Origin of the sequence: Serratia sp. LACPHL-BACT-2024-00286, from assembly GCF_043109535.1 — a bacterium.
GTDB lineage: Bacteria > Pseudomonadota > Gammaproteobacteria > Enterobacterales > Enterobacteriaceae > Serratia > Serratia sarumanii.
On the sequence record NZ_JBICNA010000013.1, the window covers coordinates 1 to 57,671 of the forward strand.

The window sequence follows — 57,671 nt, forward strand, 5'->3', positions numbered from 1 at the left end:
GGCGACACGAGAGTGAAGCGGTTGGAATGAAACAGAATTTGCCTGGCGGCAATAGCGCGGTGGTCCCACCTGACCCCATGCCGAACTCAGAAGTGAAACGCCGTAGCGCCGATGGTAGTGTGGGGTCTCCCCATGCGAGAGTAGGACACTGCCAGGCATCAAATTAAGCGTGCTGATATGGCTCAGTTGGTAGAGCGCACCCTTGGTAAGGGTGAGGTCCCCAGTTCGACTCTGGGTATCAGCACCACTTTATTTAAAGTGGGTTTAGAAGTTCGGCAGAAAAAAGAATTTGCTTGGCGGCAATAGCGCGGTGGTCCCACCTGACCCCATGCCGAACTCAGAAGTGAAACGCCGTAGCGCCGATGGTAGTGTGGGGTCTCCCCATGCGAGAGTAGGACACTGCCAAGCATCAAATAAGCCAAGAGGCCATCCGAAAGGATGGCCTTTTTGCTTTTCAGTCCTTTTACTCTCTCTACTCATATCTTGGCGCAGATCGCGCAATGAAACATTTTCACCTTTCCGCTGAATGCTCGACAGCGACGGAAAAAAACGCTATCTTCGGGCATCTAGAAGTCTAAACGTATAAATGGATGTGTGAGGGTTAAGCAATGCCGATTCGTGTTCCTGATGAGTTACCTGCGGTCAATTTCTTGCGCGGTGAGAATGTCTTCGTGATGACATCCTCGCGGGCAAAAACACAGGAAATCAGGCCACTGAAAGTGCTGATCCTCAACCTGATGCCAAAGAAGATCGAAACGGAAAACCAGTTTCTGCGCCTGTTGTCCAACTCGCCGCTGCAGATTGATATCCAGCTGCTGCGTATCGACAGCCGCGAATCGAAGAACACGCCGGCCGAGCATCTGAATAACTTCTACTGCGACTTCGAGGATATCCAGAACGAGAACTTCGATGGTCTGATCGTCACCGGCGCGCCGCTGGGGCTGGTCGATTTCTGCGATGTTGCCTATTGGCCACAGATCGAGCGCGTGATCGACTGGGCCAAGCACCACGTTACCTCCACGCTGTTCGTGTGCTGGGCGGTACAGGCGGCGTTGAATATTCTGTATGGCATTCCCAAGATGACGCGCGAAGTGAAGCTCTCCGGCGTTTACCCGCACCAAACGCTACAGCAGCATGCGTTGCTGACGCGCGGCTTCGACGAAAGTTTCCTGGCGCCGCATTCACGCTATGCCGATTTCCCGACCGAGGTGATTCGCCAATATACCGACCTGGATATTCTGGCCGAATCCGAACAGGCGGGCGCCTACCTGTTCGCCAGCAGGGATAAGCGCCTGGCGTTCGTCACCGGCCATCCGGAGTATGATGCGCTGACCCTGGCGGGGGAGTATTGTCGCGACTACGAAGCTGGCCTCGATCCCGCCGTTCCGCTCAACTACTTCCCGGATGACAACCCCGCACTGACACCGAAAGCCACCTGGCGCAGCCATGGCCATCTGCTGTTTTCCAACTGGCTCAACTATTACGTCTACCAGATCACGCCGTACGATCTGCGTCATATGAACCCGACGCTCGACTGATCTTTTCTGCCTGCCGGCGGCTGAATCGAGGCCGCCGCTCCGTTGATCCTCTGCAAGCTCCTCTTTTTATCCGACACTTATCCAATAAATTCTTTGTTCAACAAGGCGTTATCGCGTCCTTATCAAATTACTGGAAGCGATTTCCTTACCTGTCATTATTGTTATTTTATCTAACCAATTGATAATAAAGTGTTAATAAAATATTTAATAATAAAATGGAAATGGTTTTTGATTTTTATTTTTTGTTGAGTATTCTTAGAGCTATCGGGATGAGATCTGACCAGTTGAGGATCGTTTCATCCGCCCTGATCCACAGTGATTTCTGATGAAAATGCGCCGGTCGCGCGGGCGCAACGATGGGAAGGAGCAAGGTCATGACGCAACAGATAGCAGGCACGGAGTTAAGGTTTACGCAGGGTTTCGCCGCAGCGGAGCGCCAGGTGTTGACCGATGAAGCGGTTGAATTCCTGGCGGAACTGGTGGGGAAATTCACGCCGCGGCGCAACGAGCTGCTGGCGGCGCGTGTCCGCTGGCAGCAAAATATCGATCGCGGCGAACTGCCGGGGTTTGTTTCGGAAACCACTTCCATTCGTGAAGGTGACTGGCAGATCCGCGGCATTCCGCAAGATCTGCGTGACCGCCGGGTCGAGATCACCGGGCCGGTCGAGCGCAAGATGGTGATCAATGCGCTTAACGCCAACGTAAAAGTGTTTATGGCGGACTTCGAAGACTCGCTGGCGCCAAGCTGGGACAAAGTCATCGACGGCCAAATCAACCTGCACGATGCGGTTAACGGCACCATTTCCTACACCAATGAAGCCGGCAAAATCTACCAGCTGAAACCGAACCCGGCGGTATTGATCGCTCGCGTGCGCGGCCTGCATCTGCCGGAGAAGCACGTACTGTGGCGTGATGAAGCCATTCCCGGCGGCCTGTTCGATTTCGCGCTGTACTTCTACCACAACTATCGCCAACTGTTGGCCAAGGGCAGCGGCCCGTATTTCTACCTGCCGAAAACCCAGTCTTGGGAAGAAGCGGCCTGGTGGAGCGATGTCTTCAGCTTTACCGAGGATCGTTTCGATCTGCCGCGCGGCACCATCAAAGCGACCGTGCTGATCGAAACCCTGCCGGCGGTGTTCCAGATGGACGAAATCCTCTACCACCTGCGCGATCACATCGTGGGTCTGAACTGCGGCCGCTGGGATTACATCTTCAGCTACATCAAAACGCTGAAGAATCACGGCGATCGCGTGCTGCCGGATCGTCAGTCGGTGACCATGGAGAAACCTTTCCTCAGCGCCTATTCGCGCCTGCTGATCAAAACCTGTCATAAGCGCGGCGCGTTCGCCATGGGCGGCATGGCGGCGTTTATCCCGAGCAAAGACGCCGAGAAAAACGCCTGGGTGCTGAACAAGGTGCGGGCGGACAAAGAGCTGGAGGCCAGCAACGGCCACGACGGCACCTGGGTGGCGCACCCGGGGCTGGCGGACACGGTGATGGAAGTGTTCGGCAAAGCGCTGGGCGATCGCCAAAACCAGCTGGAGGTGCTGCGTGAGCAAGACGCGCCGATCAGCGCCGCACAGCTGCTGGAACCGTGCGATGGCGAGCGTACCGAAGCGGGGATGCGCGCCAATATCCGCGTGGCGGTGCAGTACATCGAAGCCTGGATCTCCGGCAACGGCTGCGTGCCGATTTACGGTTTGATGGAAGATGCGGCCACGGCGGAAATCTCCCGTACGTCTATCTGGCAGTGGATCCACCACGAGAAGAGCCTGAGCGACGGGCGCCCGGTCACCAAGGCGCTGTTCCGCCAGATGCTGCAAGAAGAGATGTTGGTGGTGCGTGAAGAAGTGGGGGAAGCGCGCTTTAACGCCGGCCGGTACGAAGAGGCGGCGCGCCTGATGGAGCGCATCACCACGCAAGATGAGTTAATCGATTTCCTGACGCTGCCCGGCTATGAGCTGCTGGCCTGAATTTTCCCAATCAACCCTACACGACTGAAAGGATAAAAATTATGTCTACCTCTCGCTCTCAACAGATCCAGCAGCTGGAACAGGAATGGAAATCGGCCCGTTGGGAAGGCATTACCCGCCCCTATAGCGCCGAAGACGTGATCAACCTGCGCGGTTCGGTCAACCCGGAATGCACTCTGGCGCAAAACGGTGCCGCCAAACTGTGGGCGTTGCTGAACGGCAAGGCGCGCAAAGGCTACGTGAACTGCCTGGGCGCGCTCACCGGCGGCCAGGCGCTGCAGCAGGCCAAGGCCGGCGTCGAGGCTATCTACCTGTCCGGTTGGCAGGTGGCGGCGGACGCCAACAGCGCGGCGGCCATGTACCCTGACCAGTCGCTGTATCCGGTGGACTCGGTGCCGAAGGTGGTCGAGCGCATCAACAATACCTTCCGCCGCGCCGATCAGATCCAATGGGCGAACCAGATTGAGCCGGGCAGCAAAGGCTATACCGATTACTTCCTGCCGATCGTCGCCGATGCGGAAGCCGGCTTCGGCGGCGTGCTGAACGCCTTCGAGCTGATGAAAGCGATGATCACCGCCGGCGCCGCCGGGGTGCACTTTGAAGATCAACTGGCGGCGGTGAAGAAATGCGGCCATATGGGCGGCAAAGTGCTGGTGCCGACGCAGGAAGCGATTCAGAAGCTGGTCGCCGCGCGCCTGGCGGCCGACGTGCTCGGCGTGCCGACGCTGGTGATCGCCCGCACCGACGCCGATGCGGCCGACCTGCTGACCTCCGATTGCGATCCGTATGACAGCGCCTTCGTCACCGGCGAGCGCACGGCGGAAGGCTTCTTCCGCACCCATGCCGGCGTCGAGCAGGCGATCAGCCGCGGCCTGGCTTATGCCCCTTACGCGGACATGGTGTGGTGCGAAACCTCTACGCCGGATCTGGATGCCGCTCAGCGCTTCGCCGACGCCATCCACGCCAAATACCCGGGCAAGCTGCTGGCCTACAACTGCTCGCCGTCGTTCAACTGGAAAAAGAACCTCGACGACCAGACCATCGCCCGCTTCCAGCAGGCGCTGTCGGACATGGGCTACAAGTATCAGTTCATTACGCTGGCGGGCATCCACAGCATGTGGTTCAACATGTTCGACCTGGCGCACGCCTATGCGCAGGGCGAGGGCATGAAACACTACGTCGAGAAGGTGCAGCAGGCGGAGTTCGCCGCGGTGGATCGCGGTTACACCTTCGCGTCGCACCAGCAAGAGGTGGGCACCGGCTACTTCGACAAGGTCACCACCATCATTCAGGGCGGCGCTTCTTCGGTCACCGCGCTGACCGGTTCGACGGAAGAACAGCAGTTCTGATGCGGCAAGCTTGAAGACGTTTCATCCGGAGCCTGCATGCGCAGGCTTCTTTTTCTGGCGGGGGTAAGGATGGCGGCAAAACTGGAGTTGTTGATCGCACAGACGATCCTGCAAGGCTTCGATGCGCAGTACGGCCGCTTTCTGGAAGTGACCGCCGGCGCGCAGCAGCGCTTCGAGCAGGCGGACTGGCCGGCGGTGCAGCGGGCGATGAAAAAGCGCATCCATCTGTATGACCATCACGTCGGCCTGGTGGTGGAGCAGCTCAAATGCATCACCGGGCAGAAATACTTCGACGCTGACTTCCCCAGCCGGGTCAAAGCAGTCTATATCGACCTGCTGCCGGACTACCCGCGCTTCGAGATCGCCGAAAGCTTCTTTAACTCGGTCTACTGCCGGCTGTTCAAGCACCGCGATCTGACGCCGGACAAGCTGTTCGTGTTCAGTTCGCAGCCGGAGCGGCGCTTTCGCGACATTCCGCGTCCGCTGGCGCGCGATTTCACCCCCAATGGCGATCTGCCGGCGATGCTGCGCAGCGTGCTGAGCGATCTGCCGCTGCGGCTGCCGTGGGAGGATTTGACGCGCGATATTCACTACATCACTCAGGCGCTGCAACGCGCCTTCAGCGCACAGCAGTTGGCGGGGGCAACCTTCCAGATCGCCAACGAACTGTTCTATCGCAACAAGGCCGCCTGGCTGGTCGGCAAGCTGCGTCTGGCCGACGGCGTTTATCCGTTCTTGCTGCCTATCCACCACAGCGAGTCGGGCGCGCTGTTTATCGACGCCTGCCTGACCGGTAAGGCCGAGGCCAGCATCGTCTTCGGCTTCGCCCGATCTTATTTTATGGTCTATGCGCCGCTGCCGGCGGCGATGGTGGAGTGGCTGCGCGAGATCCTGCCGGGCAAAACCACCGCCGAGCTGTACATGGCGATCGGCTGCCAGAAGCACGGCAAAACCGAATGCTATCGCGAATACCTGACCTTTATGGCGCAGTCGCAGGAGCAGTTCATTATCGCGCCGGGGGTGAAGGGCATGGTGATGCTGGTGTTCACCCTGCCATCCTTCGATCGGGTGTTTAAAGTGATTAAAGACGAATTCGCCCCGCAAAAAGAGGTGACGCAGGCACAGGTGATGGCCTGCTATCAGCTGGTGAAAGAGCATGACCGCGTCGGGCGCATGGCGGATACCCAGGAGTACGAGAATTTCGTCGTCGACAAGGCGCGCCTCAGCCCGGCGCTGTTGGCGGAGCTGCAGCGTGAAGTGCCGGGCAAGCTGGAAGATCTCGGCGATCGCATCGTGATCAAACATCTGTATATGGAACGGCGCATGACGCCGCTGAACCTGTATCTGGAGCAGGCCAACGACCAGCAGATGCGCGATGCGATCGAAGAGTACGGCAATGCCATCAAGCAGCTGGCCGCCGCCAATATCTTCCCCGGCGACATGCTGTTCAAGAACTTCGGCGTGACGCGCCACGGGCGGGTGGTGTTCTACGACTACGACGAAATTTGCTACATGACCGAGGTCAACTTCCGCGACATTCCGCCGCCGCGCTATCCGGAGGACGAGCTGGCCAGCGAGCCGTGGTACAGCATCGCGCCCAACGACGTGTTCCCGGAGGAGTTCCGCCACTTCCTGTGCGGCGATCGGCGCATTCGGCAGGTGTTTGAAGAATTGCACAGCGATCTGTTTACCGCGGAGTATTGGCGCGGGTTACAGCAGCGCATCCGCGAGGGGCACGTGGAAGACGTGTTCGCTTACCGCAAGAAGCAGCGGTTCAGCCAGCGCAGCGGGGCGGCGCTGCCGGCCGCCACCGCTGCGATGTAAATCAGGCCTGGGCGCCCGCGACGGCGGCGCGCGCCAGTTCGGTGATGCGCGCGTAGTCGCCGCTTTCCAGCGCGTCCGCCGGCACCAGCCAGGAGCCGCCGATGCACAGCACGCTTTTCAGCGCCAGATAGCTGCGGTAGTTGTCCGGCGAGATGCCGCCGGTCGGGCAGAAGCGCACCTGCGGGAACGGGCCGCCGATCGCCTGCAGCGCTTTTACGCCGCCGTTGGCTTCCGCCGGGAAGAATTTAAACTCGCGCAGGCCGTAATCCATGCCCAGCATCAGTTCGGAAACGGTGCTGATGCCCGGAATAAGCGGAATGGACCCGGCGGTGGCCGCCTTGAGCAGCTCGTCGGTCAGCCCCGGGCTGATGGCGAACTGCGCGCCGGCCTCGGTCACTTCACGCAGCTGCTGCGGATTGATCACGGTACCGGCGCCGATGATCGCTTCCGGCACTTCTTGGGCGATGGCGCGAATGGCGTCCATGGCGCAGGCGGTGCGCAGCGTCACTTCCAACACCCGCACGCCGCCGGCGACCAGCGCTTTCGCCAACGGCACCGCATGTTCCAGCTTGTTGATCACGATCACCGGCACCACCGGCCCCGCCGTCAGGATCTGCTCGGCGCTTGTTTTCCACTTGTTCATGATGACGTTCTCCTTTGTGGCCACCGCCAGGCGGCGATGCGGCCAGGCTATCGATTAAAATGTGATGCAGCAGGCGCCCTGCTCGGCGCCGGACAGCTGGCTGCGCAGTGCGCCGAACAGCTCGCGGCCGCAGCCGATGTGTTCTGCGCTCAGATCGGGTTGGCACGGCGTGCGCTGGGCCAGTTCGTCGGCGTCGACCAGCACCTGCAGCTCGCCGCTGCGGCCGTTGACGCGGATCGGATCGCCGTCGCGCACTTTCGCCAGCAGGCCGCCGGTATAGGCTTCCGGGGTGACGTGGATGGCGGAAGGCACCTTGCCGGAGGCGCCTGACAGGCGGCCGTCGGTCACCAGCGCCACTTTGAAGCCGCGATCCATCAGCACGCCCAGCGGCGGCATCAGTTTGTGCAGCTCCGGCATGCCGTTGGCCTGCGGCCCCTGGAAGCGCACTACCACCACGCAATCGCGATCCAGCTTGCCGGCTTCAAACGCCGGCACGATGTCGTGCTGGCTGTCGAACACCACCGCCGGCGCTTCGATGATCTGGTTGTCGGCGGGCACCGCCGAGGTTTTCATCACCGCGCGCCCCAGATTGCCGGCCATCACTTTGGTGCCGCCGTGATGCTCAAACGGCTGAGCGACGCTGGCGATTACGCTGGCGTCGAGCGAACCGGCTACGCCTTCGCGCCACACCAACTGGCCATTATCCAGCCACGGTTCCTGGGTGTAGCGGTGCAGGCCGAAACCGGCCACGGTGTGCACGTCTTCGTGCAGCAGCCCGTGTTGCAACAGCTCACGCACCACCAGCGGCACGCCGCCGGCGGCCTGGAACTGGTTGATGTCGGCCGGGCCGTTCGGGTAGATGCGACACAGCAGCGGTACCGCCTCCGACAGCTCCGAGAAATCGTCCCAGGTGATGATGATGCCCGCTGCGCGCGCCATCGCCACCAGATGCATGGTCAGGTTGGTGGAGCCGCCGGTGGCCAGCAGCGAGACGATGCCGTTCACCACCACTTTCTCGTCCACCAGGCGGCCGATCGGCAGGTAGTTGCCGGCGGTGTCGGTCAGTCGCGTCACCTGGCGCGCAGCGGCGTCGTTCAGCGCGTCGCGCAGCGGCGTATCCGGATGCACGAAAGAGGCGCCCGGCAGGTGCAGGCCCATCACTTCCATCACCATCTGGTTGGTGTTGGCGGTGCCGTAGAAGGTGCAGGTGCCGATGCCGTGATAGGAGGCGGCCTCGGCTTCCAGCAGCGCCAGACGATCGGCCTTGCCCTCGGCGTACAGCTGGCGCACGCGCACCTTTTCCTTGTTCGGCAGGCCGCTGCTCATCGGGCCGGCCGGCACGAACAGCGCGGGCAGGTGGCCGAAGGAGAGGGCGGCCATCACCAGCCCCGGCACGATCTTGTCGCAGATGCCGAGGAACAGCGCGCCGTCGAACATGTTATGCGACAGTCCGACGGCGGCCGACATGGCGATCACGTCGCGGCTCATCAGCGACAGTTCCATGCCGTCCTGCCCCTGCGTCACGCCGTCGCACATCGCCGGCACGCCGCCGGCCACCTGGCCCACGGCGCCCACCGCCTTCAGCGCCTGCTTCAGCCGCTGCGGGTAGTGTTCGTACGGCTGGTGGGCCGACAGCATGTCGTTGTAGGCGGTGATGATGGCGATATCGCTGCGCACCATGTTTTTCAGCGCCGTCTTGTCATCGGGCTGACAGGCGGCGAAGCCGTGGGCCAGGTTGCCGCAGGCCAGCTGCGCGCGGTGGACGGTTTGGGAACGGGCCGCCTCGATGCGCGCCAGATAGGCGGCGCGGCTGGCCTGGGAACGGTGGATGATGCGCTGCGTGACACGGGACAAGGTTGGGTTAATCATGCCTTCCTCACATTGCTGTTGTTATAGTCGCCGCCTGTGGCGGTGCCCCCGGGGATGATTTGCAGCCCTGGTGTGCAAGGCCGGGGGCGATTTAGGATTTAAAACATCGTGAATGCAATCATGCCGATAGCGCCGCCGACGCTGCCCAGAATCGTTTCCATCACCGTCCAGGTTTTCAGCGTTTGCAGTTCGTTGGCGCCGGTGAATTTGCCGAACAGCCAGAAACCGGCGTCGTTGACGTGGCTCAGCACGATGGAGCCGCCGGCGATGCAGATAGCCAGCGCGGCCAGCTGCCCGCCGTTCAGCCCGAGCTGGCTGGTGACCGGCAGCACCAGGCCGACGGTGGTCAGACAGGCGACGGTGGCCGAGCCCTGAATCACCCGCACCATGGCGGAGAGCGCAAAGGCGGCCACGGCGATCGGCAGGCCGGCGCCGATCATCGCGTCACCCAGCGCCGGCCCTACGCCGGAATCCACCAGGATCTGTTTGAACACCCCGCCGGCGCCGGTCATTAGCAGGATGATCCCGGCCGGTTGCACCGCGGCGGAGCAGATGGCCAGCGTCTGTTCGTTGCTCATGCCGCGCGGCTTCGCCAGGCCGTAAATCACGATCAGGCAGGCCAGCAGAATGGCGGTGAACGGGTGGCCGATAAACTCCAGCCACTGCTGCAGCTGCGAGCCGGGGGTGACCAGCCGCGCGCCGATGGTCTTCATGCCGACCAGCACCAGCGGGCACAGCACCAGCGCCAGGCTGAAGCCGAACGACGGCAAATTGCCCTTGGTCAGCGTCGGCTCGTTCTCTTCCGGCGGCATCGACCAGTTGACGAAGCGGCTGATAAAGCTGCCGTACAGCGGGCCGGCGATCAGCATGCCGATCACCGCCGCCACCAGGCCGATGGCGATCATCCAGCCGAAGTCGGCCTTCATCTGCGAAGCCAGCAGCATCGGCACCGGCCCCGGCAGCAGGAAGGACGCCGCGGCGGCCACGCCGGCGAACAGCGGAATGGCCAGCTTGACGATATTGCCGTCGGTGCGGCGCGCCACGGCGAACACGATGCCGATCAGCAGCACCACCGCCACGTCGAAGAACAGCGGCAGCGCGCAGATCAGGCCGGCGATGCCGAGCGCGTAGTGCGCCTTGCTTTGTCCGAATCGTTTCAGCAATTGCGCCGCAATTTGATCGAGCGCGCCGACCTCATGCAGGATCTTGCCGAACATCGCCCCGAGCGCCACCACGATCGCCAGGAAGCCCAGCGTGTCGCCCATGCCTTTTTGCATGGTGTCGGCAATATGGTCCAGCGGCATGCCGGAGAAGATGCCGGCGGCGATGGATACCAGCATCAGCGCGACGAAGGCGTGCATGCGCGCCTTCATCACCAGGAATAACAGCAGTAAAACCGAGCCGACTGCGGTACCGACCAGCGTTACGGTACTCACGCGCACACGTCCTGCGGCAGGAAGCTCTGGATATGGCGCACAGTATCGGCGATCACCGCGTCCAGCGGCTGGTTGATGTCGATCGCCATCACGTCGTTCTCGTCGGCGCCCGGCTGCTCCAGCGCGGCGAACTGGGTGACCAGCATCTGCGGTTTGAAGAAGTGACCGTTACGCGCCGCCAGGCGGGATTCGATCACCGGGAACTCGCCGTGCAGGTAGATGAACGACAGGTTGCCGTTGCCGGCGCGCAGGCGGTCGCGATACTGCTTTTTCAGCGCCGAGCAGACGATGATCGACACGCTGTTGGTGCGCTGCATGGCGAAGGCGGCGTCGTTGAGCGCGGCCAGCCACGGGGCGCGATCGTCGTCGTTCAACGCTTCGCCGGCGGCCATCTTCAGTATGTTGCTGCGCGGATGCAGGAAGTCGCCGTCGAGGAAGCCGGCGGAGAGTTGGCGGGCCGCGGCGGCGGCGACGGCGGACTTGCCGCTGCCGGAAACGCCCATAACGACGTAAATGCGATTTTGATTGTTGGTCATGGCTTGGCTCCAAAACACCGGGTGACGTTACCTTCGTTCAGTTTGATTGTTACCGGTAACATGTTATCGGTAACATTGTCGAAGGAAGTTTGAGCGGTTGCAATGGGCTTTCGCCGTGAGGATCGTTAACTGTGATCGGCTTCAAGCTTTTTTCCCGTGTGCTACACAGGATGCCGACAGCCTGTTACATGCTGACAACAGAGCAAGGAATCAGGAGAGAGGGCGCGCAGGGGCGCCCCTCGGAGGGGTGGGATCAGCGCACGCCGCCGTAGGCCAGGCTGATCTCTTTGGCCGCGTGGATCACCAGCGCCCCCAGCTCGATCACGCGATCGTCGGTGATGCGCGACACCGGGCCGGAGATGGAGATGGCGGCGAAGGCTTCGCGGTGCTCGTCGAAGATGCAGGCCGCCACGCAGCGCAGGCCGAGCGCGTGCTCTTCGTCGTCAAAGGAGAAGCCCTGTTTGCGGATCTGCGCCAGCCCCTCTTTCAGGTTGTGCGGCGTCAGGGTGTGCGGCGTGTAGGTGTGCATGCCTTTCTTGTGCAGCAGTTTGGTCACCTGATCGTCCGGCAGGGTGGCGAGGAACGCCTTGCCGGCGCCGGAGGCGTGCATCGGCAGTTTGCCGCCGATCGGCGCCGACATGCGCATCAGCGCCGTACACTGCACCTGATCGATGATGATCGCCTGGTACTCGCTGGTATCCAGCACCGCCAGGTTGACGGTTTCGCCGGACTCTTCCATCAGGCGGCGCAGCGTCGGGTGCACCATCGCCAGCAGGTTGCGGCTTTGCAGGAAGCTGCTGCCGACCACAAAGGCGTGCGAGCCGATGGTCCACAGGCCGAGATCGCCGACCTGGCGCACGAATCCCTGCTGCTGCATGGTGGTGAGCAGGCGGTGAGTGGTGGAGTTCGGCAGGCCGGCCTGCTGGGCCAGATCGGTCAGCGCCACGTTGCCCTGGGCTTCCGAAATGTACTCCAACAGCTTCAGGCCACGGGTCAACGATTGTACCTGGCCGGTCGCCGCACTGGCGGCCGGGGCTGCTGCGCGGGGCTTCTTGCCGCGTTTGGCGGGAGCAGGGGTGGCCATGGGTAAGATTCCTTTTTCCGTATGATGGAATTCATTTTCGTTTTTTGTCGATGAATTGCAAGTCGCCGTCAGCTCATCGGAGGTGTTGGCGCACAACCTGAAAAACTCTCAATTGTCGTCTGGCCCTTTGTCCTTACAAGCTGTGCTAGGATGACTCGTTGGTTTTTGCGGCAGTTGAGCAATGGGCTGGATGGCAATGGAAGGGGTTACAGTGACGAATCGAGTAGAACAACTGCGCCGCCAGTTAGCGCAGCGCATTTTGGTGTTGGACGGCGGCATGGGCACCATGATCCAGAGCTATCGTCTGGATGAGCGCGATTTCCGCGGTGAGCGTTTCGCCGACTGGCGCAGCGATCTGAAAGGCAATAACGATCTGCTGGTGCTGACCAAGCCGGAAGTGATCGCCGCCATTCATTACGCCTATCTCGAGGCGGGCGCCGATATCCTTGAAACCAATACCTTCAACTCCACCTCCATCGCCATGGCCGACTACCACATGGAGTCGCTGTCCGCCGAGATTAATTATCAGGCCGCCTGCCTGGCGCGCACCTGCGCCGACGAATGGACGGCGCGCACGCCGGAAAAACCGCGCTACGTCGCCGGGGTGTTGGGGCCGACCAACCGCACCGCGTCCATCTCGCCGAACGTCAACGATCCGGCGTTCCGCAACATCTCGTTCGACGAGCTGGTGACGGCTTACCGCGAATCGACCCGTGCGCTGGTGGAGGGCGGCGTCGATCTGATCATGATCGAAACCATCTTCGACACCCTGAATGCCAAGGCCGCCGCCTTTGCGGTGGAAACCGAATTCGAAGCGCTGGGGGTGGAACTGCCGATCATGATTTCCGGCACCATCACCGACGCCTCTGGCCGCACCCTGTCCGGCCAAACCACCGAAGCGTTTTACAATTCGCTGCGCCACGTCAAGCCGCTGACCTTCGGCCTGAACTGCGCCCTGGGCCCGGACGAACTGCGTCAGTACGTCGCCGAGCTGGCGCGCATCTCGGAGACCTACGTCACCGCGCACCCGAACGCCGGTTTGCCGAACGCCTTCGGCGAGTACGATCTGGATGCGGCCGAGATGGCGCGCCAGGTCGGGGAGTGGGCGCAGGCCGGCTTTCTCAATATCATCGGCGGCTGCTGCGGCACCACGCCGGAACATATCGCCGCGATGGCCAAGGCGGTCGAGGGCGTGCCGCCGCGCCGGCTGCCGGAGATCCCGGTCGCCTGCCGCCTGGCGGGCCTGGAGCCGCTGACCATCGATGCCAACACCCTGTTCGTCAACGTCGGCGAGCGCACCAACGTCACCGGTTCGGCGCGATTCAAACGGCTGATCAAAGAAGAGAAATACAACGAGGCGCTCGACGTGGCGCGCCAGCAGGTCGAGAGCGGCGCGCAGATCATCGACATCAACATGGACGAGGGGATGCTCGACGCCGAAGCGGCGATGGTGCGCTTCCTCAACCTGATCGCCGGCGAGCCGGATATCGCCCGGGTGCCGATCATGATCGACTCCTCCAAGTGGTCGGTAATCGAAAAAGGCCTGAAATGCATCCAGGGCAAGGGCATCGTCAACTCGATCTCGATGAAGGAGGGCGAAGAGGCCTTTATCCACCACGCCAAACTGGTGCGCCGGTATGGCGCCGCGGTGGTGGTGATGGCGTTCGACGAAGTGGGGCAGGCGGACACCCGCGAGCGCAAGTTCGAGATCTGCCGCCGCGCCTATAACATTCTGACCGAGCGCGTCGGCTTCCCGCCGGAAGACATCATTTTCGACCCGAACATTTTCGCCGTCGCTACCGGTATCGAAGAGCACAACAACTACGCCGTCGACTTTATCGAAGCCTGTGCCGACATCAAAACCCACCTGCCGCACGCGATGATCTCCGGCGGCGTGTCCAACGTGTCGTTCTCGTTCCGCGGCAACGATCCGGTGCGTGAAGCGATCCACGCGGTGTTCCTGTATCACGCCATTCGCAACGGCATGGACATGGGCATCGTCAACGCCGGGCAACTGGCGATTTATGACGATTTAAGCGCCGAGCTGCGCGACGCGGTGGAGGACGTGATCCTCAACCGTCGCGAGGACGGCACCGAACGCCTGCTGGAGCTGGCGGAAAAGTACCGTGGCAGCAAAGATAATGACGTGGCGGTGCAGCAGGCGGAGTGGCGCGGCTGGCCGGTGGAGAAACGGCTGGAGTATTCGCTGGTGAAGGGCATCACCGAATTTATCGAGCTGGACACCGAAGAAGCGCGGCAGCAGGCCGAACGCCCGATCGAAGTGATCGAAGGGCCGCTGATGGCGGGGATGAACGTGGTCGGCGATCTGTTCGGCGAGGGCAAGATGTTCCTGCCGCAGGTGGTGAAATCCGCCCGCGTGATGAAGCAGGCGGTGGCCTACCTGGAACCCTACATCGAGGCCAGCAAGCAGCAGGGCACCTCCGCGGGCAAAATCCTGTTGGCGACGGTGAAGGGCGACGTGCACGACATCGGCAAGAACATCGTCGGCGTGGTACTGCAGTGTAACAACTATGAAATCGTCGATCTGGGCGTGATGGTGCCGACGGAGAAAATCCTGCGCACCGCGCGCGAGGAGAACGTCGATATCATCGGCCTGTCGGGGCTGATCACGCCATCGCTGGACGAGATGGTCAACGTGGCCAAAGAGATGGAGCGCCAGGGCTTTACGCTGCCGCTGCTGATCGGCGGCGCCACCACCTCCAAGGCGCACACCGCGGTGAAGATCGAACAAAACTACAGCGGCCCGACCACCTACGTGCAGAATGCTTCGCGCACCGTGGGCGTGGTGTCGGCGCTGCTGTCCGCCACCCAGCGCGACGAGTTTGTGGCGCGCACCCGCAAAGAGTATGAAACGGTGCGCATTCAGCATGCGCGCAAAAAGCCGCGCACGCCGCCGGTCGATTTGCAGAAGGCGCGCGCCAACGCCATGGCGCTGGACTGGGCCGATTATCAGCCGCCTGTGCCGCGGCAGCTCGGCGTGTTCCCGGTGGCGGCCGGCATCGAGACGCTGCGCCACTATATCGACTGGACGCCGTTCTTCATGACCTGGTCGCTGGCGGGCAAATACCCGCGCATCCTGGAAGACGAGGTGGTGGGGGAAGAGGCCAAGCGCCTGTTCCACGACGCCAATCAGATGCTGGATCGGCTGGCCGCCGAGCGCAGCCTCAACCCGCGCGGCGTTTACGGTCTGTTCCCGGCCAACCGCGTCGGCGACGACGTGGAGGTGTACCGCGACGAACGGCGTGACGAGGTGCTGGCGGTGAGCCGCCATCTGCGCCAGCAGACGGAAAAAACCGACTTCCCGAACTACTGCCTGGCGGACTTTGTGGCGCCGAAAAGCAGCGGCAAGGCCGACTACTTCGGCGCCTTCGCGGTGACCGGCGGGCTGGAGGAGGACGCGCTGGCGGCGGCGTACGACGCGCAGCACGACGATTACAACAAAATCATGGTCAAGGCGCTGGCGGATCGCCTAGCGGAGGCCTTCGCCGAATACCTGCATGAGCAGGTGCGCAAGCTGCACTGGGGCTATGCCGCCGACGAGAGCCTGAGCAACGAAGAGCTGATCCGCGAAAACTATCAGGGCATCCGGCCGGCGCCGGGCTACCCGGCCTGCCCGGAACACACCGAAAAAGCGACCATCTGGCAGCTGCTGGACGTCAACCGCCACACCGGCATGGAGCTGACGGAGTCCTTCGCCATGTGGCCGGGGGCGGCGGTGTCCGGCTGGTACTTCAGCCATCCTGAAAGCAAGTACTTCGCGGTGGCGCAGATCCAGCGCGATCAGGTGGAAGACTACGCGGCGCGTAAAGGGATGAGCGTGAGCGAGGTCGAACGCTGGCTGGCGCCTAACCTCGGCTACGACGCCGACTGATTTCCTCTTTAAGGGCGCAGCGATGCGTCCTTGTCATTTACTGCGCTTCCACGTCGATGTGCAGCGCATCGTAACGCCAATACTCCAGATCGCAATCGATCACCCGGTCGTGCTGATCGCGGTTCACCCGCGTAATGAACAGCGCCGGGCTGCCGTAGGTCACCTTCAGCATGGCGGCGGCCTGCTGCGGCAGCAGGGTGGGCAGCATGTCGAAACGCACCCGGCCGTAGTGAATGCCGTAGCGCGCGGCGTACAGCGCGGTCAGCGACTGGGTCAGATCTTCGTCCAGTATGCCGGGGAAGTAGGCCGGATTGAGGTAGTGCTCGCAGTACAGCACCGCGCGCCCGTCGATGTAGCGCAGCCGGCGAATGCGATAGGCGTCGGCGCCGGGGGGCAGCGCCAGGCGGCCGGCCAGCGGCGCGTCGAGCGTGACTACCGCGCTGTCGATCGCCTCGGTATGGGCGGCGCGCCCCTGTTGCTGCGCCATGGCGTGAAAATGGCTGCGCTGCAGCGGGTTGTAGATAAGACGCGGGGGCGAAATGAACCAGCCGCGCCGCACCTGGCGGTAGATGACCCCCTGCGCCTCCAACTGGCCGAGCGCCTCCTGCAAGGTAATGCGGGTGGTGGCGAACTGTTCGCTCAGGGCGCGTTCGGAGGGCAGCTTGCCGCCCACGGCGAACTCGCCTGCGGCGATGCGCGCGTTCAGCGTTTGGCAGATGGTGGCTACGGTCGTCGGTGCTTCACTCATACAGCGGGTGTCCCGTTTCAGTGCGTTTGGCCTCCCTTAAGGTAGACCAGCGTCGCGTTTTCGCCGTTGCAATGGGTGATAAAACCGTCGCTTTTTTAAGCTGACATATAATTATCACATTCGTCCGTTAGATTGGTTTGGTCCTTGCTGGACTAGTCCAGCCCTCCCCACACTACCACCTGGAGCATCAGTTATGAAACGTTTGTGCGCTTCTGTGTTAACCAGTGCCATCGTGTTATCCAGCCAGATGAGCTGGGCCGCGGATACCGATCTGGCGGCGCTGGAGCAGGCCGCGAAGAAAGAAGGCGAAGTCAACAGCGTCGGCATGCCGGACAGCTGGGCCAACTGGAAAGGCACCTGGCAAGATCTGTTGAGCAAATATGGCCTGAAGCATGTCGATACCGACATGAGCTCCGCGCAGGAGATCGCCAAATTCGATGCGGAAAAGAACAACGCCACGGCGGACATCGGTGACGTCGGCGCGGCCTTCGGCCCGGTGGCGGTGCAGAAGGGCGTAACGCAGCCGTACAAACCCTCTACCTGGGAGCAGGTGCCGGAGTGGGCGAAAGACAAAGACGGCCACTGGGCGCTGGCTTACACCGGCACCATCGCCTTCATCATCAATAAACAGCAGGTGAAAGACATTCCGCACAGCTGGGCCGATCTGCTGAAGGGCAGCTATCAGGTCACCATCGGCGACGTCGGCACCGCGTCGCAGGCGGCCAGCGGCGTGCTGGCGGCCACCTACGCCATGGGCGGCAACGAGAAAAACCTCAAGCCGGGCCTGGAATTCTTCGGCAAGCTGGCCAAGGCCGGCCGTCTGAGCCTGAGCAATCCGGTGATCGCATCGCTGGAGAAAGGGGAAGTGCAGGTTGGCGTGGTGTGGGACTTCAACGGCCTGAACTACCGCGATCAGATCGACAAAACCCGTTTTGAAGTGCTGATCCCGTCGGACGGCTCGATCACCTCCGGCTACACCACCATCATCAACAAATACGCCAAGCACCCGAACGCCGCCAAGCTGGCGCGCGAATACATCTTCTCCGACGCCGGCCAGATCAACTTGGCGCGCGGCTATGCGCGCCCGATCCGCGCCGAGCATCTGACGCTGCCGGACGACGTCAAGGCCAAGCTGCTGCCGGCCGAGCAGTACAAGAACGCGCACCCGATCGCCGATCCGGCGGCCTGGGAACAGAGCGCCAAAGCGCTGCCGCGTCTGTGGCAGGAAAACGTCATTATGTTTATGCAGCAGTGAGTTAACGCACCATGAAAACGATCCTCGTGCTGCTGGACGGCCTCAACTACCGGGTGGCGCACGACGCCATGGGCTATCTGCAGGCCGAATGCGCGGCGGGACGCGGACGGTTGTACCTGTTGGAGAGCGAGCTGCCCTCGCTCTCTCGGCCGCTGTATGAATGCATCCTCACCGGCGTCACGCCGGTGGAGAGCGGCGTGGTGCACAACCACGTCTCGCGCCTTTCTCATCAACAAAGCGTGTTTCATTACGCACGCGCCGCCGGGTTGACCACCGCCGCCGCCGCGTATCATTGGTTCAGCGAATTGTATAACCGCACGCCGTTCGACGCCGCGCGCGACCGCCATACCGACGCCCCCGAGCTGCCGATCCAGCACGGGCATTTCTATTACGACGACGGCTATCCCGACAGCCATCTGTTCGACGACGCCGAAAGCCTGCGCCTGCGGCATCAGCCGGATTTCCTGCTGATCCATCCGATGAACATCGACGACGCCGGGCACCGCTTCGGCCTCTCTTCGCCGCAGTACCGCAACGCGGCGCGGCGCGCCGACGGCTCGCTGTCGCGCTATCTGCCCGAGTGGCTGGCGGCCGGTTATCAGGTGCTGGTCACCGCCGATCACGGCATGAACGACGATCGCAGCCACGGCGGCGTGTTGCCGGAAGAGCGCCAGGTGCCGCTGTTCGTGTTCGGCTCGGGCTTCAGCCAGGACGATGCCGATCCGCAGCAAACCGAGCTGTGCGGCACGATTTGCGATCTGCTGCAGGCGCCGCACGACAAGCCGCGTTGCCGGGCGCTGCTGGTGCAGGATGCGCGATGAACGGCAAAACCAAATGGATCGCCGCGCTGTGCCTGTTGCCGTTTATCGTGCTGTTCGGCGCGTTTCAGATCGCCCCGCTGGTGTGGATCGCCGTTCACAGCTTTTTCAGCGAGACCGGCGGCTGGGGATGGGGCAACTATGTCGATATCCTCACCTCGCCGTTCTACCTGCAGGCCTTTCAGTTCTCGCTGGAGATCTCGCTGTGGTCGAGTGTCTACGGCTTGTTGATTGCGTTAGTGGGCAGTTACTCGCTGCGCCAGCTCGGCCAGACCCGATTTCATGACTTCGTGATGTCGTTCACCAACATGACCAGCAATTTCGCCGGGGTGCCGCTGGCGTTCGCCTTCGTCATCCTGCTGGGGCTGAACGGTTGCCTGACGCTGCTGCTGCGCAAATACGGTCTGATGGAGAGTTTCAACCTCTATTCGAAGAGCGGCCTGATCGTGCTGTATACCTACTTCCAGATCCCGCTGGGGGTGCTGTTGCTGTATCCGGCGTTCGACGCGCTGCGCGCCGACTGGCGCGAGTCGGCGGCGCTGCTCGGCGCCGGCCCCTGGCGCTACTGGCGGCATATCGGCCTGCCGGTGCTGGCGCCGGCGCTGATGGGCACCTTCGTCATCCTGCTGGCCAACGCGCTGGGCGCCTACGCCACGGTGTACGCGCTGACCACCGGCAACTTCAACGTGATCCCGATCCGCATCTCGGCATTGGTGGCAGGGGATATCTCCCTCGATCCGAACCTGGCCAGCGCGCTGGCGATGCTGCTGGTGGTGATGATGGCGTTTATCACGGTGATCCACCAATGGATGCTGCGCAGGAGCTACCTCAATGCGCGCTCATAATCGGATGGAGAATGCTCATGTCGCGTGCTGAACGCATGTACCATCGCACGGTGACCGGCCTACTGCTGCTGATCCTGCTGCTGCCGCTGGCGGCGACGCTGATTTATGCGCTGGCCACCCAGTGGGGCGCCACCATTTTGCCGGACGGTTTGACCCTGAAGTGGCTGACGGCGCTGTGGAGCGACCCGCGCTTTTTGCAGGCGCTGTGGCACTCGCTGTTGATCTGCTTCGGCACGCTGCTGCTGTCGGTGGTGGTGATCCTGCCGGCGATGTTTGTGATCGCTTACTACTTTCCCAAGCTGGACGCGGTGATGAACGTGCTGATTCTGCTGCCGTTCGCCGTGCCGCCGGTGGTGTCGGCGGTGGGGCTGATGCAGCTGTTCGCCGCCGATCCGCTGCCGCTGCTCGGCACTCCGTGGATTTTGGTGGGCTGCTATTTCACCATCGCGCTGCCGTTTATCTACCGCGCCATCAGCAACAACATGCAGGCAATCAACCTGCGCGATCTGATGGACGCCGCGCACCTGCTCGGCGCCAGCACCTGGCAGGCGGCGCTGTGGGTGGTGTTGCCGAACCTGCGCAAGGGCGGAACGATCGCCGTGCTGCTGTCGTTCTCGTTCCTGATCGGCGAGTTCGTGTTCGCCAACCTGCTGGTGGGCAGCCAGTATGAAACGCTGCAGGTCTACCTGTACAACATGCGCAACGGCAGCGGGCACTTCACCAGCGCGCTGGTCATCTCCTATTTCGCCGTGGTGCTGCTCGTCACCTGGCTGGCGAACCTGCTGAATAAAAACAAGGGTTAACCTGATGGCTTATCTCAACGTCACCCGCCTGAACAAACACTATGGCCAGACCCAGGTGTTTCAGGATATCGATTTCACCGCCGAAGAGGGGGAGTTCGTCACCCTGCTGGGGCCGAGCGGCTGCGGCAAATCGACGCTGCTGCGCTGTCTGGCAGGCCTGACTCCGGTCGACAGCGGGCAAATCTTGTTGCAGGGTCAGGATCTGGTGCCGCTGGCGCCGCAAAAGCGCGGCATCGGCATGGTGTTCCAAAGCTATGCGCTGTTTCCCAATATGACGGTGGAAGGCAACGTGGCCTTCGGGCTGAAAATGCAGAAGCTGGCGGCCGGGCAGATCGGCCAGCGGGTGCAGGAGGTGCTGGCGCTGGTGGAGCTGAGCGAGCTGGCGAAGCGCTATCCGCATCAGCTGTCGGGCGGCCAGTGTCAGCGCGTGGCGCTGGCGCGATCGCTGGTCACCCGCCCGCGGCTGCTGCTGCTCGACGAACCGCTGTCGGCGCTGGACGCGCGCATCCGCAAACACCTGCGCGAGCAGATCCGGCGCATTCAACGCGAGCTGAACCTGACGGCGATCTTCGTCACCCACGATCAGGAAGAGGCGCTGACCTTGTCGGATCGCATCGTGCTGATGAACAAGGGGCAGATCGTGCAGAGCGGCGATGCGGAAACCCTGTATACCCAGCCGGCAGACGCCTTCGCCGCCGGGTTTATCGGCAACTATAACCTGCTGACCGCCGAACAGGCCGCCCAGCTGACCGGGCGCAGCTATGTCGGCAAGGTGGCGATCCGGCCCGAATCGATCGGCCTGTTGCCGGCCGGGCAGGGGATCGGCGGGGTGATCCTGGGCCACAGTTTGCTCGGGAATGTGGTACGCTATCGGATTCAGGTTCGCGGTGTAGAATTGCTGGTTGACGTGCTCAACCGGTCGGTGGCCGACCTGCGGCCCGACGGCGAGCAAATTGGGCTACACTTGGAACCTGTTGTATTGCGGGAAGTTGCATGACTTCGCAGCGCGGCGCCGGGGCCTTTCCGCCGCCGCATTAACCCTTCTCTTCTGCGGTCTGCCGCCCGCCCGCTGTCCTGCCAGACCTACGCCCGGCAGGCGGGACCGCGCGCTGTACCCGTCATCTTTTGGCCTACCGGCTGCGGCTAAGGCGAACAGAACCGTTCCGTCTTTCCGCACCGCCTGACAGGCATCGGGTACCAGCCTCCTTTGGCCGGGCGTTAATGGAGCGTATCTTCCGTGCTGACCCTTCTTCACCTGCTTTCCTCCGTGGCGCTGTTGGTGTGGGGCACCCACATCGTGCGCACCGGGATCATGCGGGTTTACGGCGCCAATCTGCGGCGCGTGTTGAGCGACAGCGTTGAGAAAAAACCGCTGGCGTTCGTTTCCGGCATCGGCGTGACCGCGCTGGTGCAGAGCAGCAACGCCACGGCGCTGCTGGTGACCTCTTTCGTCGCGCAGGGGCTGGTGGGGCTGGCGCCTGCGCTGGTGATCATGCTCGGCGCCGACGTCGGCACCGCGCTGATGGCGCGCGTGCTGACCTTCGATCTTTCCTGGCTGTCGCCGCTGCTGATCCTGATCGGCGTCTTCCTGTTCCTCAGCCGCAAGCAGATGCGGATCGGCCAGATCGGGCGCGTCCTGATCGGCCTTGGGCTGATCGTGCTGGCGCTGGAGCTGATCGTGGCCGCCGCCACGCCGATCACCCAGGCGGCCGGGGTGAAAGTGCTGTTCTCGTCGCTGACCGGCGACGTGATGCTGGACGCCCTGACCGGCGCGCTGTTCGCCATCGTCAGCTATTCCAGCCTGGCGGCGGTGCTGCTGACCGCCACCCTGACCGCATCCGGCGTGATCTCGCTGAAGGTGGCGCTTTGCCTGGTGATCGGCGCCAACCTCGGCAGCGGCCTGTTGGCGATGATCAACGCCAGCGGCCAGAACGCCGCCGGGCGGCGCGTGGCGCTCGGCAGCCTGCTGTTCAAGCTGGTGGGCTGTGTGCTGGTGCTGCCGTTCGTTTCCTATCTGGCGGATGTGATGGCTCAGCTGCCGGGCGGCAGCGAAGAGCTGGTGATCTACTTCCACGTGTTCTACAACCTGATCCGTTGTCTGGTGATGATCCCGCTGGCCGGGCCGATGGCGACGCTGTGCGAGCGGCTGATCGTCGACGTGGCGGCCGACGATCCGCGTATGCGTCCGCGCCATCTGGACGCCAGCGCGCTGGACACGCCGACGCTGGCGCTGGCCAATGCGGCGCGCGAAACGTTGCGCATGGGCGACGTGGTGGAACACATGATGATCCTGCAGCGCGAAGTGCTGCACGGCAAACAAGGCGTGGATAAAGAAGTGCGGCGCCTCGACGATGACGTCGACGTGCTGTACACCGCCATCAAGCTGTATCTGGCGCAGATCCAGAAGGAAGATCTGGGCGAGGAAGACTCGCGCCGCTGGGCGGAGATCATCGAAATGGCGCTTAACCTGGAACAGGCGGGCGACATCATCGAGCGCATGGCCGGCGACGTGGGCGCCAAGTCGCACGCCGCGCGTCGTGCCTTCTCGGCGGAAGGGTTGGCGGAGCTGGACGGGCTGCACGAACGGCTGATCGGCAACCTGCGTCTGGGGCTGTCGGTGTTCCTGTCCGGCGACGTCACCAGCGCCAAGCGCCTGCGCCGTTCCAAGCACCGCTTCCGCATTCTGGATCGCCGCTACGCGCACGCGCACGTCGATCGCTTGCATCAGCAAAACGTGCAGAGCATCGAGACCAGTTCGTTGCATTTGGGATTGTTGGGGGACATGAAGCGCCTGAACTCGCTGTTCTGCGCCGTGGCTTACAACGTGTTGGATCAGGATGCCAAGGACGACGATCGCGACTGGGAAGACACCCCGAGCACGCTGTAAAAAAAACGCCCCCGGTTTTCATCGGGGGCGTTGTGCAGGAGAGGTGCGTTATTTGCCGCTGAACACGCCGGCTTTGGCGTCCGCCTGCTGAGTCGAAGCATGGCCGCTGACGAACGGCACGTTGCCGTCGACGCTTTGCTTCGCCGCGCCGCCTAACAGCCCGCCTACCGTGGCCGCCGCATCGACGCGGCCGCCGCCCTGATAGCGTTGGCCGCTGACGTCCTGCTGGTTGACCTTGCTGCCGCCCAGTTCCACCTTGCCCTGCCGGCTGCGGATCTCGCCGCCGGTCAGTTGGGTTTGGCCGCCGACCTGCAGCGCTACGCCGTGCTTACCGGTAATCGCCGACTGCTCGCCGACCGCGTTGTTGTTCACCACGTCGGCATTGACCTTGAGCTGCCCCTGGCGACCGGCCGGCCCGGTGATGCTGTCTTTTACCGCGCCGCCGACGGTGCGCGCACCGCGATCCCACAGCGGGCCCTGCGGCTTCTCGCCGGCCGGCGTTGCCGGCAGCGTCACTTTACCGTCGGCCTTGCTGAAGCTGACCGCGCCGGTGGTGTCCTGCTGCGGATCGAGACGACGCGCCACGCTGTTGTACTTGTCGGTGGTGGCGTCGGCCACTTTATTCACCCCGGCGTCCAGTTTCTCTTTCACTTTCCCGGCGTAGCGCGGCGTGCCCACCTTCGACAGCTTGGAGGTGATGCTGCTGCCCGGATCGTTGCTGTGGCTCAGGCCGGCATCTACCTCCACCTTCACGCCTTTCTCGACGTCCTTGCGGCTTTCAACGCGCAGATCGCCGCCCACCTTGCCCTGTACGCTGTCGGCATCGACGCGCGCCCCGGCGAGGCGGGTATCCTTGCCGCTGTTGAGCGCCACGTCGCCCGCGGTGATGCCGGTGTTGGCGTGGGTGGTTTTATCCTGCTGTTCCACGCCGACCTTCAGACCGGCACCCAGCGTATGGGTGTCTTTGCCGGTGTTCGGATCGACCTTGCCGTTGGCGTCCTTGTTGAACGTTTGGCCGCCTTTGGCGTTGGCTTTGATGCCCAGGCTCCAGTTGTCCTTGTGCTGCTCGTTCTTGGCGGACTCCAGCAGGATGCCGCCGTTTTTCGCCTCGAGCGCGGCGCTGCCGCCGCTGACCTTGGCGCCCTGCAGATGCAGCGCGTCATCGCCTTTGCCGCCGGCGGACAGGGTGACCTTGCCGTCTGAGGCTAGCGTGGCGCCCTGGCGTTCGGTCGCGGACTCATTCACCTTGGCGATGTCGAAGGCGCCGCCGGCGGAGAGGCTGCCGCCGGTTTTTTCCTTGCTGTCGCTGCTGCCGGCGCCCAGATCGAGATTGCCGGACAGCTGGTTCTCCTTACGCGTTTGGGTCGATTCCGCCGCCTGCAGCGCAACCTTGTTGCCCGCGCTCAGGGTGACGTCGCCCTGGCTCTTGACGTTGGTGCCTTTAAGCGTCAGATCGCGGCCCGCCTTCAGCTCCACGCCCTGTTGGCCGCTGACGTTGCCGACCTGCGCGGTGCTGCTGTTGCTTTCGCCGTTGTTGGTGCCGCCGCCGAAGCCGGCGCCGAAGTTTTTGCTGTCGGCGGTGAAACCGCCCTTGGCGGAGGCTTTGACGTTGAAACCGCTGTGGTTTTCGCTCTGCTTATCGCTGGCCTGATCGAAGCGAATATCGCCGCCGGCGTTGACGGCGGTTTTACCGCTGCCGCCGTTCAGCGCGGTGCCCTGATAGACCGCATCTTGTTTCACGTTGACGTTGATGCCGTTGGCCGCGTCGATCGTGCCGGTCACCGCCTGGCTGGCGTTGCTGCTGCTGCGCTGGGTGCCGCCTTCGCCCTTGGCGTCTACGGTCAGATCGCTGCCGGTGGAGGTGTAGACGCGCACGCCGGCGCTGCCGCGGGTATCGCGGTTCTGCTCTTCCTGGCGGTTCGTCGCGGCTTCGCTGCGGTGGCTGTCCGCCGTCAGCGTGACCGCGCCTTTGCTCGCCTGATACTGCGTGCCCTGATCGCGCACTTCGCCTTTGGCGTTGATGTCGATGCTGCCGGCTTTCACCGAGCTGACCACCGCCTGCGAGCTGTTGCTGCGTTTTTCGCTGCTGCCGCCCTGCGCGCCGATATCCAGGCCGACGTTAGGCGCGCCGATGCCGCCGATGTCGTTGATGACGCCGGTGGCGTCCAGCTTGGCCGCCTTGCCGACCGCGCGCTCGACCGGGCGGGTCACGGCGCTGTAATCGACGTTGGCGCCGATGTTCACACCGACGTCGGTTTTGGTGGTGGTGCTGCTGGCGGTGTCGGCGGCGGCCAGGTGATCGACGCCCGCGGCGTTTTCTTGATAGGCACCGCCGACGCTGTGCTGCGCGCCTTGCTGGGTCAGCTTGTCACGGGCGTTGACAGTCAGGTTGCCTTTGACGTCGCTGCCGGAGGTGACCGCCTTGCTGCTCTGCGCCTGCGTTTTGCTGTTCTCGTAGCCGGCTTCCACGCCGCTGCCGAGCTTGTCGATGCCGCCGGTGTAATAGAAACCGCCGCCGATCTTGGTCTGCTCGGTGTTCGAGGTGGTTTTATCGTCGGCCGCCAGGAACGAAACCTTGTTGCCGCTGACGCTGGCGTCGCCTTTGTCGGCGACCAGTTTGGAGCCGCTGAAGGTCACGTCCTTCTCCGCCTCGAGCTTCACGCTGCCGCCGCTGAGGGTCGAGGCGCGGTTTTCGGTGCGGGTGGTTTTCTCGCTGTCGCGGGTGTGTTCGATGCGCAAACCGGCGCGGTATTGCTTGTCGCCGGCTTCTTTGGCGTAGCCGTTGACGGTAAGCGCGGTCTTCTGCTCATCGATTTTTTGCTGCTGTTCGGCGGCCTTGACGTTGATGTTGCCGGTCTGCGACGTCACGCTCAGCTCGCCGCCGCTGGTGACCTGACTGCCGATCACGTCGGTATCCTTACGGCTGACCAGCTTCAGGTTGGTGTCAGACTTCAACTCGCTGGCGGTGCTGCTCTGGTAGCGGTTGTCGGCCTTGTGCGAACTGCTGGTGATGTTGAAGGCGGTGCCGGTGCGCGCATCGATTTTGTCTACGGTGGTGCTCAGCGCGTTGTCGATGCGCAGGCCGCCCTGGGTGGCGGTGACCAGGCCGCCTTCCTTGCCGCGCGCCTTGCTGCCGGTGATGGTGACGCCCTGCTGGCCGTTCAGGCGCAGGGTGCCGTCGCTGGTCAGTTCGGAGGCGTGGCTGATCTCGCGGCGGTTGCTGTTGTTTTTGTTGTCGCCGCCGCCGATGCCGCCCCAGGAGGTTTTGTCATCGCGTACCGCTTTGGCGTTGGCGGTTTTCTGCACCCCGACCTGGATCTGGTTGTCTGCGTCGATCGTCAGATCGCGCTGGGCGTGGACCTTGGCGCCCTGGGTAGTGACATTGCGGCCGGCTTTCAAGGTCAGTTCGCCCTGGCTACGCAGTTCGCTGGCCTTCAGGCTCTCGCTTTCGTCGCTGCTGCTCCAACTGCCGGTGCGCAGGCTGGAGGTGTGGTTGCGCTGATAGCCGCGCTCGGTGGACTTATCCTTCTCCACCAGCCCGGCGAGGTGCACGTCGCGCGCCGCTTTGACGCTCAGCGCCCGATCGGCGCTGACGTTGGCGCCCAACAGGTTCACGTCTTCCCGGGTACTGACGAGTGTGGCGTTGCCGCCGGCGGCGACGGTGCTGCCCGCCTGCTGCTGCTGCTCGCGCTCACGGGTGACGTCGTATTGCCAGGAGTAGAACCAGCGGTCGTCGGTGTGGCCCTGGGTCTGTTTCAACTGCTGGCCGTCGAGCGTCAGCTTGCCGCCCTGCAGCGTGATGTCTTCGCCGCGAATATCGGTGGCGGTGAGGTGCGCGTGGTTATCCGCCACCAGGCTGATGTTCTTGCCTTTCAGCTCGGTGCGGGTCAGCTTCTGACTGCTGCTGCGATCGTTGACGTAGATGCCGCCGCGGTAGTTCTGGTAGTTGTCGCCGCCGTTGCGGTTGCTGCTGGCGTCGTCAACGCGGCTTTCGCTGCGAATATCGTAGGCTTTCACCTTGAGCTCGTCGCCGGCGGCCAGCGTGCCGGCCAGCTTCACGCCGCTGCCCTGCGCGGTGTTGATGATGTTGATGCGCCCGGCCTGCATGCTGCCGAGGTAGTAGCTGTCCAGCGCCGTGGTCGGCTGTACGCTGGCCAGCACCTTGCCGTCGCGCGCCACCCGGTTATGGCCGCTGATGGCGTTGATCGCCGCCGGCGTCACGCTGCCGTTGCGATGGGTGAAGTCTTGCACGATCACGTCGCCGCGGCTGTCTATCTTCGGCGCGATCAGATCCAGCACGCCGCCGGCGTTCAGGACGCCGTTGAGGCTCAGGGTATTGCGGTTGTCCTGGGTACTGTAGCCCTGCAGCAGGCCGTTCTCCACCAGCGGGTTGCCGACCACCAGCGAGGAGCGGCTGGTGTTGATGAACCCGCAGCCCTGGCAGCTGATGCCGTTCGGGTTGGCCAGCACGTAATCGGCCGCCATGCCGAAGATCTCTTGCTGGCCGTGCAGCAGCGACGGGTTGCGGCCGATCACTTCATTGAGGATCACGCTGGCTTCGCGCCCGCCCAGATTGGGGTTGGCGCCCAGTTGGCCGGCCAGCTGCGACAGCCCCGCTTCGCGGGAGTTGTTCAGCACGGCGCCGGGCTGGTTGACGTTAAAGTCCTGGTATTGGTTGTGCGACAGCCCGTTGCCGTTCGGCGCGACGATGTCGACCACCTGCGCGCCGGTCGCGGCGGTGGAAACGCCGGGGCCGTTGGCGCCGTTGGCCGCCACGATCTCCGCGGCGTAGGCGCCGGCGGAAGCGGCGAGAATAATCGCCAGCGCGGCGGCCAGTTTGCCCGCTGCTGAAAGCCTGAAGTTATTATTTTTCATCCATGTTTCTCCGTATATTGCCGTGGGGTCCTGCAAAACTGCTGATTAAAAGGTGTAAGAAAAGCGCGCCAGTACCTGAACGGGATCTTCCGGCGTGGCGTGATTCGACAAGATCCAGCCGCGGCTGACCTCGAGATCGACCAGCGCCTGCCGATAGCGCAACGTGGCGCCGCTGCTCAGGCCGGCGCTGCTGCGCCACCCCGAGCTGTCCTGGCGCGGCAAAATGCGGCCGACGTCGGCGCCGAGGCGCGGCGTCAGCGTGGTGGCACCCAGATTGAAGCTGCGCGACAGCGTGTTCTGCAGATACCAGCCGTTGTCGCCTGACTGGGTGCTGCGGCTGAAGCCGCGCACGGCGCTGCGATCGGTAAGGCTCAGCCACTCCACGCCGGGCAGCGGGTCGCGGCTGTACTGGCCGTAGAACAGGTTGTTGAGCTGATAGGTGGCGTCACCCAGGTGAAGCCGCTGGCTGAGGTTGGCGAACAGCTTGCCTTTGGTGAACTGGCTGTCGAGGTGCACCGAGCTTGGGTGGCGACCGGCCCCCAGCCACGGCAGGCCCTGTTCGACGCTGAGGTTGGCGCTGAACACCCCGTTGGGCAGAATTTGCAGGTGGCTGGCGCTCAGTTCGGCCAGGGTCAGGGTGGGGCTGCTGACCTCGAGGCGCACGCTTTCGAAGTAGTTGTCGATGCGCTTGTAGGTCAACTGGCCGCTCAGGCTGTCTATCTGATCGCGATCGCGGTAAAACACGTAGTCGCTGCGCAGACCATACTGCTGGGTCTGGCCGTGCAGTTTGACCAGGTTGTGCGGCAGCTGCTGGTGGTTCTCGTAGGACGAGAAGCTGGCGAACCCGCTGAAGGTGAACGCGCCGTACGGCAGCGAATAGAGCAGGGTATAGGCGCGATTGTAGCGGTGAGCCGGGTTTTCCAGCGTGCTGTTGGCGTTCAGGCTGACGAAGTCCGACAGGCCGAACGGGCTGTCCAGCGTGGCGGTGGCGCGAGCCAGCCACTGGCCGGTGCTTTTTTGGCCGTAATTATCCGTGCCGACGGTCATCAGCCAGGGCTTGGCATGCTGATTGCGCAAACGAATGACCGAACCGCCAACCTGGCGGCCGGGCAATATATCCAGCTTGGTGGTATTCGATTGCAAACGGTTGGCTTGATCCAATCCCTGGTCGAGCTCGGTTAATTTCAACGGCTTGCCTTCCAGCCCTGGAAATAATAAACGGCTGTTGACCCAGCGATCGCCGCCTTCTATTTTCTCGATAAATCCTTCGGTGACGCTTAATCCCAATTCTCCCTGTGAATTAGGGCGAACAATTTGCACGCGCGCGGTGATATAGCCTTTTTGCACATAAAGGCGCGTTAATTCACGGGTCAGGCGATTGATATCGTTGCTGCTGATGCACTGTTCCGGCAGCGCGCTCAGGGCGGATAAATCGGCCGGCGAGAGCAGGGTGACGCCCTGCAGATAAACGCCGGCGATCGGCAGGCACTGCGCGGACTGCGGCAGGGCGGGCGCGGCCGGTTCCGGCTCCGCCAGCAAGCGTTGCTGTTTCAGCTGCTGGTAGCGGCGTTGCTCAATCAACTGGTTGACTTCACGCGTGCTGTCTTGCAGCGCGCGGCGCGACTCCCCCATCGACATATCCCGCATCATGTGGGCGTCCGGCAGGGTTTCGGCGGAAAGGGCCGTGCTGACCAACAGCGTCAAAGCGGTGATTTTTTTTATCATTGTAATCCATTATGAGAGGCCGCCGGGGCAGCCAGCCCAATCCATGAGGTTAACCACGGGCGGCCGACGGCCGGCCCGAAATAATGAGCGACATGCACATTGCGAGGTATCTTGATTTGCCGCGGCAAATAAGACGGTGGGTATATATCTAAATAATAATTAGGCTGCTTCTTTTATGGCGGGCAACCCTGGCGACTTAATTAATTAAAAAAAGTAGAACGTCTCTTCCTCTTGCCAACATTATCGGCATGGCTAGGAAGAATCTGAATTTTTATTTTTCACGGATGATAGGGGATGAGGGGAATTATGACAATCCGACCAGTGGGAAATACGAAATTTCGCAGGAAAAAAAGGGACGCAATTGTTTGCGTCCCTACAGGCGTTTTATTTTTTCTTGATGGGGCGGCCGGACCAATAACCCGCCAGCAGCGAACCGGAAAGGTTGTGCCAGACCGAGAACAGCGCGCCCGGCAGCGCGGCCAGCGGCGAGAAGTAGATTTTGCCCAGCGTGGCCGCCAGCCCGGAGTTCTGCATGCCGACTTCGATCGCCAGCGTGCGGCAGGTGGATTCGTCGAAGCCGAACAGCTTGCCGCCCCAATAGCCGCTCAGCAGACCGATGCCGTTGTGCAGGATCACCGCGACGATCACCACCAGACCGACCGAGGCGATATGGCTTTGGCTGCCCGCCACCACCGCGCTGATGATCGCCAGGATGCACACCATCGACAGCGCCGGCAGCAGCGGCTCGATGCGTTTCACCGTTTTGGTCAGGGTATGGTGGACGATCAGGCCCAGGCCGATCGGGATCACCACGATCTGCAGAATGCTCAGCAGCATGCCCATGATATCGACGCTGATTTCGGCGTCGACGTACAAACGGGTCAGCAGCGGCGTGGCGAACACGCCCACCAGCGTCGAGACCGCCGAGATGGTCACCGACAGCGCCACGTCGCCCTTGGCCAGGTAGATCATCACGTTGGAGGCGGTGCCGCTGGCCACGCTGCCCACCAGCACCATGCCGGCGGACAGATCCGGCGGCATGCGGAACAGCATCGCCAGGATCCAGGCCGCCAGCGGCATGATCAGATAGTGCAGGAAGATGCCGGCCGCCACCGGGCCGGGGCGCGCCAGCACGCGTTTGAAGTCGTCCAGCCGCAGCGTAACGCCCATGGCGAACATGATCAGCATCAGCAGCGGGCTGACGTAGGGGCCGATGCCGGTAAAGGTGGTCGGCGTGTAATAGGCGGCGACGGACAGCAGTATCGCCCACAGGGGGAATAAACGCGTGAGTAATGCCAACATGCAGGTTTTCCTTAGCCAGATTGAGAACGGTGGGTGTGGTTGTGTTTTTTGCGGGTTCAACATGCTGAACCCCTGCCGGTTTTGAACGGATTTTTTAGACGCAGGGGCGCAGCGTGCTGCGCCCGCAATCGGGGATAATGACTTATTCGAACAGGTTGTGATGCAGGGTACGCACCACCTGTTCGGCTTCTTCGCCCGGCACCAGGAAGCACAGGTTATAGCTGCTGGCGCCGTAGCAGATCAGGCGGATATTGAACGGATCGAGCACGCCGAACACCTCTTTGCCCACGCCGCAGGCGCGCGACAGCTGGTTGCCGATGATCGCCACCAGCGCCAGGTTTTCTTCCACTTCCACCCGGCACAGCGACGACAGCTCGGTCAGCAGCGAGGTGGTCAGCAGGCTGCCGCCAACGGAGGTGGCGCCGGTGGTGTCCATGGTCAGCGCAATGCTGACCTCCGAGGTGGTGATCAGATCGACGGAGACGTTGTGGCGCGCCAGAATGTTGAACACCTCCGCCAGGAAGCCGCGCGCGTGCAGCATGTTCAGGCTGTGCAGCGTCAGCAGCGTTTGCTTGCGACGCAGCGCCAGCGCACGGAACAGCGGCGGATTCTCGGTGGTGTTGCACACCAGCGTGCCGCCGGCCGCCGGATCCTTGCTGGAGCCGACGAACACCGGAATGTCGCTGCGCACCGCCGGCAACAGGGTGGCCGGATGCAGCACCTTGGCGCCGAAGGTGGCCATTTCCGCCGCCTCTTCGAAACCGATTTTGTCGATGCGCTTGGCCGCCGGCACCACGCGCGGATCGGTGGTGTAGATGCCCGGCACGTCGGTCCAGATATCTACCCGGCCAACGCCGAGCGCCTCGCCGAGCAGCGCGGCGGTATAGTCGCTGCCGCCGCGGCCGAGCGTGGTGGTGCGGCCTTTCGGCTCGCTGCCGATAAAGCCCTGGGTGACCACCAGCGCTTCCTGCAGGCGCGGCTGCAACTGCGCCCGGGCCAGTTCGCTGAGCGCGGCGCTGTCCGGCACGGCGCGGCCGAAGTGATCGTCGGTGCGCATCACTTTGCGCACATCGAACCATTCGGCCTGCACGTTGCGGGCGCGCAGGATTTCAACGAACAGCAGGGTGGACATCAGCTCCCCATGGCTGACCAGTTCGTCGGTCAACGCCGTCGAGGTGGCCAGCGACGCGGCTTCCGACAGCATGGCGATGTTTTCCAGCAGGCGGTCGATCTCTTCGCGGATCACCGCCGGCGCCGTGAGGCGATCGAGTATGGCGTACTGGATGCGGCGGATCTCATCAAGCCGGTAGTTGCGCTTGTCGGCCTCGCAACCCTCGGCCAGGGCGACCAACAGGTTGGTGACGCCCGCCGAGGCGGACAACACCACCAGGCGGACCTGCGGGTTGGCCAGCACGACGTCGGCGCTGCGGTTCATGGCTTCAAAGTCGGCGACGCTGGTGCCGCCGAATTTGGCTACCACGGTGGAATTCTGGGGTGCTGCTTGGTTCATCTAGAAACCTCGTGTCAGGGATGCCCGTTTGGGGGCACTGTAATTCCATAGCCTTGGCACAAGGGGAGAGCGGTAAACAGGGGGCAGGCGTAGAGGTCAGGCTACGATACACCCAGAAGCGCCCCACCTTGTCGATCGCCCTGCGGGCGATCCCCTGGTGACAACCCAGGGGATTCAGCCCCTGTAGTCGATAGGATAATGGCCGGCCATTACCCTACCTCGGCGTCGCTCCCCCTCGGGTGCCGTCAACGGAGAAACGGCTCCTCTGACACTCTACCTGGGCGACGCGCCTCTTCTGGCTTGCGCACCGGGTGCGCAAGTAGGCTGTTAGGAATAGCCGGTTATCGCCATTCTGTCAACGTACAGACGGTGAGGGATTTTCATCTTGCACCAGCGCGATAAGCGTACAGGGCATCGCGGGCGTGGAACCGGCGCCAATCGGTTGCAGAGAACCGTCTTCCTTTTGGCTGAATAACGGAATAACGCCCTGATGTTTCTCCAAATACTCCAGCCAACCGAAATTTTCGTTCAATTTGGTCGCTTTGATGGTGGCTCCCCTGGCGAGCAGGCTGCTCAGGCGGCCGTAGGTGGCTTCCTGATTAAATAAAATTTCATGCCGGCGGAAACGCGAGCTTTCCGCGCTGGCGCCGCGCCCTTTCAGCGGCGCACCCGAACGGATGGCAAACACGTGATCCTCGCCGAAGAGATGGCCGAAGTGGTAGACCGCCAGCGCGTTCTGGTGGCGGTTGGGCGACAGCGCCAGCACCTGGGCGATATTGCTCAGATCGAGATAGTTCTCGGCGTGTTCGGAGTAGGCGTGGCCATAGTAGGCCGGGATGCCTTCCATGCGCGCCTGGCGGTAGTATTCCCAGCTGCTGTCGGTGACGATTACCGGCACGTTCAGCTTGATCAGCGCCTGCGCCAGCATGCGCGCCACGCTGTTGGCGCCGACGATCAGCACGCCGCGCGGCTTTTGCTGCTGCACCCGCAGCCAGCGCGCCATCATCCCGCTGGTCAGGCTTTGCAGCACCACGGTGCCGATGATGATGGCGAACACCACGGTCACCAGCCGGTCGGCGCCCTGGTAGCCGCTGCGCTGCAGCGTCAGCGCGAACAGCGAGCTGACCGCAGCGGCGACGATGCCGCGCGGGGCGATCCAGCACAGCAACAGCCGATCGCGCCAGTGCAGGGAAGAGCGCCAGGTCGACACCGCGATGCACAGCGGCCGGGCGATGAACTGCACCACCAGCAGCAGCAGGAGCAGCGGCCAGCCCATGTTCCACAGCGCCTGGATATCGAGCCGCGCCGCCAGAATGATGAACAGCGCCGAGATCAGGATCGCCGACAGCTCCTCTTTGAACGCCAGAATATCGCTGGTGTCCACGTCGCGCATGTTGGCCAGCCAGATGCCCATCACCGTGACGGTCAGCAGGCCGGATTCGTCGGCGATGGCGTTGGAAACGCCGAAGGCGGTCAGCATGATCGCCAGCACCGCCAGGTTCTGCAGGTAGCGCGGCAGCCAGACGCGGCGCAGCGCCAGGCCGAGCAGGTAGCCGAACAGCGCGCCGGCGATCAGGCCGACGGCTGCGGTCATGCCCAGCGTCCAAAACAGATGGGTATAGGACTCCGCATTCTGTTTCAGCACGATGAATTCGAACACCAGCAGGGTGAAGATGGCGCCGACCGGATCGATGACGATCCCTTCCCAGCGCAGCACCTGGTTAATGTTGGCGTTCGGCCGCACCACGCGCATCAGCGGGGCGATCACCGTCGGCCCGGTCACCACCGTCACCGCGCCGATCAGCGCCGCCAGCTCCGGCGGGAAATCCAGCAGCCACCAGCTGGCGAGGCTGATGACCAGAAAGGTGACCAGCATGCCGACGGTGACCAGATTGCGCACCACGCCGCCGAGGCCGCGTATCTCCTCGAAACGCAGCGTCAGCGCCCCTTCGAACAGGATGATCGCCACTGACAGCGACACCAGCGGAAACAGCAGATCGCCGAACAGCAGATCCGGCTGCACCAGATGCACCGTCGGGCCGAGCACGATGCCGAACAGCAACAGCGGCAAAATGGCCGGCAGGCGCAGCAGCCAGGCCAGCCACTGCGCGAGCAGCGACGCCAGGCCGATAAGCACCAACATGAGCGGGGCAGATAATTCCATAAGCGAGATCCCTTTCAAATGACGAAATAAGCAACGATGACACAGCCTGATGACAATTCGGCAACCCCGATAACAGGCCGTTAGCCAAAAGTATAGAGTGAAAGCTGAAACGAGGCGGCACTGCGTTGACAGTTAGCGCCTATCGCAAGAAAAGAGATCATAATCACAGTCGAACAGGCTACAATCGGACAACGCGTCATTTTTATTCTCAAGCCTAAGAGTGTTGCTATGAAAAATATCAATCCTAGTCAAACCGCTGCTTGGCAAGCCCTGCAGCAACATTATGCACAGATGAAAGACGTACGGATCGCCGACCTGTTCGCCCAGGACAGCGATCGTTTCTCCAGGTTCTCCGCGACCTTCAACGACCAAATGTTGGTGGACTATTCCAAGAACCGTATCACGCAGGAAACCCTGGAGAAGCTGCAGGCGCTGGCGAAAGAAACCGATCTGCAAGGCGCCATCAAATCGATGTTCGCCGGTGAGAAAATCAACCGCACCGAAGATCGCGCGGTGCTGCACATTGCCCTGCGCAACCGCAGCAACAGCCCGATCCTGGTCGACGGCAAAGACGTGATGCCGGAAGTGAACGCGGTGCTGGCCAAGATCAAACAGTTCTGCGCGCGCGTCATCGGCGGCGAGTGGAAAGGCTACACCGGCAAACCGATCACCGACGTGGTGAACATCGGCATCGGCGGTTCGGATCTCGGCCCTTACATGGTGACCGAAGCGCTGCGCCCGTATAAAAACCACCTGAACATGCACTTCGTCTCCAACGTCGACGGCACCCATATCGCCGAAACGCTGCAGCCGCTGAACCCGGAAACCACGCTGTTCCTGGTGGCCTCCAAAACCTTCACCACTCAGGAAACCATGACCAACGCCCACAGCGCGCGCGACTGGTTCCTGAGCAGCGCCGCCGATCAACAACACGTGGCCAAGCACTTCGCCGCGCTGTCCACCAACGGCAAAGCGGTGGCCGAGTTCGGCATCGATACCGACAACATGTTCGAATTCTGGGACTGGGTAGGGGGCCGTTACTCCCTGTGGTCGGCGATCGGCCTGTCGATCGCGCTGTCCATCGGTTATGACAACTTCGAGCAGCTGCTGAGCGGCGCGCACGCCATGGACAAGCACTTCGCCGAAACGCCGGCGGAGAAGAACCTGCCGGTGCTGCTGGCGCTGATCGGTATCTGGTACAACAACTTCTTCGGCGCCGAAACCGAAGCCATTCTGCCGTACGATCAGTACATGCACCGTTTTGCCGCTTACTTCCAGCAGGGCAACATGGAATCCAACGGCAAGTACGTCGATCGCAACGGCAATCCGGTGGATTATCAGACCGGCCCCATCATCTGGGGCGAGCCGGGCACCAACGGCCAGCATGCGTTCTACCAGCTGATCCACCAGGGCACCAAGCTGGTGCCTTGCGACTTCATCGCGCCGGCCATCAGCCATAATCCGCTGGGCGATCATCACGCCAAACTGCTGTCCAACTTCTTCGCCCAGACCGAAGCGCTGGCGTTCGGCAAGTCGCTGGACGTGGTGGAGGCCGAGTTCGCGGCGCAGGGTAAAACCCCTGAGCAGGTCAAGCACGTGGCGCCGTTCAAAGTGTTTGAAGGCAACCGCCCGACCAACTCGATCCTGCTGCGCGAAATCACCCCGTTCAGCCTGGGCAGCCTGATCGCGCTGTACGAGCACAAGATCTTCACCCAGGGCGCGATCCTGAACATCTTCACCTTCGATCAGTGGGGCGTGGAGCTGGGCAAACAGCTGGCTAACCGCATCCTGCCGGAGCTGGCGGGCAGCGAGAAAATCAGCAGCCACGACAGCTCGACCAATGCGCTGATCAACCGCTTCAAGGAATGGCGCTAAGCGCCTGAGCTGAAGCCAATAAAAAACCCGCCGCGGCGGGTTTTTTTACGTCTGCAAAAAATTACAGGTTGATCGGCACTTCGAAGCTGACGCCGGCACCCACGTCGTCGGCGGTGCTGTGATCGCTGTTGGTGTACCACAGGCTGGTATCGAATTTAACCTGAGAATCGAAGCTGTAACCCCAGCCGAGCTGAATGCCTTTCAGCGTATCGGAACGCGGGAACGCCCGGTTGATGGTTTGGTTGTTCGGATTCACCTTGGCGTACACCAGGCGGGTGCTCCAACGCTGGCCGTCGTCCAGCACCATTTCCACGCGGCCGGACAGCATCTGACCGTCGCCGCCCATCGCATGGCCCAGCGGATAACCTTGCTGGTAGTAACCGCCCCGATAGATGTAGTGGTTGTACATCACGTTGTTGGCGTTGCCGTTAGAGCGGGTATCAGTACCTTCGATATGCCAGTTGATCGTGGTCGGGCCCCATTCCGGATGGCCTTCAAGCCCCAGCATGTAGGCGTTGTGCGAAGGCAACATGCCTGCTTCATCTTCACCGGTGATCTGGCCATACAGGCTGACCGGCATGCCGATCAGCGGCTGCAGCTTGAGTTTGAAGTCAAAACCGCCCAACTGGTTGCCCGGATCGTTTTTCGGATCGCCGGTATTGTCGTTGCCGGTGACGCCATCCCAGAAGGAACTCCAGGAGTGCGGACGGCCATCACCACCCCACATCATGACGCGCGAAGCGCCCAACTCCAGGAAGTCGGTCGGCATCATGGTCAGGCGACCGCCGATCAGCTTGGTGTCCGGCACGGCAGCGTACTGCGACAGCTGGCCGGCGGACAACTGGTATTGCCAGCGGCCGATCCACGACAGCCACGGGGTTTCAAACGGCGATTGGTCGGCGCGCTGCAGCATAAAGCCGGCCACCGGGCGCGCGGCGTCGGAGCGGATCAGGCTGCCGTCGTAGCCCGGGCCCCACCACTGGGAAACCTCGCCGAAGGAGAGCCATTGGTTCCAGATTTTCACCGCGCCGTAGGAGCCGTTCATGTTGAATTTGGAGCCGTCGCTGACGCGCTGATCGCCTTCCACCGAGCCCTGCAGACGCACGTCCCAGAACTCGCCGTTGGCGCCGGCGCCGATGGTCAGGCGATCGTCGGCGTATTCGTTTTGGCCGAAGCCCTGCGGGGTGCCGGGTTTATCGGTCGAGGCGTAACCGCTGACGCGAATGTTGGCTTTCAGGGCATCGACGCGGCGTTGTACGCGGTCGATAACGTTTTTCTCGGTGTTGGTCACCGGCTTGGCCTGCGCGATAACGGAGCTGATCTCTTCCTGGCTCAGCGGCCAGGTGGACAGGCTGACGTTGATGACGCCGCGGTCAGACAGCCAGGCGAGATCGTTACGCAGATCGTTGTCAGGGGCTACCAGGCCGGCGGCGTGGCCGGACAATGCACAGGTAAACAGGCCCGCAGCGACCAGTCCGTTAAGTTTAGCGCGCATAAAGAATTCCCTTGTTAATTCGAGGTTATTGGTTTTATGTAAAGATCTCTGTGTCCCATGATAGTTGACATTTCGATTTGCTACAAATCTATAGGTCAGAAACATCTTATTATAACGTGATGAATTAAATGGGGTTTAAAGTGCTTTCGCGAGGGGCGGAATTTTTAGGACAATGCCTATATTGGCACGGTTGAATCATATACGCGGTATTCAGAGAGAGGTTTTATGGCAAAAACGTCGCGTTCGATAATGATAGCGAAGGGGCTGCAGCGGGTGCTGAACGTGGGCTTGCTGCTGCTGGCGGCCATCCTGGTGGTGTTTCTGGTCAAGGAAACCCTCCACCTGGCGAAGGTGTTATTTATCAACAGCGAAGAGTCGTCCTCTTACCTGTTGATTGAAGGCATTGTGATTTATTTCCTGTACTTTGAATTTATCGCCTTGATCGTCAAGTATTTTGAGTCGGGTTATCATTTCCCGCTGCGCTATTTTATTTACATTGGCATTACCGCGATTATTCGTTTGATTATCGTGGATCACAAAAACCCTATCGATACCCTGATCTACGCCGCGGCGATATTGGTGCTGGTGGTGACGCTTTATCTGGCTAATACCGACCGGCTGAAACGAGAGTAGCGATAAAAATGGCGGCCCAAGGCCGCCGAAGACACAGGATATCATTACCCGACGTCTTTCAAGCTACAGCGTTGTTGACTGCACTCGCTGTAACTTGAAATCCATAGGGTAAAAGATAAGAAAAGACATCAAACGCACTGCAGTGGCACAAATTACCCCTTCACGCCGCCGGCCGTCAGGCCGCCAACCAGCCAGCGCTGCGCCAGCAGGAACACGGCGGTGATCGGTATCGCCGACAGCACCGCGGCGGCGGCGAAGTCGCCCCACAGGTAGTTCTGCGGGTTGAGATATTGCTGCATTCCCACCGCCAGCGTGTAGCTGTTCACATCGCGCAGCAGCAGCGATGCCACCGGCACTTCGGTGATGGCGGCGATAAACGACAGAATGAACACCACCGCCAGAATCGGCACCGACAGCGGCAGCAACACCAGACGGAACGCCTGCCACGGCGTGGCGCCGTCCAGCGCCGCCGCCTCTTCCAGCGAGTTGTCGATGGTTTCGAAATAGCCCTTGATGGTCCAGACGTGCAGCGCGATGCCGCCCATGTAGGCGAAGATCACGCCGCCGTGGGTATTCAGGCCGATAAACGGAATGTACTGGCCCAGGCGATCGAACAGGGCGTACAGCGCCACCAGCGACAGCACCGCCGGGAACATCTGGAAGATCAGCATGCTTTTCAGCAACGTGCTCTTGCCGCGAAAGCGCATGCGGGCAAAGGCGTAGGCGCAGGTGGTAGACAGCGTCACGATGCCGATGGCGGTGATCGCCGCGATCTTGATGGAGTTCCACAGCCACAGCAGCACCGGGAACGGCGGCGGCGTCACGCTGCCGTCGGCGTGGGTGACGCTAAAGCCGAGCGCCAGCCGCCAGTGATCCCAGGAGAGGGTTTCCGGTATCAGGCTGCCGGTGGCGAAGTTGCCGGAGCGCAGCGAGATGGCGACCACCATCAGCAGCGGGAACATGATCAGGGCGATAAAGCACAGCATCAAAATATGGGTGATCCACAGGCGCAGGCGCTGGGATTTGGGTTGAACCATGGCCATCGTCATTCTCCCTAATCGAAGTTCATCTTGCTGGCTTTCAAATTCAGGATCGCCAGCGCGCCCACCAACAGGAAGATCAGCGTGGCGATGGCGGCCGCCAGCCCGAAGTCTTGCCCGCCGCCGCCTTCGAAGGCGATGCGGTAGGTGTAGCTGACCAGCAGATCGGTATAGCCGGCCGGCGTCGTGGTGCCGATCATGTCCGGGCCGCCGTTGGTCAGCAGCTGGATCAGCACGAAGTTGTTAAAGTTGAAGGCGAAGCTGGCGATCATCAGCGGCGTCAGCGGCTTGATCAGCAGCGGTAAGGTGATGCGGAAGAAGTTTTGCCACGGGTTGGCGCCGTCCATCGCCGAGGCCTCGTACAGATCGTCCGGGATCGCCTTCAGCAGCCCCATGCACAGGATCATCATGTACGGGTAGCCGAGCCAGGTGTTGACGATCAGGATCATGCTCTTGGCGGTGAGCGGATCGCTGAACCAGGCCGGTTTGATGCCGAACAGATGGCTGAGCATCATGTTGATCTCGCCGAAGCTCTGGTTGAACAAACCTTTGAAGATCAGGATCGAGATGAATGACGGCACCGCATAGGGCAGGATCAGCAGCACACGGTAGATCGCCTTGCCTTTCAGCGCCTCCCACTGCACCACGCAGGCCAACACCATGCCGACCGCCACGGTGAGGATCACCGTCATCACCGAGAACACGATGGTCCAGATGAAGATCGACACGAACGGCTTTTTGATGCCCTCGTCCTGCAGCACCCGCAGGAAGTTTTTCCAGCCGGTGGTGACGGTATAGCCCGGGCTCAGGGTTTCCTGCGCCCAGCCGCCGTCGGCGTTGATCGCCTGATAGAAGCCGGTGTCGCCGTTCGGCCGGTAGCGCACCTGGGTCTGGTTATTGGTCAGCGTGCTGCCGTCTTGGTCCAGCGCATACAGCGGGCGGGTGCCGGAGAACTGGCGCAGGGAGCTCATGCGCAATTCACCGCCGTCGGGCAGCTGCGCCACCAGCTGGCTCAGCGCCTGCCGGTTCTGGGTGATCACCCGCAGCGTGGCGCGCTCGCCCTGCGGCGCGGCGCTCTGCGCCGTCAGTTTCAGGGTTTGCGGCGCGGCGGCGTCGAGGCGGAAAGGCTCGGAGATCAGCGGTGCTTCGCCGTCCGGCGGCGTCAGCTGCAGGCGCCACTGCTGGTTTTCCGCCGGGTAGAGGCCGAAGGTAAAGGTTTTGCCGCTCTGGAACTGGCGCTGCATCAGCACCGATTGCGCGCGCTCGAAGGTCAGCTGGTTGGTGCTGCTGTAGTTGGTGAAGGCGATGGCGATGGTGCAAATCAGCGGGAACAGGACGAACAGCCCCATGCCGGCGACGCCGGGATACACATAGCGCCAGGCGTAGGCGCGGCGGTTGGCGAAGACGTAAAGCCCGGCGCTGACCAGGATCAGCGTCAGGATAGCGAACAGGTATTCACCCTGTGCATACATCAACACAATCAGGTAGCAGGTCACCAGGCTGAACAGGCCGACCACCAGCCATTTCAGCGCGTCGCTTTGCCACCACTTCGATTTTTTACGCGCAGGCGTCCCGGCGTGAGCGAATTGCATAGGGCGTTCCTTTCTGTGAAGCAACGGCGGGGCACCGTGGCACCCCGCACGACGTCGTTACTTGGTGATGCGGGTCTGCACGTCGTCCAGCGCGGCTTTCACCGTCTGACGGCCGCTGACGGCGTTGATCACCGCACTGCGTTCGGCGTACCAGAAGGCGCTCATCTGCGGGATGTTCGGCATGATCTCCCCGTTTTGCGAGTTCTGCATGGTGGCGGCGATCTTCGGATCTTTGGCCAGCGTTTCCTGGTAGGACTTCAGCGCCACCGCGCCCAGCGGCTTGTCTTTGTTGACGTCCGCCAGCCCTTCGTTGGTCAGCAGGTAGTTCTCGAGGAACTCGGTCGCCAGCTCTTTATTCGGGCTGGCGGCGTTGATGCCGGCGGTCAGCACGCCGACGAACGGCTTGGACGGTTTGCCTTTGAAGGTCGGCAGCAGCGTCACGCCGTAGTTGATTTTGCTCTGCTCAATGTTGTTCCAGGCCCACGGCCCGTTGATGGTCATCGCGGTCTGGCCTTTGTTGAACGCGGCTTCGGCGATCGAGTAATCGGTATCGGCGTTGATATGCTTGTTTTTCACCAGATCGACGATGAACTGCAGGCCGGCCTGCGAACCGGCGTTGGCGACGCCGACATCCTTGATGTTGTATTTGCCGTTTTCATACTTGAAGGCATAACCGCCGTCGGCGGCGATGATAGGCCAGGTGAAGTAGGGTTCCTGCAGGTTCCACATGATGGCGCTCTTGCCGTTGGCGCGCAGCTGCTTGTCCAGCGCCGGGATCTCTTCCCAGGTCTTCGGCGGCTGTTTGACCAGGTCTTTGTTGTAAATCAGCGACAGCGCCTCGACGGCGATCGGGTAGCCGATCAGCTTGCCGTCATAACGCACGGCGTCCCAGGTGAACGGAAACAGCTTGTCCTGGAAGGCTTTGGACGGGTGGATTTCGGCCAGCAGGCCGGACTGCGCATAGCCGCCGAAGCGGTCGTGGGCCCAGAAAATGATGTCAGGGCCGTCGCCGGTGGCGGCCACCTGCGGGTATTTTTCTTCCAGCTTGTCCGGGTGTTCGACGGTAACCTTGATGCCGGTGTCTTTTTCGAATTTCTTGCCGACTTCGGCCAGGCCGTTATAGCCCTTGTCGCCGTTGATCCAGATAACCAGTTTGCCTTCCTCGATCTTGGCGAAGGCGGAAGAAGAGAGCACCAGGGTGGCCAGTGCCGAGAGCGCCAGCGTGCGGGCGAGGGTAATGCTGCGAGTCATAATCCAGTCCTTCTTTTTGTGGGCACATAAATCAAGGAGTGACGTTTCGCGGTAATAGTGGGTCACAACGCGACATATTCTCATCCTCCCCCCCTCTACGCCCCTGAGATGAGGAGTGTGATCCAGTTAACGTTGCGCTCTATTCTGTGGCGTCAGGCACAAAATAGGGGGGCGATTTTTGCCAGACGGATCACAGATTTGCCTTAAGCGCGGAACTTCTCATCGCCGCGGTCGTTCTCTCATCCTCCCGCCTCCTCCCCCATGAAAAATCCTGTTACGGATGATTACCCTTTCCGGCGACTCCCGCACTATCGGCCCATTGATTTTTAACGCCACGCGCAGCAGGGATACCGGATTTATGTCGTCAATGCCTATCGCCACTCAACCCACCCTGTACCGGATCCATCCGGCCAGTTTCCGTGACGGAAACGGGGACGGCGTGGGCGACGCGCACGGCATGCTGGCGGCGCTGCCGTACCTGAAAGCGCTGTCGATCGACGGCCTGTTGCTGCCGCAGACGCTGGCGCCGGAGGCCGAGGCGACGGTGACGGCCGAAGGGCTGACGCTGTGGTACGGCGATGAAGCCAACCGCGTTCGCAATGCCGTTGCGCCACAGCGGTTCGTCCACGGCGCGCTGGCGCTGGACGTGATGCCGTTCAGCGCGGAGAAGCTGGTGGCGGTGCTGCACGCCCGCCGCGCCACGTTGGCGGACAGCCTGTGGAGCACCGGCGACGCCGATCAGCCAAGAGTGGTCAGCCGCTGGGGGCAGGGCGACCTGCGTTCCGCCGCCGCCTTTTTGACGCTGTTGGCGATGTTGCCGGCGCCGATCTGCCTGTACCAGGGCGAGGAGCTGGGGCTGCCGCATGCCGCCGGGCTGCAGGATCCGCGCGGCGCGCAAACGCCGATGCCGTGGCATGAAGCCCCCGAACAGGTCACCGCCGGCGAAATCAGCTGGTATCAACAGGTGGCGATCGAACACCGCGCATTGGCCATCAGCCGCCAACAGCACGACAGCCACTCCACCTTACGTTACTGCCAGGCGCTGTTGGCCCTGCGCCGTTCGCCGCTCATCCAGCGCGGCGAATTGAACGCGATCAGCCAGCGGGACGGCGTGGTGCGCTTACTTATTACCCATCAGGATCAATGCCTTGAAGCGCTGATAAACCTGCAGCCTTATACTCAGGCGGCCGCGCCGTCTGAGGCGACCTTGCCATTGGCATGGCAGCACGGCGCGCAGCAAGAGGGTCATCAATGGGTTTTGGCGGGCTTTGCCTCCGCCATTTTCACACGACATGTTAACTGCGAAAGCAGGGGAGTAACGCATGGCTAGCGTGACACTGCGCAGCGTTTATAAGGCCTTCGGTGAGGCCGTGATTTCCAAAGACGTCAATCTGACCATCGAAGACGGCGAGTTTGTGGTGTTTGTCGGGCCGTCGGGCTGCGGTAAATCGACGCTGCTGCGCATGATCGCCGGGCTGGAGGACATCACCTCCGGCGACCTGCTGATCGGCGAGAAACGCATGAATGAGGTGCCGCCTTCCGAGCGCGGCATCGGCATGGTGTTCCAGTCCTACGCGCTGTATCCGCACCTGTCGGTGGCGGACAACATGTCGTTCGGCCTGAAGCTGGCCGGCGCCAGGAAAGCGGAAATCAATCAACGGGTGAATCAGGTTTCCGAGGTGTTGCAGCTGGCGCACCTGCTCGATCGGCGGCCGAAGGCGCTGTCCGGCGGGCAGCGTCAGCGCGTGGCGATCGGCCGCACGCTGGTGGCCGAGCCGGACGTGTTCCTGCTCGACGAACCGCTGTCCAACCTCGACGCCGCGCTGCGGGTGCAGATGCGCATCGAGATTTCCCGTCTGCACAAGCGCCTGCAGCGCACCATGATTTACGTCACCCACGATCAGGTCGAAGCGATGACGCTGGCCGACAAGATCGTGGTGCTCGACGCCGGTCGCGTGGCGCAGGTCGGCAAGCCGCTGGAATTGTACCACTACCCGGCCAACCGCTTCGTCGCCGGGTTTATCGGCTCGCCGAAGATGAACTTCCTGCCGGTCAAGGTGACCGCGGCGCAGCCGCAACAGGTGCAGGTCGAACTGCCCAACCGCCAGCTGGTCTGGCTGCCGGTGGAAGGCGAGGGCGTTCAGCCCGGCGCCAACCTGTCACTGGGCATTCGCCCTGAACATCTGCTGCCCGGCGAAGCCTCAGAAGTGCGGCTTACCGGCGACGTACAGGTGGTGGAGCAGCTCGGCAACGAGACGCAAATCCACATCCAAATCCCGGCCATCCGTCAAAACCTGGTGTACCGCCAGAATGACGTGGTGCTGGTAGAAGAAGGTGCCACATTCGCCATCGGCCTGCCGCCACATCGTTGCCACCTGTTCCGTGAAGACGGTACGGCATGTAAACGGCTGCACCAGGAGCCGGGCGTTTAAAGCATCAAAGTCGGTATAACAGGAGAATAATGATGACTACTCTGCGCAAACTTCCTCTGGCACTGGCTGTCGCCGCCGGTGTTCTCTCTACACAGGCGCTGGCCGTGGATTTTCACGGTTACGCCCGTTCCGGCATCGGCTGGACCGGCAGCGGCGGTGAGCAACAGTGCTTCAAGGCCACCGGCGCCGCGAGCAAATACCGTCTCGGCAACGAATGCGAAACCTACGCCGAACTGAAACTGGGGCAGGAAGTGTGGAAAGAAGGCGACAAAAGCTTCTATTTCGACACCAACCTGGCCTATTCGGTCTCGCAACGTTCCGACTGGGAAGACGTGACCCCGGGCTTCCGCGAAGTCAACGTGCAGGGTAAAAACCTGATCGACTGGCTGCCGGGCTCCACGCTGTGGGCCGGTAAGCGCTTCTATCAGCGTCATGACGTTCACATGATCGACTTCTACTACTGGGATATCTCCGGCCCGGGCGCCGGTCTGGAAAACATCGATCTGGGCTTCGGCAAGCTGTCCGCCGCCGTGACCCGCAACTCCGAATCCGGCGGCTCTTACGGCTACCTGGATAACGAATGGAAACAGCGCCCAACCGTCAACGACACTTTCGACCTGCGTCTGGCCGGCCTGGAGCTGAACCCGGGCGGCACCCTGGAGCTGGGCGTGGACTACGGCCGCGCCAATGCGCAGGATAACTATCGCCTGGCCGACGGCGCCAGCAAAGACGGCTGGATGTTCACCGCGGAACACACGCAGAGCATCCTGAACGGCTACAACAAATTCGTGCTGCAGTACGCCACCGACTCGATGACCTCGCAGAACAACGGCCGCAACGAAGGCGCCACCATCGATAACAACGGCAAGATGATCCGCGTGCTGGATCACGGCGCCATCGACTTCAACGATCAATGGGCGCTGATGTACGTCGCCATGTTCCAGGACATCGACCGCGACAACAACAACGGCACCACCTGGTACACCGTGGGCGTGCGCCCGATGTACAAATGGACGCCGATCATGAGCACCCTGCTGGAAGCCGGCTATGACAACGTCAAATCCCAGCGCACCGGCGATCGCAACGGCCAGTATAAAGTGACCCTGGCGCAGCAGTGGCAGGCGGGCAACAGCATCTGGTCGCGTCCGGCCATCCGCCTGTTCGCCACCTACGCCAAGTGGGATGAGAAGTGGGGCTACGCCACCGGTGACGACACCGGGTATAACACCGGCACCGCTTACAACGACACCAGCATGCATACCTTCAGCCGCGGCAAGGATGACGAAGTCACCTTCGGCGCCCAGATGGAAATTTGGTGGTAACGACGACAGGGCGGGGAGGGCCATCGGCTCTCCCCCAACCGCATTCGCCGCGGCCGGATCTCTTGCCTGATCCGCCGCGGCGCTGAAAGAGGATATAACGATGAAAAAGAATCTGCTGTCACTCTGCCTGTCGCTGGCGCTGACCGTCGGCGCGCCTTTGGCGGCCAACGCCGACACGCCGGCCAACGTTTCCGTCGCGCCGGCCATCAGCGCCGCCACGCTGCAAAGCCTGCCGTGGCAGCCGCTGCAGCCGCCGGTGTCGCAAGAGGTGAAGCTCGACGCCGTCAGCCCGCAGCTCAATCAGGGCGAGATTCAGGGAGCGATCGCCGCCTATACGCTGCCGGCCGATCGCGGTTCGCTGGAAGTGACGCTGAGCAGCCTCGCCAAAAACAATTCGCTGTACGCGCCGAGCGTGCTGGTGCTGGACGAGCATCTGCGCCCGGCGGCGTATTACCCGAGCAGCTATTTCCCGTATCAGCCGCCGGGGGCGATGTCCTCCGATCGCCTCGAAGGCACGCTGAAACTGACGCCGGCGCTCGGTCAAAAACAGATTTACCTGCTGGTGTACACCACCCGCCAGGACTTGGCGAAAACCACGCAGCTGACCAACCCGGCCAAGGCCTATGCGCAGGGCGTGGGCAACGCGGTGCCGGATATCCCGGATCCGATCGCCGGCCACGCGACGACCGGCACGCTGAAGCTTAAGGTCACCGCGGAACAGGGCACCGGCAACGTGATGATCGGCATGCTGCAGCCTGCGCCGACCGTGGCGCCGGTGGTGGTGGGCTCGACCGCACCGGCCGCCGTGGCGGCGCCTGCGCCTGCGCCGGAGAAACCGGCGGAGCCGATGCTCAACGATACCGAAAGCTACTTCAATAACGGCATCAAGCAGGCGGTGAAGGCGGGCGATATCGACAAGGCGCTGAAGCTGATGAATGAGGCCGAGAAACTGGGCTCGACCACCGCGCGTAAAACGTTTATCAGCAGCGTTAAAGGCAAGGGGTAACACCCGGCGCTGCCGATGCTGGCTCGATGATTGGTGCGCTTTGGCGCACCTTTTTTCATCCGCGGGCCAGCGTTGCGCCGATCAACGCCAACAGACGGGCGTTGTCCACCTGCTGCATGACGCGCACCGGCTTGCCCTGCGGCGCCGGCATGCCGACCGTCAGGCGCAGGCTGTCCGGCCGCCAGCGGCGTGAGCTGCCGCGCGTCAACGCCCCTTCCAGCGCCACATCCACATGAAACATCTCGGTGGTGACCAGCTGCGGCGCCAGCAGCCAGGCGATCACCAGCGCATCATGGATCCAGCAGCCCGGCAGGCGCCGCGTATGGCGCGAATAGTCGATCCACGGCTGCGTCGTGGCGCGCAAATAGCGGCACAGCGGGGTATCCGGCTGGGTCAACGCGGCCAGATCCGCCTGGGTCAGCATGGTCTGAGTGGTGACATCCAGCGGCGCCAGCGTGATAGCGGCGCCGCTGTTCAACACCAGCCGCGCCGCTTCCGGATCCAGGCCGAAATTGGTGTCCTTGATATATCCCTCAACGTTGAACACGCCGCCCATGATCACGATCTCTTTCACCGCCTGCGCCATCTGCGGGTAAAGCTGCATGGCGTGCGCAACGTTGGTCAGCGGGCCGATCGCCGCCAGCGTGATCTCGCCGGGATGCCGGCAGATCAGTTCGCCGATGGCGATGGCGGCGTCCGGCGCGGGCGCGTTGGCCAGCGAGGGCGCGGGCAGGTCACGCCACAGCGCCGCCAGCTTAGGATCGGCGATCGGGCGGTCCAGGTGTGCGCGCCACGGCTCCGGCGGTTCGCTCAGGGCGCGCGCCGCGCCGAGGGCGACCGGCACCTGATAGCCGCTCTGCGCCAGCAGATCGGTGGCGACGGCGAAGCCCACTTCACGCGGGGTGTTGCCGGCCACGATGCTGATCAACTCCAGCTGCAGCTGCGGTTTGGCCGCCAGCGCCAGGGCCAGCGCCAGGCCGTCGTCGACGTTGGCGCCGGGAACGCCGTTGCCGGGATCGCAATCAATGATTAAACGCATATAAGGTGTCCTGAAAAACCGCTAACAGCCGCACGAACGGCGGATGCGCAGTTGAAAAGCGAATTCATGCAGCTCGGCGGGCGCGGCGCCGGCGGCCAGCATGGCGATGGCCCGCTTGGCCATGGCGTCGATCGGCTGCTCGACCGCGCTGAGCGGCGGCACGCTGAATTCGGATTGTTGCGTGCCGTTAAAACAGATCAGCGCCAGATCGTCCGGCGCGCGCAGCCCATGCTCCGCCAGCGCCGACAGGCAGCCGAGCGCCTGCTGCTCGTTGGAGGTGAAAACGGCGCGCGGGCGCGGGCCTTGCACCAGGCGCTGGGTGGCCTGGTAACCGCCCTGGCGGGTGTAGGGCGCTTCGAAAATCCACGCGTCGCGTGGCGCGATGCCCGCCTCCAGCAGCGCATCGCGCCAGCCGTTCAGGCGATCCTGCGCGTTGAGCATGGTCAGCGGACCGATAAAAATGCCGATGTCGCGATAGCCGTGCTGCAGCAGATGGCGGGTCGCCTGGCAGGCGGCGTCGCGCTCGTCGACGCGGATGGCGCAGACGCCGGCCTGGCTGTCGATGGTGTCTATCATCACGCAGGGGGTGCCGGAAGCGCGGATCAGATCGAACCACGGGTGGCGATCGACGCTGGTGTACAGCAGGCCGTCGACCTGGCGGCGCAGCAGGTTGTTGATAAGCTCATACTCGCGCTGACGATCGTCGCCGGCGTCGCCCAGCAGCAGCACGCGGCCGCGGTTGAAGGCTTCCTGCTGCAGCGCCCGCGCCAGAGTGGCGAAGAACGGGTTGGAAATATCCGGCACCACCAGCCCGTAGGTTTGCGTGCTGCCGGAGGCCAGCGCCCGCGCGATGTCGTTCGGCCGGTAGCCGGTCTGCTCGATCGCCGCCAGCACGCGCAGCCGGGTGGCTTCCGCCACCGGGCGCGGGCCGTTGTTGATCACGTAGCTGACCACGGCGACGGAGGTGCCCGCTACGCGGGCCACGTCGGCGCGGGTAACGCGTCGCGCGGAGTGATTATCCAAATTGAGATCCTGTTCGCCTTCTCGCTACGCGGCATCCTGCGGCAGGTTGAGATCGCGGCCGCGGGTTTCGGGAGCAAAGAAGGTGGTGATTAAGCCGATGCCCGCCATTACAACAAAATAGGCGGCGACAGGCCACCAGTGACCGAAGCCGGAGAGCAGCGCGGTGGCGATCAGCGGCGCGGTGCCGCCGGAGAGGATCGAGCCGAGCTCCTTGGCGAACGCCATCTTGGAGTAGCGGTTCTTCACGCCGAACAGTTCGACGCCGTAGGCCGCCTGCACGCCGAAGATCCCCAGCGATGCGATGCACATGCCGACCACGATCACCGAGATGACGATCGCCGGTTCACGGCTGTCGAGCAGCCAGAACGCCGGGAAGGCATACAGCACCAGCAGCAGGCAGAACCAGCGGTAGGTGACGCGGCGGCCGAAGCGATCGGACAGCCAGCCGGCCAGCGGGATCACCAGAAAACCGCACAGCGAGGCGATCAGCACCGCCAGCGCCGGCACCGATTTATCGACCATCAGCACCTTGGCGACGTAGCCGACGATAAAGCCCTGGCACAGATAGGAGGGGCCGTTTTCGCCGATGCGCAGGCCGAGCATCACCCAGAACGCTTTGGTGCGCTGCAGGTAGCTGCGTGAGTCCGGCGCGGCCTGAGCGGCGTCCAGCATGCGCTGGTGGTTTTGTTGCAGCTCGCGCTCGAACACCGGCGTTTCGCGCACGTGACGGCGCAGGTACAGCGCCACCCCGGCGATCAGAATGCTGGCGAGGAACGGAATGCGCCAGCCCCAGCTCATCAGATCTTCCTTGTCGAGCTGCAGCACCAGCAGCCATACCAGCGACGCCAGCAGGGTGCCGCTGTTGGAGCCGATGGCGATGATCGAGGCCACCAGCCCGCGCCGCTTGGCCGGCGCGTATTCCGCCAGCATCACCGCGCCGCCGGACAGCTCCGCGCCGGCGCCGAACCCCTGCGCGAAGCGCAGGATCACCAGGCAGGTGGGCGCCCAGACGCCGATTTGCGCATAGGACGGGATCAGGCCGATCAGCGTGGTGGAAATGCCCATCAGCGCCACGGTGGTGATCAGCACCACGCGGCGGCCTTTGCGATCGCCGATCCAGCCGAACACCAGCGCGCCGATCGGCCGCGCGACGAAACCGACTGAGTAGGTGGCGAAGCTGGCCAGCAGAGCGACCAGCGGCGTGGCCTCGGGGAAGAACACATCGCCGAACACCATGCCGGCCGCCAGGCCGTACAGCGCGAAGTCGACGTATTCCATGGCGGTGCCGAGCCAGCAGGAGAAGGTGGCGCGCCAAAATTGGCTGCGCCCCTCTTTGGTTGCCAGGCGTTCATCGGCCGCCAGCGCGGCGTCGGCGGTCTGTGGAGTGGCAAGCGTTGTTTCGCTCATGACGGTGCTATCCTCTTTTGTTCTGCGCCTGGAGGGGCGCGGTTAAAGATGGTTTCCCTGGTGCCGGCAACAAAGGTGTGCCGACAAATGATGTCGGACGCATGGCGATTCAACGCTGCGGTGTCAGAGTATCTACGCGCGTAGATAAAACAACGCGACAAAGATGAAACTTTGCAGGCGATCACAGAATCGTCATCGTGCCGGGGAACGAAGATAGAGAATACGGATGGCAAAAAGATGACAGAACCCCGGTTTTTCCGGCCGATAGGCCTGCCGTTTTCGCCACGAATCAGCCTGCCGCTTTCGCATTTCTGCGCTACAATGGGGGCCTGTTAACAGTTTGTATCGTCTGGCGCGCCGTACCGGCTGCGGTTCAGGCGAGGAGTAAAGCAATGTCTGGCATCAGGGATTCCATCCTGCCGCCGCTGGAGTGGTTGTCCGAACAGGATCCTCCGGCGCCCGCCGCCGTCAGCGACTGGCTGATGGAGTTAGGCTCCATGACCCGCCGATTTGAACGCCATTGCGCCCAGGTGCGCGTCGAACCGCAGCGCGAATGCTTCGTCACGCGCGAGGCGCTGGGCGACGAGGCGAAGCACCTGCCCGACAGCCCGCGCTACTGGTTGCGCGAAGTGGTGCTGCTGGGCGACGACCAGCCCTGGCTGCTGGGGCGCACGGTGATCCCGGAAAATACGCTGACCGGCCCCGACCAGGCGCTGGTGGATCTGGGCACGCTGCCGCTGGGGCGCTACCTGTTCAGCAGCGGCGAGCTGACCCGCGACTATATCCATATCGGCCGGCAGGACGCGCTGTGGGCGCGCCGTTCACGGCTGCGGCTGGCGGGCAAACCGCTGCTGCTGACCGAACTGTTTTTACCGGCTTCGCCGCTGTATTCAGCGGTTCCTGCATAAGAGAGGAGAGCAAGACCTTGGAGGGAAGCGTGACTCAAAGTAAATGGCGGGCTTACAGCCATTTGATGCGCATTGATAAACCGATCGGCACGCTGTTGCTGCTGTGGCCGACGCTGTGGGCGCTGTGGCTGGCCGGGAAAGGCGTGCCGCCGCTGTCGATTTTGCTGGTGTTCGTGCTCGGCGTGTTCCTGATGCGCGCCGCCGGCTGCGTGGTGAATGACTACGCCGATCGCGCGGTGGACGGCTACGTGAAACGCACCGCCGGGCGGCCGATGCCGAGCGGCCGGGTGAGCGCGAAAGAGGCCAAGGTGCTGTTCGTGGTGCTGGTGCTGATCTCGTTCTGCCTGGTGTTGACGCTGAATGCTATGACCATCTGGCTGTCGCTGGCGGCGCTGGCGCTGGCCTGGGCGTACCCGTTTATGAAGCGGGTGACCAACCTGCCGCAGTTCGTGCTGGGCGCCGCGTTCGGCTGGGGCATTCCGATGGGCTATGCGGCGGTCAGCGAATCGCTGCCGCTCAGCTGCTGGCTGCTGCTGCTGGCCAACATCTGCTGGACGGTGGCCTACGATACGCTGTATGCGATGGTCGACCGCGACGATGACCTGAAGATCGGCATCAAATCCACCGCTATCCTGTTCGGCCGTTATGACAAGCTGATCGTCGGGCTGTTGCAGTTCGCGACGCTGCTGCTGCTGGTGTGGGTCGGTTATCTGGCGCAGCTCGGCGGGGCGTTTTACTGGTCACTGCTGCTGGCGGGCGCGCTGTTCATTCACCAGCAGAAACAGATCGCCGGCCGCGAGCGCGAGGCCTGCTTCAAGGCCTTCCTGCAGAACAACTATGTGGGGCTGGTGGTGTTCATCGGCATCGCGCTGAGCTATCTGCCGACGTAACGCTTCCCTTCCGCAAGAAAAAAGGCACCCCGAGGGTGCCTTTTGTGTTTCCGCGCCGGGCGAAATCACTCGTCTTTCTCTTCTTCCGCATCGGATTGCGGCAGGGCGTTGGTTTCTTCCGGCATGTTGACGCTTTCGATGGTCAGCTTGATCTCCGGCGTGATCAGATCGCTCAGCATGTTGTACACCTCGAGGGTGTGCTCGCGGATCGCATCGCCGCTGTCGTTGATATAGCCTTCTTCGCGCAGCGTTGCCACCAGGGTGGAGAACACCGCCTTGTCGAAGAATTCCGGCGCGTTGATGCCGTGCAGCACCGACAGACGCTGCGCCATGATGCGGCTCTCTTTCTCCAGCGCGCCGCGGTTGATGCTCGGGTTGGCGCTGAGGATCGACATGGTGATGGCGTAGCGTTGCAGGGTTTCGCGCACCCCGGCGGCCAGCAGCTGCAGCGGGCGAATGCGCGCCGGGTTCAGCACCAGCTCGTCGCCTTTGTCGCAGATCAGCTGTTGACGGATCAGCTCGTCGATCACCGGCCGCAGCACCTCCGGCAGCTGTTCCTTGTCGTTATGCAGGAACAGCTCGGCTTTCAGCATCGGATAGATCATGCCGATTTGGCGCAGCAGCTCGGCGCGCGATACCCGTCGGTGATGCATCACGATGCTGGCGATCAGCGACGGCAGCACCAGCAGGTGGTGGATGTTGTTGCGGTAATAGGTCATCAGCACCGCCTGCTCGCGCGGCAGGATGATGATGTCGCCGATGCTGTCCTTCTCCACCTCGAACTTGTTCATGTTCAGCGCGTGATCCAGCAGCTCGTCCGGCGTTTGCGTCGGCACGGTGACGTCACGCGCGTAAGGCGCGTTGCGCATCAGCTGCAGGTAGCACTCGAGCTGTTCGATCAGCTGCTCGCGGGTCAGCGAACGCTGACGCGAGGCCAGCAGCGCGGTGGAACACAGGTTCATGGCGTTGGCCGCGGCGGCGTTGTTGATGCGCACCATGATCTGGCCGGCCAGATCGTTGACCGTCGGCGTCAGCCAGCTTGGGCGCTGGGCTTCGATCGGATCGATCGACTCGCGCCACTGCGGCACGTTCTGGTTGAGGTAAGCCGTCAACGGCAGCGGTTCGCCGAAGTTGACGTAACCCTGGCCCAGGTTGCGCAGCTTGCGCAGGCCGCGCAGCATCTGCGGCAGGCTCTCTTTTTCCTTGGTGGCGCCGCGCAGCTCTTTGGCATAGGTACCCACTTCCATCACGTGCTCGTAACCGATGTAAATCGGCACCAGCGTGATCGGACGGGTGCCGCCGCGCAGCATCGCCTGGATGGTCATCGACAGGGTGCCGGTCTTCGGCTCCAGCAGGCGCCCGGTGCGGGAACGGCCGCCTTCCACGAAGTATTCCACCGAGTAACCGCGGGTGAACAGCTCGCCGAGGTATTCGCGGAACACCGTCGAGTACAGCTTGTTGCCCTTGAAGGTGCGGCGGATGAAGAACGCGCCCAGGCGACGGAAGATCGGGCCGGCCGGCCAGAAGTTGAGGTTGATGCCGGCGGCGATGTGTGGCGGCACCAGGCCCTGGTGATACAGCACGTAGGACAGCAGCAGATAGTCCATGTGGCTGCGGTGGCAGGGCACGTAGACGATCTCGTGGCCGTCCTGCGCCAGCTGGCGCACGCGCTCGGCGTTGGTGACGTTGATGCCCTGATACAGCCGGTTCCAGGTCCAGCTCAGCACGCGGTCGGACAGGCGCACGGTTTCGTAGGAGAAATCGGCGGCGATCTCTTCCATCAGCGCGATGGCGTTTTGCTGGGCCTTCTCGTGTGAGATCTTCTTGCTGCGCGCTTCGTCCTCGACCGCTTTTTCGATCGCTTTGGACGCCAACAGCTTGTTAAACAGATCCTGACGGGCCGGCAGGCTCGGGCCCACCGCGGCCAGGCGCTGACGCGAGAAGTGCATGCGCGCCACGCGCGCCAGTTTCTGCGCGATGGTTTTATCCGTTCCGTGTTCGGTGGCCATGCGGCGCAGCGAAACGGTGTTGGAGAAACGCACGAAGCTGTCGCGGCCGAGCCACAGCACGGCGAAGAATTTCTGCACGCCGTTCAACAGACGCAGGTGCGGCGTACCGTGGCCTTCGCGGCCCGGCGAGCGGCCGAACATCACCGAAACCGGCAGCATCTGAATGTCGAGATCCGGATTGCTGCGATGCAGATCCAGATAGTCGTGGAACAGCTTTACCGACTCTTCTTTCGGGGTGTAATAGCGGAACACGCGCGGGCCGTCGTGAATGAACACGTAGCTCGGCAGCACGGTGCCGTCGATCTCCAGCGAGTTGAGCGGATCGGGCAGATCCTGCGCCAGGCACTGGGTGCGCAGCGTCAGCAAATCCGCCTTGGAATTGTAAGGTAAAACATACAAAATCGGCCGTGAGGGATCCAACCCTAGCTCGGTAACCGGATCTGAAGGGATGACCTTACTTCTTACCAACAATTTAAGTGGTAAATTCAATATTTTATAATAAATTTTACGCCAACCTGACATAACAACGTGAAGCCTCTTGTTAGCAATGCGCCGCAAGCATACCAGAAACCGGGTAGCAGATCTGTGGTGTTCGAAATCCGAGAGCCGTCAGCGCGGACTGTTCTAGACTCTTTTTATTATGACCGACCTCTGAGAAAGGCACGAAAACATGGCAAACCAAGCAACCGGCCTGACCCGCATCATCAAGGCCGCCGGCTATTCCTATAAAGGGCTTTCCGCCGCCTGGCAACACGAAGCGGCGTTCCGCCAGGAACTGGTGGTCACCCTCCTGGCTATCATACTGGCTGTCTGGCTGGATGTGGGTGCGATAGCGCGCATTTTATTGATCGGATCGGTAGCGCTGGTGATGATCGTCGAGATCCTGAACAGCGCGATCGAGGCGGTGGTGGATCGCATCGGCAGCGAACATCACGAGCTGTCCGGCCGGGCCAAGGACATGGGATCGGCGGCGGTGTCGCTGGCGATCGTGCTCGCGCTGTTCGTTTGGGGCACGGTCTTATGGCAGCACTTCGGCTGACGAAAAGCGCCTACTGACTGATTTTTATTTAATCTTCGGTTCCCAATCCGCGCTTACCTGTATATACTCACAGCAAGACTGTATAAACAAACAGGGGGCGGAATGAAAGCACTAACTACCAGACAGCAAGAGGTCTACGACCTGATTCGCGAGCACATTTCGCAAACGGGCATGCCGCCAACGCGTGCCGAGATCGCGATGCGTCTGGGGTTCCGTTCGCCTAACGCCGCCGAAGAACACCTGAAGGCGCTGGCACGCAAAGGCGTGATCGAAATCGTCTCCGGTGCTTCGCGCGGTATCCGCCTGCTGATGGAAGAAGAAGAAGGGCTGCCGCTGATCGGCCGCGTCGCCGCCGGCGAGCCGCTGCTGGCGCAGCAGCACATCGAAGGGCACTACCAGGTGGATCCTTCCCTGTTTAAACCGAGCGCCGATTTCCTGCTGCGGGTGAACGGCATGTCGATGCGCGACATCGGCATTCTGGATGGCGATCTGCTGGCGGTGCACAAAACGCAAGACGTGCGCAATGGCCAGGTCGTGGTGGCGCGCATCGAAGACGAAGTGACGGTCAAGCGCCTGAAAAAGCACGGCAACGTGGTTGAACTGCTGCCAGAGAACAACGAATTCCAACCGATCGTGGTCGATCTGCGTCAGCAGAATTTCACTATCGAAGGGCTGGCGGTCGGCGTGATCCGCAACGGCGACTGGATTTAATCGTCGCACCCTCAGTGCCGCCTCCTGTATCAATCGCCCCTGTTCTGGGGCGTTTTTGTTTCTGACCTTGCCATTCGCCACCGCTACGGGAACGTCTCATCATGCGCTTGATTTCCGCCTTTACCAGCGACACCGATAAAGCTCTGTGGCGCCTGGCCCTGCCGATGATTTTTTCCAATATTACCGTGCCGCTGCTCGGGCTGGTGGACACCGCGGTGATCGGCCACCTCGACAGCCCGATCTATCTGGGGGGCGTCGCGATCGGCGCGGTGGCGACCAGCTTCCTGTTCATGCTGCTGTTGTTCCTGCGCATGAGCACCACCGGCCTGGCGGCGCAGGCGCTGGGGGCACAGAACCCGCAGGCGCTGGCGCGCGCCTTTATGCAACCGCTGCTGTTGGCGCTGCTGGCCGGAGCGGCGATCGTCCTGCTGCGTTATCCGCTGATCGAACTGGCGCTGCGGATCGTCGGTGGCGATGGCGAAGTGCTGGAACAGGCGCGGCGTTTTCTTGAGATCCGCTGGCTCAGCGCCCCGGCGGCGCTGGCCAATCTGGTGCTGCTGGGCTGGCTGCTCGGCGTGCAGTACGTGCGGGCGCCGGTGATCCTGCTGATCGTCGGCAACCTGCTGAATATCGTACTGGATATCTGGCTGGTGATGGGCCTGGGCTGGAACGTGCGAGGGGCGGCGGCGGCCACCGCCATCGCCGAATACGCCACGCTGTTGCTCGGCCTGTGGCTGGCGTGGCGGGTGATGCGCCTGCGCGGTATTACCCTGCCGATGCTGCGCCAGGCCTGGCGCGGCGATCTGCGTCGCCTGCTGGCGCTCAACCGCGATATCATGCTGCGTTCACTGTTGCTGCAACTGTGCTTTGCGTCGCTGACCATTTTCGGCGCTCGCCTGGGGAGCGAGGTGGTGGCGGTCAAT

The 57,671-nt window shown here is 62.4% G+C and carries 41 protein-coding genes, 1 tRNA gene, 2 rRNA genes and 1 riboswitch (1 of these 45 running past the window's edge); of the genes, 25 read left to right on the forward strand and 19 right to left on the reverse strand.

The genetic code is table 11. From position 1 onward, the window contains the following. Window positions 1–41 precede the first annotated feature (41 nt). The 7 genes from rrf (ACF8MC_RS24525) to aceK all read left to right on the forward strand — a co-directional run bounded on the left by rrf (ACF8MC_RS24525) (window position 42) and on the right by aceK (window position 6,684). Window positions 42–157 (forward strand): 5S ribosomal RNA (gene rrf / locus ACF8MC_RS24525). A gap of 14 nt (window positions 158–171) precedes the next feature. Next, window positions 172–247, forward strand: a tRNA-Thr gene (locus ACF8MC_RS24530). A 45-nt stretch (window positions 248–292) separates the two neighbouring features. Continuing rightward, window positions 293–408, forward strand: a 5S ribosomal RNA gene (gene rrf / locus ACF8MC_RS24535). Window positions 409–608: 200 nt separating this feature from the next. Then, on the forward strand, window positions 609–1,538 hold the full coding sequence (metA, locus tag ACF8MC_RS24540; protein ID WP_164105734.1) for a homoserine O-succinyltransferase: 930 nt from the start codon (window positions 609–611) through the stop codon (window positions 1,536–1,538). Between the two features lie 374 nt (window positions 1,539–1,912). Next, window positions 1,913–3,511 (forward strand): malate synthase A, encoded by a 1,599-nt coding sequence (gene aceB / locus ACF8MC_RS24545; protein ID WP_041036926.1) that lies wholly within the window; start codon window positions 1,913–1,915, stop codon window positions 3,509–3,511. Window positions 3,512–3,552: 41 nt separating this feature from the next. Beyond that, window positions 3,553–4,860: an isocitrate lyase gene (gene aceA, locus ACF8MC_RS24550; protein ID WP_004936630.1), complete on the forward strand. Its 1,308-nt coding sequence runs from the start codon at window positions 3,553–3,555 to the stop codon at window positions 4,858–4,860. A gap of 69 nt (window positions 4,861–4,929) precedes the next feature. After that, on the forward strand, window positions 4,930–6,684 hold the full coding sequence (gene aceK, locus ACF8MC_RS24555; RefSeq protein WP_033649688.1) for a bifunctional isocitrate dehydrogenase kinase/phosphatase: 1,755 nt from the start codon (window positions 4,930–4,932) through the stop codon (window positions 6,682–6,684). Window position 6,685: 1 nt separating this feature from the next. Here aceK and ACF8MC_RS24560 read toward each other — a convergent pair whose 3' ends face one another. The 5 genes from ACF8MC_RS24560 to iclR form a co-directional block, all read right to left on the reverse strand. Beyond that, window positions 6,686–7,327, reverse strand: coding sequence for a bifunctional 4-hydroxy-2-oxoglutarate aldolase/2-dehydro-3-deoxy-phosphogluconate aldolase (locus tag ACF8MC_RS24560; RefSeq protein WP_033649689.1), 642 nt, complete (start codon window positions 7,325–7,327; stop codon window positions 6,686–6,688). A 54-nt stretch (window positions 7,328–7,381) separates the two neighbouring features. After that, window positions 7,382–9,196: a phosphogluconate dehydratase gene (gene edd / locus ACF8MC_RS24565; RefSeq protein ID WP_041036924.1), complete on the reverse strand. Its 1,815-nt coding sequence runs from the start codon at window positions 9,194–9,196 to the stop codon at window positions 7,382–7,384. Window positions 9,197–9,294: 98 nt separating this feature from the next. Further along, the gene (gene gntU, locus ACF8MC_RS24570) at window positions 9,295–10,632 is read right to left on the reverse strand and encodes a gluconate transporter (protein ID WP_164105732.1); all 1,338 of its coding nucleotides are present in this window, start codon (window positions 10,630–10,632) and stop codon (window positions 9,295–9,297) included. Further along, the gene (gene gntK, locus ACF8MC_RS24575; RefSeq protein WP_015379252.1) at window positions 10,629–11,168 is read right to left on the reverse strand and encodes a gluconokinase; all 540 of its coding nucleotides are present in this window, start codon (window positions 11,166–11,168) and stop codon (window positions 10,629–10,631) included. Before gntK ends, gntU begins: the two co-directional genes overlap by 4 nt. A gap of 253 nt (window positions 11,169–11,421) precedes the next feature. Next, entirely contained in the window at window positions 11,422–12,252 is an 831-nt protein-coding gene (iclR, locus tag ACF8MC_RS24580) for a glyoxylate bypass operon transcriptional repressor IclR (RefSeq protein WP_004936648.1), read from the reverse strand. A gap of 196 nt (window positions 12,253–12,448) precedes the next feature. Between iclR and metH the strand changes: the two genes are divergently transcribed. Next, window positions 12,449–16,144, forward strand: a complete 3,696-nt coding sequence (metH, locus tag ACF8MC_RS24585) for a methionine synthase (RefSeq protein ID WP_126192377.1) — start codon at window positions 12,449–12,451, stop codon at window positions 16,142–16,144. Between the two features lie 37 nt (window positions 16,145–16,181). Here metH and ACF8MC_RS24590 read toward each other — a convergent pair whose 3' ends face one another. Next, the gene (locus ACF8MC_RS24590; RefSeq protein ID WP_085286604.1) at window positions 16,182–16,892 is read right to left on the reverse strand and encodes a UTRA domain-containing protein; all 711 of its coding nucleotides are present in this window, start codon (window positions 16,890–16,892) and stop codon (window positions 16,182–16,184) included. Between the two features lie 193 nt (window positions 16,893–17,085). On the opposite strand from ACF8MC_RS24590, the gene ACF8MC_RS24595 reads away from it, so the two are divergent. The 6 genes from ACF8MC_RS24595 to ACF8MC_RS24620 all read left to right on the forward strand — a co-directional run bounded on the left by ACF8MC_RS24595 (window position 17,086) and on the right by ACF8MC_RS24620 (window position 23,500). Next, the gene (locus ACF8MC_RS24595; RefSeq protein WP_033636231.1) at window positions 17,086–18,147 is read left to right on the forward strand and encodes an ABC transporter substrate-binding protein; all 1,062 of its coding nucleotides are present in this window, start codon (window positions 17,086–17,088) and stop codon (window positions 18,145–18,147) included. Between the two features lie 11 nt (window positions 18,148–18,158). Continuing rightward, window positions 18,159–18,968, forward strand: a complete 810-nt coding sequence (locus tag ACF8MC_RS24600; protein ID WP_164105728.1) for an alkaline phosphatase family protein — start codon at window positions 18,159–18,161, stop codon at window positions 18,966–18,968. Further along, complete coding sequence (locus ACF8MC_RS24605) at window positions 18,965–19,810, forward strand: ABC transporter permease subunit (protein ID WP_033649696.1); 846 nt, start codon at window positions 18,965–18,967, stop codon at window positions 19,808–19,810. The genes ACF8MC_RS24600 and ACF8MC_RS24605 overlap by 4 nt, the downstream gene beginning before the upstream one ends. Window positions 19,811–19,827: 17 nt before the next feature. After that, window positions 19,828–20,613 (forward strand): ABC transporter permease, encoded by a 786-nt coding sequence (locus ACF8MC_RS24610; protein WP_164105726.1) that lies wholly within the window; start codon window positions 19,828–19,830, stop codon window positions 20,611–20,613. Window positions 20,614–20,617: 4 nt separating this feature from the next. Then, window positions 20,618–21,610, forward strand: coding sequence for an ABC transporter ATP-binding protein (locus tag ACF8MC_RS24615; RefSeq protein WP_164105724.1), 993 nt, complete (start codon window positions 20,618–20,620; stop codon window positions 21,608–21,610). Between the two features lie 240 nt (window positions 21,611–21,850). Beyond that, window positions 21,851–23,500 carry a Na/Pi cotransporter family protein gene (locus ACF8MC_RS24620; protein ID WP_033636226.1) on the forward strand — a complete coding sequence of 550 codons (1,650 nt, stop codon included), beginning with the start codon at window positions 21,851–21,853 and terminating at the stop codon, window positions 23,498–23,500. Window positions 23,501–23,548: 48 nt separating this feature from the next. Here the strand turns inward: ACF8MC_RS24620 and ACF8MC_RS24625 are convergent, their stop codons facing one another. The 5 genes from ACF8MC_RS24625 to ACF8MC_RS24645 all read right to left on the reverse strand — a co-directional run bounded on the left by ACF8MC_RS24625 (window position 23,549) and on the right by ACF8MC_RS24645 (window position 35,076). After that, a complete protein-coding gene (locus ACF8MC_RS24625) occupies window positions 23,549–28,375 on the reverse strand; it encodes a hemagglutinin repeat-containing protein (protein ID WP_164105721.1) in 4,827 nt (1,608 codons plus the stop codon). A 45-nt stretch (window positions 28,376–28,420) separates the two neighbouring features. Continuing rightward, the gene (locus ACF8MC_RS24630) at window positions 28,421–30,100 is read right to left on the reverse strand and encodes a ShlB/FhaC/HecB family hemolysin secretion/activation protein (RefSeq protein ID WP_049211607.1); all 1,680 of its coding nucleotides are present in this window, start codon (window positions 30,098–30,100) and stop codon (window positions 28,421–28,423) included. Window positions 30,101–30,484: 384 nt separating this feature from the next. Beyond that, complete coding sequence (gene panS / locus ACF8MC_RS24635) at window positions 30,485–31,402, reverse strand: ketopantoate/pantoate/pantothenate transporter PanS (RefSeq protein WP_025304471.1); 918 nt, start codon at window positions 31,400–31,402, stop codon at window positions 30,485–30,487. 142 nt (window positions 31,403–31,544) lie between these two features. Beyond that, window positions 31,545–32,912 (reverse strand): lysine-sensitive aspartokinase 3, encoded by a 1,368-nt coding sequence (gene lysC / locus ACF8MC_RS24640; protein WP_033649702.1) that lies wholly within the window; start codon window positions 32,910–32,912, stop codon window positions 31,545–31,547. 108 nt (window positions 32,913–33,020) lie between these two features. Next, window positions 33,021–33,215: riboswitch (Lysine riboswitch) on the reverse strand. Between the two features lie 52 nt (window positions 33,216–33,267). After that, on the reverse strand, window positions 33,268–35,076 hold the full coding sequence (locus tag ACF8MC_RS24645; RefSeq protein WP_033636220.1) for a sodium:proton antiporter: 1,809 nt from the start codon (window positions 35,074–35,076) through the stop codon (window positions 33,268–33,270). A 228-nt stretch (window positions 35,077–35,304) separates the two neighbouring features. Here ACF8MC_RS24645 and pgi point away from each other — a divergent pair, with 228 nt between their 5' ends. Further along, a complete protein-coding gene (gene pgi, locus ACF8MC_RS24650; protein ID WP_033636219.1) occupies window positions 35,305–36,951 on the forward strand; it encodes a glucose-6-phosphate isomerase in 1,647 nt (548 codons plus the stop codon). Window positions 36,952–37,012: 61 nt separating this feature from the next. Here pgi and ACF8MC_RS24655 read toward each other — a convergent pair whose 3' ends face one another. After that, entirely contained in the window at window positions 37,013–38,446 is a 1,434-nt protein-coding gene (locus ACF8MC_RS24655) for a capsule assembly Wzi family protein (protein ID WP_033636218.1), read from the reverse strand. Window positions 38,447–38,671: 225 nt separating this feature from the next. On the opposite strand from ACF8MC_RS24655, the gene psiE reads away from it, so the two are divergent. Further along, window positions 38,672–39,079 carry a phosphate-starvation-inducible protein PsiE gene (gene psiE / locus ACF8MC_RS24660; RefSeq protein WP_033636217.1) on the forward strand — a complete coding sequence of 136 codons (408 nt, stop codon included), beginning with the start codon at window positions 38,672–38,674 and terminating at the stop codon, window positions 39,077–39,079. Between the two features lie 152 nt (window positions 39,080–39,231). Here psiE and malG read toward each other — a convergent pair whose 3' ends face one another. Genes malG through malE form a run of 3 tightly spaced genes read right to left on the reverse strand, consistent with a single transcriptional unit; the run spans window position 39,232 to window position 42,962 of the window. After that, window positions 39,232–40,122 (reverse strand): maltose ABC transporter permease MalG, encoded by an 891-nt coding sequence (malG, locus tag ACF8MC_RS24665; protein WP_004936696.1) that lies wholly within the window; start codon window positions 40,120–40,122, stop codon window positions 39,232–39,234. 11 nt (window positions 40,123–40,133) lie between these two features. Next, a complete protein-coding gene (gene malF, locus ACF8MC_RS24670) occupies window positions 40,134–41,711 on the reverse strand; it encodes a maltose ABC transporter permease MalF (protein WP_041036905.1) in 1,578 nt (525 codons plus the stop codon). A 57-nt stretch (window positions 41,712–41,768) separates the two neighbouring features. Beyond that, a complete protein-coding gene (gene malE, locus ACF8MC_RS24675; protein WP_033636215.1) occupies window positions 41,769–42,962 on the reverse strand; it encodes a maltose/maltodextrin ABC transporter substrate-binding protein MalE in 1,194 nt (397 codons plus the stop codon). A 358-nt stretch (window positions 42,963–43,320) separates the two neighbouring features. Between malE and ACF8MC_RS24680 the strand changes: the two genes are divergently transcribed. The 4 genes from ACF8MC_RS24680 to malM all read left to right on the forward strand — a co-directional run bounded on the left by ACF8MC_RS24680 (window position 43,321) and on the right by malM (window position 47,722). Further along, window positions 43,321–44,292 carry an alpha-amylase family glycosyl hydrolase gene (locus ACF8MC_RS24680; RefSeq protein ID WP_033638605.1) on the forward strand — a complete coding sequence of 324 codons (972 nt, stop codon included), beginning with the start codon at window positions 43,321–43,323 and terminating at the stop codon, window positions 44,290–44,292. Next, window positions 44,285–45,394, forward strand: a complete 1,110-nt coding sequence (gene malK, locus ACF8MC_RS24685) for a maltose/maltodextrin ABC transporter ATP-binding protein MalK (protein ID WP_033636214.1) — start codon at window positions 44,285–44,287, stop codon at window positions 45,392–45,394. Before ACF8MC_RS24680 ends, malK begins: the two co-directional genes overlap by 8 nt. A 32-nt stretch (window positions 45,395–45,426) precedes the next feature. Next, window positions 45,427–46,716 (forward strand): maltoporin, encoded by a 1,290-nt coding sequence (locus ACF8MC_RS24690; RefSeq protein WP_033649704.1) that lies wholly within the window; start codon window positions 45,427–45,429, stop codon window positions 46,714–46,716. Window positions 46,717–46,816: 100 nt separating this feature from the next. Further along, complete coding sequence (gene malM, locus ACF8MC_RS24695; protein WP_033636212.1) at window positions 46,817–47,722, forward strand: maltose operon protein MalM; 906 nt, start codon at window positions 46,817–46,819, stop codon at window positions 47,720–47,722. A gap of 55 nt (window positions 47,723–47,777) precedes the next feature. Here malM and ACF8MC_RS24700 read toward each other — a convergent pair whose 3' ends face one another. The 3 genes from ACF8MC_RS24700 to ACF8MC_RS24710 are packed head-to-tail and all read right to left on the reverse strand — an operon-like array spanning window position 47,778 to window position 51,191. Then, window positions 47,778–48,761 (reverse strand): nucleoside hydrolase, encoded by a 984-nt coding sequence (locus ACF8MC_RS24700; RefSeq protein ID WP_039569666.1) that lies wholly within the window; start codon window positions 48,759–48,761, stop codon window positions 47,778–47,780. A 21-nt stretch (window positions 48,762–48,782) separates the two neighbouring features. Further along, the gene (locus ACF8MC_RS24705; protein ID WP_060427041.1) at window positions 48,783–49,784 is read right to left on the reverse strand and encodes a LacI family DNA-binding transcriptional regulator; all 1,002 of its coding nucleotides are present in this window, start codon (window positions 49,782–49,784) and stop codon (window positions 48,783–48,785) included. Between the two features lie 24 nt (window positions 49,785–49,808). After that, the gene (locus tag ACF8MC_RS24710; protein WP_033654718.1) at window positions 49,809–51,191 is read right to left on the reverse strand and encodes an MFS transporter; all 1,383 of its coding nucleotides are present in this window, start codon (window positions 51,189–51,191) and stop codon (window positions 49,809–49,811) included. 392 nt (window positions 51,192–51,583) lie between these two features. Here ACF8MC_RS24710 and ubiC point away from each other — a divergent pair, with 392 nt between their 5' ends. Beyond that, window positions 51,584–52,099, forward strand: coding sequence for a chorismate lyase (gene ubiC, locus ACF8MC_RS24715; protein WP_033636208.1), 516 nt, complete (start codon window positions 51,584–51,586; stop codon window positions 52,097–52,099). 17 nt (window positions 52,100–52,116) lie between these two features. Then, window positions 52,117–52,989 carry a 4-hydroxybenzoate octaprenyltransferase gene (gene ubiA / locus ACF8MC_RS24720; RefSeq protein WP_033636207.1) on the forward strand — a complete coding sequence of 291 codons (873 nt, stop codon included), beginning with the start codon at window positions 52,117–52,119 and terminating at the stop codon, window positions 52,987–52,989. 65 nt (window positions 52,990–53,054) lie between these two features. On the opposite strand, the gene plsB is transcribed toward ubiA, so the two are convergent. Further along, window positions 53,055–55,520 carry a glycerol-3-phosphate 1-O-acyltransferase PlsB gene (gene plsB / locus ACF8MC_RS24725; protein WP_033649708.1) on the reverse strand — a complete coding sequence of 822 codons (2,466 nt, stop codon included), beginning with the start codon at window positions 55,518–55,520 and terminating at the stop codon, window positions 53,055–53,057. Window positions 55,521–55,668: 148 nt separating this feature from the next. On the opposite strand from plsB, the gene ACF8MC_RS24730 reads away from it, so the two are divergent. The 3 genes from ACF8MC_RS24730 to dinF form a co-directional block, all read left to right on the forward strand. Continuing rightward, window positions 55,669–56,037 (forward strand): diacylglycerol kinase, encoded by a 369-nt coding sequence (locus tag ACF8MC_RS24730; RefSeq protein WP_015379225.1) that lies wholly within the window; start codon window positions 55,669–55,671, stop codon window positions 56,035–56,037. A gap of 102 nt (window positions 56,038–56,139) precedes the next feature. Continuing rightward, complete coding sequence (gene lexA, locus ACF8MC_RS24735; protein WP_004936736.1) at window positions 56,140–56,748, forward strand: transcriptional repressor LexA; 609 nt, start codon at window positions 56,140–56,142, stop codon at window positions 56,746–56,748. A gap of 101 nt (window positions 56,749–56,849) precedes the next feature. Next, window positions 56,850–57,671 carry the 5' portion of an MATE family efflux transporter DinF gene (dinF, locus tag ACF8MC_RS24740; RefSeq protein ID WP_033636205.1) on the forward strand. Its footprint extends 516 nt past the window's final position, so the window shows 822 of its 1,338 coding nt (coding positions 1–822); its start codon is at window positions 56,850–56,852; its stop codon lies off the right edge, out of view.

Excerpts from the sequence above, each read along its gene's own strand:
- gntK (WP_015379252.1), bottom strand. The coding sequence starts at position 11,168 with ATGACCAACAATCAAAATCGCATTTACGTCGTTATGGGCGTTTCCGGC.
- panS (WP_025304471.1), bottom strand. The coding sequence starts at position 31,402 with ATGTTGGCATTACTCACGCGTTTATTCCCCCTGTGGGCGATACTGCTG.
- plsB (WP_033649708.1), bottom strand. The coding sequence starts at position 55,520 with ATGTCAGGTTGGCGTAAAATTTATTATAAAATATTGAATTTACCACTT.
- ACF8MC_RS24590 (WP_085286604.1), bottom strand. The coding sequence starts at position 16,892 with ATGAGTGAAGCACCGACGACCGTAGCCACCATCTGCCAAACGCTGAAC.
- lexA (WP_004936736.1), top strand. The coding sequence starts at position 56,140 with ATGAAAGCACTAACTACCAGACAGCAAGAGGTCTACGACCTGATTCGC.
- ACF8MC_RS24560 (WP_033649689.1), bottom strand. The coding sequence starts at position 7,327 with ATGAACAAGTGGAAAACAAGCGCCGAGCAGATCCTGACGGCGGGGCCG.
- malF (WP_041036905.1), bottom strand. The coding sequence starts at position 41,711 with ATGCAATTCGCTCACGCCGGGACGCCTGCGCGTAAAAAATCGAAGTGG.
- aceB (WP_041036926.1), top strand. The coding sequence starts at position 1,913 with ATGACGCAACAGATAGCAGGCACGGAGTTAAGGTTTACGCAGGGTTTC.
- metH (WP_126192377.1), top strand. The coding sequence starts at position 12,449 with ATGGAAGGGGTTACAGTGACGAATCGAGTAGAACAACTGCGCCGCCAG.
- ACF8MC_RS24645 (WP_033636220.1), bottom strand. The coding sequence starts at position 35,076 with ATGGAATTATCTGCCCCGCTCATGTTGGTGCTTATCGGCCTGGCGTCG.
- ACF8MC_RS24690 (WP_033649704.1), top strand. The coding sequence starts at position 45,427 with ATGACTACTCTGCGCAAACTTCCTCTGGCACTGGCTGTCGCCGCCGGT.
- ACF8MC_RS24625 (WP_164105721.1), bottom strand. The coding sequence starts at position 28,375 with ATGAAAAATAATAACTTCAGGCTTTCAGCAGCGGGCAAACTGGCCGCC.
- ACF8MC_RS24605 (WP_033649696.1), top strand. The coding sequence starts at position 18,965 with ATGAACGGCAAAACCAAATGGATCGCCGCGCTGTGCCTGTTGCCGTTT.
- iclR (WP_004936648.1), bottom strand. The coding sequence starts at position 12,252 with ATGGCCACCCCTGCTCCCGCCAAACGCGGCAAGAAGCCCCGCGCAGCA.
- malG (WP_004936696.1), bottom strand. The coding sequence starts at position 40,122 with ATGGCCATGGTTCAACCCAAATCCCAGCGCCTGCGCCTGTGGATCACC.
- ACF8MC_RS24730 (WP_015379225.1), top strand. The coding sequence starts at position 55,669 with ATGGCAAACCAAGCAACCGGCCTGACCCGCATCATCAAGGCCGCCGGC.
- aceK (WP_033649688.1), top strand. The coding sequence starts at position 4,930 with ATGGCGGCAAAACTGGAGTTGTTGATCGCACAGACGATCCTGCAAGGC.
- malK (WP_033636214.1), top strand. The coding sequence starts at position 44,285 with ATGGCTAGCGTGACACTGCGCAGCGTTTATAAGGCCTTCGGTGAGGCC.
- ACF8MC_RS24710 (WP_033654718.1), bottom strand. The coding sequence starts at position 51,191 with ATGAGCGAAACAACGCTTGCCACTCCACAGACCGCCGACGCCGCGCTG.
- lysC (WP_033649702.1), bottom strand. The coding sequence starts at position 32,912 with ATGAACCAAGCAGCACCCCAGAATTCCACCGTGGTAGCCAAATTCGGC.
- pgi (WP_033636219.1), top strand. The coding sequence starts at position 35,305 with ATGAAAAATATCAATCCTAGTCAAACCGCTGCTTGGCAAGCCCTGCAG.
- edd (WP_041036924.1), bottom strand. The coding sequence starts at position 9,196 with ATGATTAACCCAACCTTGTCCCGTGTCACGCAGCGCATCATCCACCGT.
- ACF8MC_RS24630 (WP_049211607.1), bottom strand. The coding sequence starts at position 30,100 with ATGATAAAAAAAATCACCGCTTTGACGCTGTTGGTCAGCACGGCCCTT.
- malM (WP_033636212.1), top strand. The coding sequence starts at position 46,817 with ATGAAAAAGAATCTGCTGTCACTCTGCCTGTCGCTGGCGCTGACCGTC.
- ACF8MC_RS24655 (WP_033636218.1), bottom strand. The coding sequence starts at position 38,446 with ATGCGCGCTAAACTTAACGGACTGGTCGCTGCGGGCCTGTTTACCTGT.
- ACF8MC_RS24615 (WP_164105724.1), top strand. The coding sequence starts at position 20,618 with ATGGCTTATCTCAACGTCACCCGCCTGAACAAACACTATGGCCAGACC.
- ACF8MC_RS24610 (WP_164105726.1), top strand. The coding sequence starts at position 19,828 with ATGTCGCGTGCTGAACGCATGTACCATCGCACGGTGACCGGCCTACTG.
- aceA (WP_004936630.1), top strand. The coding sequence starts at position 3,553 with ATGTCTACCTCTCGCTCTCAACAGATCCAGCAGCTGGAACAGGAATGG.
- metA (WP_164105734.1), top strand. The coding sequence starts at position 609 with ATGCCGATTCGTGTTCCTGATGAGTTACCTGCGGTCAATTTCTTGCGC.
- ACF8MC_RS24600 (WP_164105728.1), top strand. The coding sequence starts at position 18,159 with ATGAAAACGATCCTCGTGCTGCTGGACGGCCTCAACTACCGGGTGGCG.
- ACF8MC_RS24680 (WP_033638605.1), top strand. The coding sequence starts at position 43,321 with ATGTCGTCAATGCCTATCGCCACTCAACCCACCCTGTACCGGATCCAT.
- malE (WP_033636215.1), bottom strand. The coding sequence starts at position 42,962 with ATGACTCGCAGCATTACCCTCGCCCGCACGCTGGCGCTCTCGGCACTG.
- ACF8MC_RS24595 (WP_033636231.1), top strand. The coding sequence starts at position 17,086 with ATGAAACGTTTGTGCGCTTCTGTGTTAACCAGTGCCATCGTGTTATCC.
- ACF8MC_RS24700 (WP_039569666.1), bottom strand. The coding sequence starts at position 48,761 with ATGCGTTTAATCATTGATTGCGATCCCGGCAACGGCGTTCCCGGCGCC.
- psiE (WP_033636217.1), top strand. The coding sequence starts at position 38,672 with ATGGCAAAAACGTCGCGTTCGATAATGATAGCGAAGGGGCTGCAGCGG.
- ubiC (WP_033636208.1), top strand. The coding sequence starts at position 51,584 with ATGTCTGGCATCAGGGATTCCATCCTGCCGCCGCTGGAGTGGTTGTCC.